This is a genomic window from uncultured Microbacterium sp., from assembly GCF_963521645.1.
Classification (GTDB): domain Bacteria; phylum Actinomycetota; class Actinomycetes; order Actinomycetales; family Microbacteriaceae; genus Microbacterium.
The window spans coordinates 1-57,288 of record NZ_CAUQVQ010000013.1 but is presented as its reverse complement, the minus strand read 5'-3'; the positions used below and the strand labels follow the sequence as shown (position 1 = coordinate 57,288).

Annotated in this window: 50 protein-coding genes (1 of these 50 only partly in view); 26 read left to right on the top strand and 24 right to left on the bottom strand. The window is 69.5% G+C overall.

Features of this window, described 5'->3' with window-relative positions:
- A protein-coding gene (locus RWO82_RS05495) for a recombinase family protein (protein WP_314424435.1) crosses the window boundary here: on the top strand, positions 1–168 show its 3' portion. It extends 72 nt beyond the left edge of the window; 168 of the gene's 240 nt are visible here — the last part of the coding sequence; its start codon lies beyond the left edge, outside the window; the stop codon is at positions 166–168.
- Between the two features lie 241 nt (positions 169–409).
- Positions 410–844: a hypothetical protein gene (locus RWO82_RS05490; protein WP_314424432.1), complete on the top strand. Its 435-nt coding sequence runs from the start codon at positions 410–412 to the stop codon at positions 842–844.
- A gap of 3 nt (positions 845–847) precedes the next feature.
- On the opposite strand, the gene RWO82_RS05485 is transcribed toward RWO82_RS05490, so the two are convergent.
- The 5 genes from RWO82_RS05485 to RWO82_RS05465 form a co-directional block, all read right to left on the bottom strand.
- Positions 848–2,080 (bottom strand): ATP-binding protein, encoded by a 1,233-nt coding sequence (locus tag RWO82_RS05485; RefSeq protein ID WP_314424429.1) that lies wholly within the window; start codon positions 2,078–2,080, stop codon positions 848–850.
- A gap of 64 nt (positions 2,081–2,144) precedes the next feature.
- Positions 2,145–2,768 (bottom strand): DUF1684 domain-containing protein, encoded by a 624-nt coding sequence (locus RWO82_RS05480; RefSeq protein ID WP_314424426.1) that lies wholly within the window; start codon positions 2,766–2,768, stop codon positions 2,145–2,147.
- A 9-nt stretch (positions 2,769–2,777) separates the two neighbouring features.
- Positions 2,778–3,911, bottom strand: a complete 1,134-nt coding sequence (locus RWO82_RS05475) for a Gfo/Idh/MocA family oxidoreductase (protein ID WP_314424424.1) — start codon at positions 3,909–3,911, stop codon at positions 2,778–2,780.
- Positions 3,896–4,588: a ThuA domain-containing protein gene (locus tag RWO82_RS05470; RefSeq protein WP_314424422.1), complete on the bottom strand. Its 693-nt coding sequence runs from the start codon at positions 4,586–4,588 to the stop codon at positions 3,896–3,898. The genes RWO82_RS05475 and RWO82_RS05470 overlap by 16 nt, the downstream gene beginning before the upstream one ends.
- Positions 4,585–5,805 (bottom strand): Gfo/Idh/MocA family oxidoreductase, encoded by a 1,221-nt coding sequence (locus RWO82_RS05465; protein ID WP_314424418.1) that lies wholly within the window; start codon positions 5,803–5,805, stop codon positions 4,585–4,587. The genes RWO82_RS05470 and RWO82_RS05465 overlap by 4 nt, the downstream gene beginning before the upstream one ends.
- 87 nt (positions 5,806–5,892) lie before the next feature.
- Here RWO82_RS05465 and RWO82_RS05460 point away from each other — a divergent pair, with 87 nt between their 5' ends.
- From RWO82_RS05460 to RWO82_RS05435, 6 genes are all read left to right on the top strand, one after another.
- A complete protein-coding gene (locus RWO82_RS05460; protein WP_314424415.1) occupies positions 5,893–6,915 on the top strand; it encodes a LacI family DNA-binding transcriptional regulator in 1,023 nt (340 codons plus the stop codon).
- A gap of 282 nt (positions 6,916–7,197) precedes the next feature.
- A complete protein-coding gene (locus RWO82_RS05455) occupies positions 7,198–8,118 on the top strand; it encodes an AEC family transporter (RefSeq protein ID WP_314424412.1) in 921 nt (306 codons plus the stop codon).
- A gap of 30 nt (positions 8,119–8,148) precedes the next feature.
- A complete protein-coding gene (locus RWO82_RS05450; RefSeq protein WP_314424409.1) occupies positions 8,149–8,622 on the top strand; it encodes a hypothetical protein in 474 nt (157 codons plus the stop codon).
- 118 nt (positions 8,623–8,740) lie between these two features.
- Positions 8,741–10,171: a cell division initiation protein gene (locus RWO82_RS05445; protein ID WP_314424406.1), complete on the top strand. Its 1,431-nt coding sequence runs from the start codon at positions 8,741–8,743 to the stop codon at positions 10,169–10,171.
- A gap of 68 nt (positions 10,172–10,239) precedes the next feature.
- Positions 10,240–11,118 (top strand): ABC transporter ATP-binding protein, encoded by an 879-nt coding sequence (locus tag RWO82_RS05440; protein WP_314424403.1) that lies wholly within the window; start codon positions 10,240–10,242, stop codon positions 11,116–11,118.
- On the top strand, positions 11,115–11,948 hold the full coding sequence (locus tag RWO82_RS05435; protein WP_314424400.1) for an ABC transporter permease: 834 nt from the start codon (positions 11,115–11,117) through the stop codon (positions 11,946–11,948). The genes RWO82_RS05440 and RWO82_RS05435 overlap by 4 nt, the downstream gene beginning before the upstream one ends.
- Positions 11,949–11,999: 51 nt before the next feature.
- Here RWO82_RS05435 and RWO82_RS05430 read toward each other — a convergent pair whose 3' ends face one another.
- From RWO82_RS05430 to RWO82_RS05415, 4 genes are all read right to left on the bottom strand, one after another.
- Positions 12,000–13,121 carry an acyl-CoA desaturase gene (locus tag RWO82_RS05430; RefSeq protein ID WP_314424445.1) on the bottom strand — a complete coding sequence of 374 codons (1,122 nt, stop codon included), beginning with the start codon at positions 13,119–13,121 and terminating at the stop codon, positions 12,000–12,002.
- Positions 13,122–13,264: 143 nt separating this feature from the next.
- Positions 13,265–13,549, bottom strand: a complete 285-nt coding sequence (locus RWO82_RS05425) for a hypothetical protein (protein WP_314424398.1) — start codon at positions 13,547–13,549, stop codon at positions 13,265–13,267.
- A 169-nt stretch (positions 13,550–13,718) separates the two neighbouring features.
- A complete protein-coding gene (locus RWO82_RS05420; protein ID WP_314424395.1) occupies positions 13,719–14,675 on the bottom strand; it encodes an intradiol ring-cleavage dioxygenase in 957 nt (318 codons plus the stop codon).
- An 87-nt stretch (positions 14,676–14,762) separates the two neighbouring features.
- Positions 14,763–15,893 (bottom strand): low temperature requirement protein A, encoded by a 1,131-nt coding sequence (locus RWO82_RS05415; RefSeq protein WP_314424441.1) that lies wholly within the window; start codon positions 15,891–15,893, stop codon positions 14,763–14,765.
- 351 nt (positions 15,894–16,244) lie between these two features.
- Here RWO82_RS05415 and RWO82_RS05410 point away from each other — a divergent pair, with 351 nt between their 5' ends.
- The 6 genes from RWO82_RS05410 to RWO82_RS05385 all read left to right on the top strand — a co-directional run bounded on the left by RWO82_RS05410 (position 16,245) and on the right by RWO82_RS05385 (position 25,008).
- The gene (locus RWO82_RS05410; RefSeq protein WP_314424393.1) at positions 16,245–17,777 is read left to right on the top strand and encodes a sugar transferase; all 1,533 of its coding nucleotides are present in this window, start codon (positions 16,245–16,247) and stop codon (positions 17,775–17,777) included.
- 4 nt (positions 17,778–17,781) lie between these two features.
- Complete coding sequence (locus tag RWO82_RS05405; protein WP_314424390.1) at positions 17,782–18,543, top strand: WecB/TagA/CpsF family glycosyltransferase; 762 nt, start codon at positions 17,782–17,784, stop codon at positions 18,541–18,543.
- Positions 18,540–20,027, top strand: coding sequence for a polysaccharide biosynthesis C-terminal domain-containing protein (locus RWO82_RS05400; RefSeq protein WP_314424387.1), 1,488 nt, complete (start codon positions 18,540–18,542; stop codon positions 20,025–20,027). The genes RWO82_RS05405 and RWO82_RS05400 overlap by 4 nt, the downstream gene beginning before the upstream one ends.
- A 126-nt stretch (positions 20,028–20,153) precedes the next feature.
- On the top strand, positions 20,154–20,834 hold the full coding sequence (locus tag RWO82_RS05395; protein WP_314424384.1) for a hypothetical protein: 681 nt from the start codon (positions 20,154–20,156) through the stop codon (positions 20,832–20,834).
- 29 nt (positions 20,835–20,863) lie between these two features.
- Complete coding sequence (locus tag RWO82_RS05390) at positions 20,864–24,286, top strand: fibrinogen-like YCDxxxxGGGW domain-containing protein (protein WP_314424383.1); 3,423 nt, start codon at positions 20,864–20,866, stop codon at positions 24,284–24,286.
- A gap of 5 nt (positions 24,287–24,291) precedes the next feature.
- Entirely contained in the window at positions 24,292–25,008 is a 717-nt protein-coding gene (locus RWO82_RS05385) for a CDP-alcohol phosphatidyltransferase family protein (RefSeq protein ID WP_314424380.1), read from the top strand.
- A 3-nt stretch (positions 25,009–25,011) separates the two neighbouring features.
- On the opposite strand, the gene RWO82_RS05380 is transcribed toward RWO82_RS05385, so the two are convergent.
- Positions 25,012–26,583 carry a Wzz/FepE/Etk N-terminal domain-containing protein gene (locus RWO82_RS05380; RefSeq protein ID WP_314424376.1) on the bottom strand — a complete coding sequence of 524 codons (1,572 nt, stop codon included), beginning with the start codon at positions 26,581–26,583 and terminating at the stop codon, positions 25,012–25,014.
- Between the two features lie 111 nt (positions 26,584–26,694).
- On the opposite strand from RWO82_RS05380, the gene RWO82_RS05375 reads away from it, so the two are divergent.
- The 4 genes from RWO82_RS05375 (at position 26,695) to RWO82_RS05360 (ending at position 32,053) form a co-directional block, all read left to right on the top strand.
- Positions 26,695–27,999 (top strand): O-antigen ligase family protein, encoded by a 1,305-nt coding sequence (locus RWO82_RS05375; RefSeq protein WP_314424373.1) that lies wholly within the window; start codon positions 26,695–26,697, stop codon positions 27,997–27,999.
- A 57-nt stretch (positions 28,000–28,056) separates the two neighbouring features.
- Positions 28,057–28,965 carry a glycosyltransferase family 2 protein gene (locus tag RWO82_RS05370; protein WP_399540718.1) on the top strand — a complete coding sequence of 303 codons (909 nt, stop codon included), beginning with the start codon at positions 28,057–28,059 and terminating at the stop codon, positions 28,963–28,965.
- The gene (locus RWO82_RS05365; protein ID WP_314424368.1) at positions 28,966–30,396 is read left to right on the top strand and encodes a glycosyltransferase; all 1,431 of its coding nucleotides are present in this window, start codon (positions 28,966–28,968) and stop codon (positions 30,394–30,396) included. It abuts the gene before it with no gap.
- Between the two features lie 139 nt (positions 30,397–30,535).
- The gene (locus tag RWO82_RS05360) at positions 30,536–32,053 is read left to right on the top strand and encodes a family 16 glycosylhydrolase (RefSeq protein WP_314424365.1); all 1,518 of its coding nucleotides are present in this window, start codon (positions 30,536–30,538) and stop codon (positions 32,051–32,053) included.
- Here the strand turns inward: RWO82_RS05360 and RWO82_RS05355 are convergent.
- Positions 32,050–33,273 (bottom strand): glycosyltransferase, encoded by a 1,224-nt coding sequence (locus RWO82_RS05355; RefSeq protein WP_314424363.1) that lies wholly within the window; start codon positions 33,271–33,273, stop codon positions 32,050–32,052. The genes RWO82_RS05360 and RWO82_RS05355 overlap by 4 nt on opposite strands.
- Positions 33,274–33,392: 119 nt before the next feature.
- On the opposite strand from RWO82_RS05355, the gene RWO82_RS05350 reads away from it, so the two are divergent.
- From RWO82_RS05350 to RWO82_RS05340, 3 genes are all read left to right on the top strand, one after another.
- Positions 33,393–33,851 carry an adenylyltransferase/cytidyltransferase family protein gene (locus RWO82_RS05350; protein ID WP_314424360.1) on the top strand — a complete coding sequence of 153 codons (459 nt, stop codon included), beginning with the start codon at positions 33,393–33,395 and terminating at the stop codon, positions 33,849–33,851.
- Between the two features lie 90 nt (positions 33,852–33,941).
- Positions 33,942–34,205 carry a glutaredoxin domain-containing protein gene (locus RWO82_RS05345; RefSeq protein WP_314424356.1) on the top strand — a complete coding sequence of 88 codons (264 nt, stop codon included), beginning with the start codon at positions 33,942–33,944 and terminating at the stop codon, positions 34,203–34,205.
- 84 nt (positions 34,206–34,289) lie between these two features.
- Positions 34,290–36,107: an aldehyde dehydrogenase family protein gene (locus RWO82_RS05340; RefSeq protein WP_314424353.1), complete on the top strand. Its 1,818-nt coding sequence runs from the start codon at positions 34,290–34,292 to the stop codon at positions 36,105–36,107.
- A 28-nt stretch (positions 36,108–36,135) separates the two neighbouring features.
- Here RWO82_RS05340 and pip read toward each other — a convergent pair whose 3' ends face one another.
- Entirely contained in the window at positions 36,136–37,098 is a 963-nt protein-coding gene (gene pip, locus RWO82_RS05335; protein WP_314424350.1) for a prolyl aminopeptidase, read from the bottom strand.
- Between the two features lie 10 nt (positions 37,099–37,108).
- Positions 37,109–37,993: a neutral zinc metallopeptidase gene (locus RWO82_RS05330; RefSeq protein ID WP_314424347.1), complete on the bottom strand. Its 885-nt coding sequence runs from the start codon at positions 37,991–37,993 to the stop codon at positions 37,109–37,111.
- Between the two features lie 67 nt (positions 37,994–38,060).
- Here RWO82_RS05330 and RWO82_RS05325 point away from each other — a divergent pair, with 67 nt between their 5' ends.
- Together RWO82_RS05325 and RWO82_RS05320 are read left to right on the top strand one after the other, a co-directional pair.
- A complete protein-coding gene (locus tag RWO82_RS05325) occupies positions 38,061–39,050 on the top strand; it encodes a malate dehydrogenase (protein ID WP_314424345.1) in 990 nt (329 codons plus the stop codon).
- Between the two features lie 51 nt (positions 39,051–39,101).
- Positions 39,102–39,572, top strand: a complete 471-nt coding sequence (locus RWO82_RS05320) for a recombinase family protein (RefSeq protein ID WP_314424342.1) — start codon at positions 39,102–39,104, stop codon at positions 39,570–39,572.
- Positions 39,573–39,633: 61 nt separating this feature from the next.
- Here RWO82_RS05320 and eccCa read toward each other — a convergent pair whose 3' ends face one another.
- From eccCa to RWO82_RS05280, 8 genes are all read right to left on the bottom strand, one after another.
- Positions 39,634–43,608, bottom strand: a complete 3,975-nt coding sequence (gene eccCa, locus RWO82_RS05315) for a type VII secretion protein EccCa (RefSeq protein WP_314424339.1) — start codon at positions 43,606–43,608, stop codon at positions 39,634–39,636.
- Positions 43,605–44,849, bottom strand: coding sequence for an FHA domain-containing protein (locus tag RWO82_RS05310; RefSeq protein WP_314424336.1), 1,245 nt, complete (start codon positions 44,847–44,849; stop codon positions 43,605–43,607). Before RWO82_RS05310 ends, eccCa begins: the two co-directional genes overlap by 4 nt.
- Entirely contained in the window at positions 44,846–46,207 is a 1,362-nt protein-coding gene (locus RWO82_RS05305) for a hypothetical protein (protein ID WP_314424333.1), read from the bottom strand. Before RWO82_RS05305 ends, RWO82_RS05310 begins: the two co-directional genes overlap by 4 nt.
- Positions 46,208–46,268: 61 nt before the next feature.
- A complete protein-coding gene (locus RWO82_RS05300; protein WP_314424329.1) occupies positions 46,269–47,711 on the bottom strand; it encodes a hypothetical protein in 1,443 nt (480 codons plus the stop codon).
- Complete coding sequence (locus RWO82_RS05295) at positions 47,701–49,056, bottom strand: S8/S53 family peptidase (protein WP_314424326.1); 1,356 nt, start codon at positions 49,054–49,056, stop codon at positions 47,701–47,703. The genes RWO82_RS05300 and RWO82_RS05295 overlap by 11 nt, the downstream gene beginning before the upstream one ends.
- The gene (locus RWO82_RS05290) at positions 49,056–49,487 is read right to left on the bottom strand and encodes a hypothetical protein (RefSeq protein WP_314424323.1); all 432 of its coding nucleotides are present in this window, start codon (positions 49,485–49,487) and stop codon (positions 49,056–49,058) included. Before RWO82_RS05290 ends, RWO82_RS05295 begins: the two co-directional genes overlap by 1 nt.
- Positions 49,488–49,613: 126 nt before the next feature.
- Positions 49,614–49,895, bottom strand: coding sequence for a WXG100 family type VII secretion target (locus tag RWO82_RS05285; protein ID WP_082298072.1), 282 nt, complete (start codon positions 49,893–49,895; stop codon positions 49,614–49,616).
- A gap of 41 nt (positions 49,896–49,936) precedes the next feature.
- On the bottom strand, positions 49,937–50,251 hold the full coding sequence (locus RWO82_RS05280; protein ID WP_042542236.1) for a WXG100 family type VII secretion target: 315 nt from the start codon (positions 50,249–50,251) through the stop codon (positions 49,937–49,939).
- Between the two features lie 274 nt (positions 50,252–50,525).
- Between RWO82_RS05280 and eccD the strand changes: the two genes are divergently transcribed.
- Genes eccD through RWO82_RS05265 form a run of 3 tightly spaced genes read left to right on the top strand, consistent with a single transcriptional unit; the run spans position 50,526 to position 54,562 of the window.
- A complete protein-coding gene (gene eccD / locus RWO82_RS05275) occupies positions 50,526–51,860 on the top strand; it encodes a type VII secretion integral membrane protein EccD (RefSeq protein ID WP_314424314.1) in 1,335 nt (444 codons plus the stop codon).
- A gap of 3 nt (positions 51,861–51,863) precedes the next feature.
- Entirely contained in the window at positions 51,864–53,213 is a 1,350-nt protein-coding gene (eccB, locus tag RWO82_RS05270) for a type VII secretion protein EccB (protein WP_314424311.1), read from the top strand.
- Positions 53,213–54,562 (top strand): S8 family serine peptidase, encoded by a 1,350-nt coding sequence (locus RWO82_RS05265; protein WP_314424308.1) that lies wholly within the window; start codon positions 53,213–53,215, stop codon positions 54,560–54,562. The genes eccB and RWO82_RS05265 overlap by 1 nt, the downstream gene beginning before the upstream one ends.
- Positions 54,563–54,616: 54 nt before the next feature.
- On the opposite strand, the gene RWO82_RS05260 is transcribed toward RWO82_RS05265, so the two are convergent.
- Genes RWO82_RS05260 through RWO82_RS05250 form a run of 3 tightly spaced genes read right to left on the bottom strand, consistent with a single transcriptional unit; the run spans position 54,617 to position 57,101 of the window.
- Positions 54,617–55,279: a hypothetical protein gene (locus RWO82_RS05260; RefSeq protein WP_314424305.1), complete on the bottom strand. Its 663-nt coding sequence runs from the start codon at positions 55,277–55,279 to the stop codon at positions 54,617–54,619.
- Positions 55,276–56,106, bottom strand: coding sequence for a protein phosphatase 2C domain-containing protein (locus tag RWO82_RS05255; RefSeq protein WP_314424302.1), 831 nt, complete (start codon positions 56,104–56,106; stop codon positions 55,276–55,278). The genes RWO82_RS05260 and RWO82_RS05255 overlap by 4 nt, the downstream gene beginning before the upstream one ends.
- A complete protein-coding gene (locus RWO82_RS05250; RefSeq protein WP_314424299.1) occupies positions 56,103–57,101 on the bottom strand; it encodes an FHA domain-containing protein in 999 nt (332 codons plus the stop codon). Before RWO82_RS05250 ends, RWO82_RS05255 begins: the two co-directional genes overlap by 4 nt.
- Positions 57,102–57,288: the final 187 nt, after the last annotated feature.

Here is a 57,288-nt window from a genome sequence, read left to right as displayed (position 1 = left end):
CGCGCCGCCGGCTGCGAACGCGTATTCGTCGACCATGGCGAATCGAGCCGGTCAGCGGACCGCCCGCAATGCTCACGGAGACGACCGGTCAAGGACGCAACCGCGTCCGGCAGCACAGCGGGATCTTCGACGTCCTCGACGGCTATACCGAGCAGATCCGTCGGATGACGGCGCGCGGCTAGCGGCGCTCCCGCGCGGGGTCGTAAGCCCCGCGAAGGCCACCGATCCTGAGCCCACGACCGCGATCGCGGCGTGTCACCATCCAATATTCCGGTCGCCCGGGTTCACGCCCGTGGTCGCGTGATCGTCATCATGATCCGGCGACGATCCGTGAAGGTCATCCCCCAGAGGGATGCCGATACCTCGCGCGCCCGATGATTCACCCTCCCGCTCGCGCGAGGCTGGAACCATGAACACACGCACCGCGCTGGCCGCGTCCGCACTGATCGCCGTCGGACTGATCTCCCTGACCGGATGCTCCGCCTACGACAGCATCGTCCACAAGCAGGCCACTTCCACATACGAGGATGCACAGGCGTTCGGCGACGCCGCCGTCGATGCCGAGTGGATCCCCCAGGACTCCACCGAGATCACGGTGCGCACCTCCACGATCGAGGATGCGGCGGAAGCCGTCATCCTGCTCACCAGCGGCTCGGAGCTGCCCGACGACTGCGCCGAGGTCGAGCGTCAGTCGGCACCCGCCTGGGTGCTCGACGACGCTCCCGACCCGTACAAGGCGAAGACGGTCTTCGCATGCGGCGACTGGAGTGTGATGACCACCGGCGACGGCTGGTTCGGCTGGACCCCGAACTCGGACGAGGAACGCGCCGCATCTGCGGGCTGATCCTCAGACGCGCGGCCAATCGCTCGACAGATACGCCTCGACCGCACGATGGCGGAACGTGTAGGGCTTTCCCCGGTCGATGATGCCGCGAACCGTGTCGAGCCTCTGCGCGGTGGGGCCGACCTCCGTGACCTTGGCGAACCCCATCGCCTCGGCGATGCGAGTGGCCGTGCGCTCGGCGGCGGGGAGCTCGGCCATCACCTGCAGAAGCTGCCGCTCTCGAGCCGGCAGACGCTCGAGGATGCGCTCGACGTGAGCGGTGGCTTCGCGCTGTGCGCCTCGCCACCCCTGGCGGACCTGCGCCGCCGTGATGGTCGGGGTGCCTCCGGCGTACCAGGCCTGCTCACCCGCGAGCTGGAACAGGAAGGGCTCGCCACGGCAGAGGTCGACGATGAGGGCCGCGGCATCCCGGTCCATGCGCACACGCGCGGTGCCGCCGGCCCCGTCGGGCACCTCCCACCCCTCGAGGACGAACTCCTGCAGCGCCTCGGCGAGGTCGTCGTCGTCGATCGCCGAGAGCGTGGTCGTCTTGAAGCGGCGGGCGAACGTGGCGCCCTTGCGCGCCCCCGCCATGTCCTCGAAATCCGGGAGGCCGGTGAGGTAGACGGCGATCGGGAGCGACCGTGCGACCCTGGCGTCTCCGGGGACCGTGACCTCCACCTCGTGCGTGAGCGCGTCGCCCAGGGCTATGAGCAGCTGCGAGAGCGCCTTCTCATCGGTGATGTTCTGCACCTCGTCGATGTGGATCACCGCGACGACGTCGCCCTCCGCGATCGCGGCCACGCCGACCTCGACGAGGAGTTCCGTGAGTGCGGCGTACGGCTCGCGTCCGTCGGCGCCGCGCAGGGTGAGCGATACGCCCGAGAGCGCCACCGCCTGTACGCGCGCGATCGCGTCACCGATGCGCTTCTCGCGTGAAGTGGAGAGCCCCGCATCGGCGGCGAGCGCCAGCACCGCTTCCGCGACGAGCTTCAGCGGATCGGCTCCGGCCGGGATGCGCAGCTGAGGCGTGACCCAGTCTCCGGCGCGCGAGGCCTGTTGAGCGATGCGACGCACGAGAGCCGACTTGCCGAGCCCCGGCTCGCCGAGCACCGTCCGCCCTCGCTCCGGCAGGCCGGCCAGGCGACGCGGCCGCACCACGTCGCGCCAGTCGCTCAGCTGCTCGGTACGCCCCGCCCACACGTCCGGAATCGTGTCGGAGCCGGGGCTGAACGGATTGTCGAGCGCATCACGCATGCCGATAACATTATCACCGTCCGTCTGCGTGATAATGTTATCACGCCCGCACCCCGCCCGCTGATCAGCCGCCGTACAGCTCCCCGACCGGTATCGCCACGTCGAGCACGTTTCCCGGCTGCGCGAGCGGACATGCCCACGCGGGGTCATAGGCGCACGAGGGGTTGTACGCGAAGTTGAAGTCGAGCACGATCGTGCCGCGTGCGGCGTCCGCGCCGAGGTCGGCGCCCTTGATCGTGTCGATCAGATACCGGCCGCCGCCGTACGTGCCGTCGGGCTGCCCCGCGAGCGCGTCGCGCACAGGCACGAAGAGCCCCCCTCCGTAGCTGGTCAGCCGCCAGACGTCGAGCGAGCCCGTGTCCGGGATCTCGACACGGCCGACCCGTTCGAAGGGCACGACGCCGTCGGTCCCCGTCGCGAAGTCGAAGCCGCCCGGCTCCGCCTCGAGGATCGGCAGCTCGAAGCGCCAGGCAGCATCGTACGAGGCGATCGGCAGCCCTTCGAACATCACCCGGTCGTCGGGCAACAGGGGCGTCGCCGCGTGGTGCAGCATCAGCTCGTCTCGTTCGATGCGCCAGAGCTCGTGCGCCTCCTCCGGTGAGTCGGCGTGACGCACCGCCGCGTAGAGGGCGAAGACGCGACGGCGCCAGTCGGCGACCTCGAGGGCCGTGCGGGCTGTGGAATCCATGGGGCCAGGTTACGCCGCACCGGGCGGACGCCCCGCACCCGGCACCGCCGTTCGCCCGGCACGCCAGTCGCGCGCCGACGTCAACGGCACGAGAGACGGCACGTGCACCGTGGTCGACACGATCTCTCGGACGCCCGAGCGCGCAGACGCGGAGAGAGCCGACATGATCTCGAGCACGTGCAGAGCCATCGCACCGTCAGCGCGTCCTTCTCCCGTCGAGAAGTCGATCAGGCCGATGCCGCGCCCGGAATCCGCGTAGCCCGCCGACGGCTCCAGCACGCGCCACTCCCCCTCGCGCGGGTGCAGCCGCACCTCGCCGTCGAACAGGTTGGGATCGGGAACGTCGAGCGACCCCTCGACGCCGTGCACCTCGATGGGCGATGCCGTCGAGCGCACGCCGTCGAAGCTCATCGTCACGGTCGAGATCGCGCCCGATGCGTGGTGGAGGATGCCGGTGAGGTGCGTGTCGACGTCGACCCGGATGCTCTCGCCGGAGCGTGGCCCCGAGCCGATCACGCGCTCGTCCCGCGATCGGGATGCCGCGCCGGACACGGCCTCGACGGGGCCGAGCAGCTGCACGAGCGCAGTGACGTAGTAAGGCCCCATATCGAGCAGCGGGCCCCCGCCTTCGCGGTAGTAGAAGCCGGGGTGCGGGTGCCATGCCTCGTGGCCCGCCGACACCCAGGTCGCCGCCGCGGACGTCGGCCTGCCGATCAGGCCGTGATCGATCGCGGCACGCGCCGTCTGCAGTCCGGTGCCGAGCACGGTGTCCGGCGCGGCCCCGAGGCGCACTCCGGCCGCGTTCGCGGCATCCATCACCTCGGCGGCCTCCGCGAAGGTCGCCGCCAGAGGCTTCTCGCCGTACACGGCCTTGCCCTGGGAGATCGCGGCGAGCGCGACATCGGCGTGCGCAGCGGGGATCGTCAGGTTGAGGACGACATCGACATCGGCTGCCGCGACGAGCTCGCCGGTGGTCAGAGCCCGGCATCCGGGAATGCGCTCCGCCGCGGATCGGGCGCGTTCCGCGTCGAGGTCCGCGACCGCCACGATGCGCACGATCGGCGCCGAGAGCAGCGTCGCGAGATACTGCTCCGAGATCACGCCGAGTCCGACGATGCCGACGCCGATCACCGCGCCGCCCACAGCATCCCGCGCTCGATCACCGTGCGCACCGAGGGGTGCCGCAGTACGTCGAGGCTGTGGCCCGGGGTCGAGACGAAGACGCGCCCCTTCCCCCAGTCGCGGGTCCAGATCGCCGGCGACACGATGGGCCTATGCCAGGGGTGGTACGGCCGCACCGGGTGCGTGGTGGTCGCGAGCACGTCGATCAGATCGTCGTGCAGCACCCAGTACTGCTCGGTGACGAGGGTGAAGTCCTCGACACCGCGGGTGATCTCATGCGCGCGCCCGAGGTCGGTGATCTCGACCGTGTGCTCCAGGTAGTTGTCGGTCTGATCGCCCGTGACCTCATCGGGGTGCTTGGAGGGATGCGTGGCGAACTGGCCCCCCACGAGCTGCAGGTAGTCGGAGCTCGCCCGGAACGAGTCGGCGATGCCGCCGTGCCAGCCTGCGAGCCCCGTTCCCGCGCCGACCGCGTCACGGAGTCCGCGCACCGCCTCGGCCGAGCACTGCGACATCGTGACCGATTGCACGACGAGATCGACCTCTGCCATGCGCGCCGCATCGGCGTAGACCTCGGAATCGGATTCGACCACGACGTCGAAGCCGTTCTGTCGAAGGAAGGGCAGGAACAGTTCGGTCGCCTCGACCGGCTGGTGCCCCTCCCAGCCGCCGCGGACGACGAGAGCGGTGCGTGTCATCGGGATCCTCCCTGTTCGGTATCGGTGCCGGTATCCCCGCCCACCGGCGTACGGATGCTGTCGTGTCGGGCGCTGGACTCGACGGCCGCGAGCACCCTCTGCACCTGAGTCGCCTCCGCGAAGCCGGGAGACGCCGCATGCTCTCCGGCGACGGCCCGCACGAAGTCCACCGCCTGGTGCGTGAAGAGGTGCTCGTAGCCGAGCCCGTGACCTGCGGGCCACCATGCACCCGCGTAGGGATGCCGGGCCTCGGTGACCTGCACGCGGCGGAACCCCTGCGCAGGGTCGTCCGCCGAGTCGTAGACCTCGAGCTCGTTCATGCGCTCGAAGTCGAATGCGATCGACCCGCGGTCCCCGTTGATCTCGATGCGGTTCGCGTTGCGTCGACCGGTGGCCATGCGCGTCGCCTCGAACACTCCCAGGGCGCCGCCGTCGAAGTCCGCGGTGAACGCCGCGGCATCGTCGACCGTCACGGGAAGCCGATCCGAGGCGTCCGCTCCGCGGCCCCCGAGCCCTTCCACACTCGAGCGCCGGGGTCGCGAATCGACGAACGTGCGCAGCGTGGCGGAGACCGCGGAGATCTGCTGCCCCGAGAGCCACTGCGCGGTGTCGATGCTGTGCGCCCCGATGTCGCCGAGCGCCCCGGACCCTGCCCGCTCACGATCGAGCCGCCACGTATGCGGAGAGTCGGCATCGCTCAGCCAGTCCTGCAGATACTGCGCACGCACGTGACGGATCTCCCCCACGCGCCCGTCGGCGATCAGCTGCCGTGCGAGCGCCAGTGCGGGCGTGCGCCGATAGCTGAAGCCGCACATCGCCACGGCTCCGAATCGCTCGGAGGCCTCGGTCGCCGCCGTCGTCATGCGCTGCGCCTCGGCGACGGTGTTGGCGAGGGGCTTCTCGCACAGCACGTGCTTGCCCGCGGCGAGAGCGGCGAGGGCGATCTGCTCATGCGTGTCTCCGGGGGTGCAGATGTCGACCGCGTCGATGTCATCGCGTTCGACCGCTGCCCGCCAGCCCAGTGAGTGATCCGACCACCCCCATCGTGCGGCAGCATCCGCCGTCTCGGAGTCTCGGCGTCCGACGAGCAGAGCGAGCCTCGGCTCGAGCGGCAGGTCGAAGAACCTCGGTGCGGTGTTCCAGGCCTGCGAGTGCATACGCCCCATGAAGCCCGTGCCGATCATCGCGATCCGCAGCGGTGGTGTCGTCGTCGTCATCTCACCCTCCTCGCATCGACCATGCCACCGGTGCCGGTCGGCGTCGAGGCGTTTGCGCAAAACCCCGCTCCGAGCCAAGGTGGAACCATGCCGGATCCGCGCGACGATGCCCCACCGCGACGGGCGACGCTCGCCGTGGTCGCCGAAGCCGCCGGCGTGAGCATCGCGACGGCGTCGCGCGCGCTGACCGGACGCGGCGACCTCGCGGCGGCCACACGCCGCCGGGTGCATGTCGCCGCGCGGGACGTCGGATACGCACGAGAGCCGTCGGTCGGCGGGAGGCCGCTCGGATCCGCGCGCCTCATGGATCTCGTCCTGGGCGGGTACGGCGACGACTACTCCGACGAGGTGACCGCGGGTGCCCGCAGCGCGGCGGCCGACGCCGGATACGACCTGGTGCTCACCGAGGAGCGCGACCTGCCCGACGACGACTGGCCGCTGCGCATCCGCCGCCGTGGATCGGCCGGCGTCGTGCTCGGGCTGATCTCCCCCACCGCGTCGCAGCTGAAGGTCCTGGCAGACGCCTCGATCCCCGTGGTCCTGATGGACCCGCGAAGCGACGACTCCCGGGGACTCACGAGCGTGCACACCACCGACCACGACGGCGGACGGGCCGCGGCCACGCACCTCGTCGACCGCGGAGCGACGCGGTTCGCCGCGCTGCTCGGGCGGCCACGATACCGGTACGGACGCACCAGGTATGCGGGATTCCGCGAGAGGCTCGGCGAAGCAGCGCCGAGCGCAGACATCGCACTCGTCCAGTCTCCGTGGCGAACCGCGGCCGCCCGCGATGCGATGATCCCGTTGCTCCGAGCGCTCGGCCCCGGGGAGCGACTGGGCGTGTTCGCCTGCTCCGATGAGCTGGCCGCGGGTGTCCACGCCGCGGCGGCCGCGACCGGGAGACGCATCCCGGACGACGTGCTCGTCGTGGGATTCGACGATCTTCGTGGCGCGCGGTGGCTCACCCCCGCTCTCACGACGGTGCGCCAGCCGATCCGCGAGATGGCGGGAGCAGCCGTGGCCGCCCTCGCGGACGCGGCCGGAGGCGGTGAGCTGCCCGGTGCGCCCATCGTTCTTCCCACGCGTCTGATCGTGCGCGACTCGACCTGAGCACGGGCGTGGCGAAACCACCTCGGAAGAGGGTGGTTCCGGCCCCCCATGCCCGAACAGGGGGACCGGAGCAGTCGTATTGAGAAGGCACGCACGCGCGCCCACCCCCATCTTCGTGCCCGAGACCGAGAGAACCCGAGGACGACGTCCGGATCGACCGACGGAGAGCGGCGCTAGGCGGCTCGACGTGTTCTCAGCGTAGGACGGATGTGTCGTGAGCGCCGATGAGGACTCGACCGTTGACTTGCGGCCCACCTGTTGCTAAGAGGATAACCTCGAGGGGTGCTCGAGACTTTCACCGGATTCGCCGTCGTGGGGGTCGCGATCATCCTGGGCTACGTCATCGGGCGCATCGATCTTCTCGGCCCGCATGCGCGCCACGTCCTCGGTCGGCTGATCTTCTTCGTCCTGTCGCCATTCCTCCTGTTCACGGTGCTGGCCCACGCAGATGCCCGGATGCTGTTCTCCTCGCTGCTGCCCGTCTCCGCGATCGCCGCGGTCGCCGTCATCGCGATCCACACCCTGATCGCGCGACTGTGGTGGAAGCGCTCGGTCGGCGAGACCCTGATCGGCGCGCTGGCCGCAGGACAGGTCAACTCGAACAACATCGGCATCCCGCTGTCCCTCTACCTGCTCGGCAGCGCCGCGTACCCTGCGCCCGTGGTGCTGCTGCAACTGCTGGTCTTCACGCCGATCACCCTCACGATCCTCGACGCCGTCACGAGCGAGCGGGTGTCGGTGCGCAAGACCCTGGTCCGCACGGCCACGAACCCCATCATCATCGGATCCGTCCTCGGCACCCTCGTCTCCGTCTTCGGCATCCCGGTGCCCGAGATCGTGATGCAGCCCGCGCAGCTGATCGCCGACGCCGCCGTGCCGGTGCTGCTGATCAGCTACGGCATCTCCCTTCATGGACGGCGGGTCCTCGGCGCCCCCGGGCGGCGTCGGGACATCGTCGTCGCGAGCGCGCTGAAGCTCCTCGCGATGCCGCTGATCGCGTGGGCGACCGCCGAGTTCGTGTTCGGGCTCTCCCCCGCCGAGGTGCTCATCGTCGTGGTGCTCGCCGCCCTGCCGACGGCGCAGAACGTCTTCAACTACTCGCAGCGCTACGACGTCGGCGAGACGATCTCTCGCGACACCGTCTTCCTCACCACGGTCGGATGCCTGCCCGTGCTCGTGCTCGTCATGGTCTTGCTCGGCTGACGAGCACGACCCACGCCCTAGGTTGTAACGGTGGACAACCCGCTCTTCTTCATCGCGCTGATCGTCGCGCTGATCGTGCTGTCGATCTTCGTGCCGCGCTGGGTTCGACGCTCGGCCGCATCCGCGGGCACCCGCGAAGAGCGACGCGTCGCCGAGTCCCGGCGTGCCGACGCCCTCCGCGCGCTCGACACGACGCTGGTGCTCCGCGCCCCCGAGACGGTGGTCCGCGAGCTGGTCGACACGATCGTCTGGCAGCGCCCGCGTGAGTTCACGGTGCTCGAGGACGGCAGCTACGGCATCCGGTTCATCGAGCCCGATGACGCGGTCGTGCGTTTGGTCGCCGACGGATCGACCACCCGCATGCAGGTCGTGAGCTCGCGCGAGCATCTCGGGATGCCGCAGGGCGCGGCGTTCTGGACCGAGCTGCGGTCGCAGGTCGCCGCCCGCGCAGCCGCGGAGGGCATCGCCGTCACGGCAGAAGCCGGACGAGCGAACTCCGCCTGACGCAACTAGGCTGTCGTGTGCCGACGACCGGCCGACCCGTGCCCGCGGTCGGCATCACCACGGCACCACTTCTCGTCACGGCCTTCGTGGCCGCGACCTGCGCCGGAAAGGCTGACCCATGAGCGACACCCCCTCCAACGATCGAACGCCCGACTTCTTCGACAAGCTGATCGAAGAGACCCCTCGCGAGCAGTCCGGCTTCACCGCGTCGTTCCGAGGCTACGACAAGGCCGAGGTCGACTCCGCGCTGAGCGCTCTGCGCAACCAGCTGCAGCAGGCCAAGGCCGATCTCGCCGACGCCGAAGCTCGACACGAGGACGCCCTCGAAGCGATCCGCGACGAGGAGCGCACGGCCCGCGAAGAGCTCGAGGCCGAGCTCACGGCCGTCAAGGCGCGGGCTGCGGAGACCGAGCAGCAGGTGATGACCCTCACCAACGAGCTCGTCGACACTCCGCGCGCCGACGGCCAGGACGCCCCCTCGCGCGAGCAGTTCGAGACGATCCTCCGCGTCGCCGAGGACCAGGCCAACGTCCTGATCCAGAACGCCGCGGTGCAGGCTGACCGCTTGATGGCCGCCGCCCGCGAAGAGGTCACGACCCAGCGCGCCGAGGCCGAGGCCGACGTGACCCGCATCATCGCGCAGGCTCAGCACGACGCCGACCAGATCCGCCTGAAGATCGACACCGAGTACACCGCGCATGAGGCGACGATCGAGCGCGAGGCCGCACACGCAGCCGAGAAGGTGCACCAGGCGACGCAAGAGGCCACCGCGATCCGCACCGAGGCCGAGAAGGGAGCCGCCGCACTCCGCTCCCTCGTCACGCGCGAGACGACGCAGCTCCGCGCGGATGCGGAGCGCGAGGTGCGCGACATGAACGCACGCGTGCTCGAGTTCGAGGAGACGCTCACGCGCCGCCAGGACGATGCGCAGCAGGAGTTCCTCGTGCTGCACAACCAGGCCGTCGCTCACGCCGAGCGCGTCACGTCCGACGCCAACGAGCAGGTCAGGGCCTCGCTCGAACACGCTCAGCGCATCTCGGGCAAGGCCGACGACTACGAGCGCCTGATGCGCTCGCAGGCGCAGACGATCGAGGCCGACGCTCAGGTGCGGGCCCGCGACACGCTCGACCGCGCCCGCACGAAGTCGCAGAAGATCGTCGACTCGGTCACCTCGCACACCACGCAGGTGCTCCGGGACGCCGAGGATCAGGCCCGCCAGCTGCGCTGGCAGCAGCAGCAGCTCGCCAGCTTCATGGCCGAGGTGCGCGAGCTCATCCGCCCCGACGGCGTGTTCAGCGACGCCGCGCCCGTCGCAGCCGGTGCGTCGGCCCCCGGGGTCGACGATTCCGACGCGTTCGCGGACGATGCGGACGACGACATCGAGACCGTGCACGCCGAGGTCGTCGACGAGTCCGACGGCGATGCGCAGGTCGAGGAGTTCCGCGGCGACGAGGCGCTCGACGACGAACTGCTCGACGACGACGCGGCCACGATCGATGGCAAGATCACGATCGAGGTCGTCGAGGCCGACGACAAGACGTCGCGCTGAACGTCCCCACCGGACGGGGAGACGCGTCACGACTACCGTCCGGGCGCCGCGGCGGGCACGCTGGAGATATGACAGACAGCGTGATCGAGGTCCGAGACCTCCGCAAGGACTACGGCGGGTTCACCGCGGTCGACGGCATCAGCTTCGACATCCGCCGGGGTGAGACGTTCGCCCTGCTCGGACCCAACGGCGCCGGCAAGTCGACGACCATCGAGATCCTCGAGGGGTACCGACACCGCAGCGCAGGCGACGTGCGGGTGCTCGGGGTGGACCCGCAGCACGGCGGGCTGGACTGGAAGGCCCGCCTCGGCATCGTGCTGCAGTCGACCGGCGAGGCGGGCACCTTCACCGTGCGGGAGCTGCTGACCGAATTCGCCGGCTACTACCCGAACCCGCGGGACATCGACGAGGTGATCTCGGCCGTCGGCCTCGAGCAGAAGCAGCGGTCCCGTGCCGGCAAGCTCTCGGGCGGGCAGCAGCGGCGGCTGGATGTCGCACTCGGGATCATCGGTCGTCCCGAGCTGCTCTTCCTCGATGAGCCGACGACCGGCTTCGACCCCGAGGCACGTCGTCAGTTCTGGGAGCTGATCCGCACCCTCAAAGCCGAAGGCACCAGCATCCTGCTCACCACCCACTATCTCGACGAAGCCGCCCAGCTGGGCGACCGCGCGGCCGTCATCGTGGGAGGGCGCATCGCCGCGATCGGCGAGATCGACGAGATCGGCGGCTCCGAGGCGCGCACGCCCGTGGTCCGCTGGACCGACGCGGACGGCGTGCCGCAGGAGCAGCGCACGTCCACTCCCGGCGCGGTCGTCGCCGATCTCCACCGCAGCGCCGGCGAACCGCAGGGTCTGGAGATCGTCAGACCCACCCTCGAGGACATCTATCTCGGACTGATCCGGGCGCACGGCATCGACGCGCTCACCGACGTGACGGAGCCGGCATGAGCACCACGACAGCACCGGTCCGCTTCGGCCCGTCCCGCACGATCCGTCTCGGCGTGCGGCGCATCGGATTCGAGCTGCGGCAGTACTTCCGCGCCGGGGACCAGGTGTTCTTCACCTTCCTGTTCCCGACCGTCATGTATCTGATCTTCGCGACGATCTTCACGGGCGACGTGGGCGAGGGCCCCGACACGGTCAGCATGGCGACCTACTACCTTCCCGGCTTGATCGCGGGAGGCATCTTCCTCTCAGGGGTCCAGGGACTCTCGATCGAGATCGCGGTGGAGAAGAGCGACGGCACACTGAAACGCCTCGGCAGCACTCCGATCTCCCCCGTGACGTATTTCATCGGCAAGATCGGCGAGGTCTTCGTGACGGCGATACTGCAGATCGCCCTGCTCCTCGTCGTCGCGGTCGTGCTGTACCGGGTCGAGCTGCCGTCCGACGCAGACGCGTGGGGACGCTTCGCCTGGGTGTTCGTCCTCGGCCTCCTGACGTGCGCGCTGCTCGGGGTCGCCCTGTCGTCGGTGCCCCGTTCCGGCAAGACGGCCTCTGCGGTGGTCATCCCGGTGGTCCTCCTGCTGCAGTTCATCTCGGGCGTTTACATCGCCTTCACGTCACTGCCGGAGTGGTTGCAGAACGTCGCCGCGGTCTTCCCCCTCAAGTGGATCGCTCAGGGCATGCGGGCAGCGATCCTCCCCGACTCCTTCAAGGTGGTGGAACCGGGAGGAGAGTGGGCGCTCGGCACGGCAGCCGTCGTGCTGGGCGTGTGGCTGGTCGTGGGGGTTCTCCTGAGCCGCGCCACCTTCCGGTGGATCCGTCGCGACGGATGATGCGAAAGGCCCCATCCCGGAGGATGGGGCCTTTCGACGAGGGACGATCGCTCAGGCGCGGCCGAACTGCGACACCGCCGGGCAGTCGAACGGATCGGCACCCGCGGCGAGACCGACGCGGTTCAGGTACTGGATCACGATCGCGTACGAACGGCCGAGGCTGGTCTCGGTGTACGGCACGTCGTTCGCCGAGCAGTAGTCGCGCACGATCTCACGCGCCTTCGACAGGTGCGGGCGGGGCATGTTCGGGAACAGGTGGTGCTCCACCTGGTAGTTGAGCCCGCCCATGAGCCAGGTGGCCCACCATCCGCCGCGGATGTTGCGGGAGGTGCGCACCTGCTTCGAGAAGAAATCGAGACGCGCGTTGGGATCGATGATCGGCATGCCCTTGTGGTTCGGTGCGAAGGATGCGCCCATGTAGACACCGAAGACGGCGAGCTGCACGCCCATGAAGGCGAATGCCATGCCGAGCGGGAGCATCAGGAACACCGGTACCAGGACGACCGCGAAGCGAAGTGCGATGAGTCCGAGCTCGATCCAGCGGCCCTTGGCCTTCTTGCTGGTCACGAGGTGCTTGACGCCGAGGTAGTGGAGGTTGAGTCCCTCGAGCGTCAGCAGCGGGAAGAACAGCCAGCCCTGCTTGCGGGTGATCAGTTTGACCAGACCGCGTGACTTGGCGGCGTCGGTCTCGAGGAACGAGATCGTGTCGACCTCGATGTCCGGGTCCTTGCCCACCTGGTTCGGGTTTCCATGGTGCTTGGTGTGCTTGGAGTCCCACCAGGAGTAGCTGATGCCGACGACGCCGGCGGCGAGGATGCGAGCGAGGCGGAAGTTCGCCGGTCCCGACGAGAGGATCTGACGGTGCGCCGCCTCGTGAGCGAGGAACGCGACCTGAGTCAGGATGATGCCGAGCGCGCCCGCCATCAGCAGCTGGAGCCAGCTGTCGCCGAGGAGGATGAAGCCGGTGATCACGCCGCCGAGGGCGACCGCGAGGATGGCCCCCACCATGACGTAGAACCAGCCGGCGCGTCGGAGGAGGCCGGTTTCCTTCACCACCTGCGACACCTGCTTGTACGCATGAGCCATGGGAGGGAATTCGGCGTTCCCGGAATACGTCTGGCGTACCGGTCCGAGGGTGGCTGCGGTCGTTTCGACCTGTGCAATGGAGATGATGCTCTCCTGTCGATTGGAGCCCGTGAGCTGTGGAAGCCCAAGGCAGACCGCCCAACGCTTAACTCAGGCTAACCCGCCCCGCATGCACTGATGGGAATACGTCGCGATGCCCTGTGAACTCACAGGTCGTTGCCCGAAAGGTCTCAGGCGCGGGCGCGACGAGGCCGCCTGCGCAGCATGCGCGGCAGCGTGAAGGTGAAGGTCAGCGGTGGCTTCTCCTCCGCGTGGGAACCCTCCAACGCGGTCTGCGCGTCGGCGAGAGAGGAGAAGATGCCGAGTTCGGCCCCGCGATGGTCTCGGGCGAGGTGCGAGGTGCCGTCGAATTCGACGAACCCGGCGAACTCGCCTGCACGGGTCGCGACATGGACGTCGTCGTCGGCCTGTTTCCAGGTCAGCGGATCAGAAGGAGGAAAGGTGGTCGTGGTCATGGTGATACTCATTGCTGTGCGGCGGGCGCGCAGTATGCGGCTCGCGAAGATGTGAGATCGAAGGCGGATCGCGCGCGTCGATGCGCTTGGTCCGTGATGGCCCTGATCAGTGGCGACGTGGCGGCCTAGAGGGGGGCCAGAACACACGCTGCATGATCAGCCTAGCAGATCAGCGGGCGCCGCCCGACGGCGCGGAGCCCGCGGAGGGAGTGGTCGCGGTGTCGACGCCGACCACGAGCGTGGTCGTGTAACCGGCGGTCGTGTCGCCCGAGATGGCGGGCAGCTGCAGTGCCGCGGAATCGTCGCCGAAGACGTTGTCGCCCGAGATGCTCGTGCGCGAGAGGTTCTGCGATGAGCCGTCGTATCGCGGATCCGCGTAGACGGCCACGCACGCGTCCTCGGGCAGGGCCATCTGCGAGGTCGCGATCGTGTTCGTCGAGTCGGTGATCGAGTCGGCGTCGGGATACACCTCGAAGTGGATGTGCGGCCAGCGCCCCGAGTAGCATCCGGGGAAGATCGATGTGAACGAGACCCTGCCGTCGGCATCCGCCACCTGCACCCCGCGCAGGTAGGTCACGTCTTCGAGTCCCGAGGAGTACAGGGAGTACTCCCCCCGGGCTGTGCAGTGCCACGCGTAGACCGCGACACCGGCGAAGGGGACGCCCCCGTTCGCCATGTCGAGCACCTGGAACTCGAAGGTGAGGGGGATGCCGTCGGCGGTGGCCGATCCGTCGATCGAGGTCGTGATGTCCTGGCGGATGATGCCCGACTCCTCGAGCACGTCGGGACCGTTCGATCCGTCGCCGGGGTACGGTCCTGCCGTCTCGTCCGGGATCTCGCCGTCGGCGGTCGCGGAGGATCCGGACGAGGCGCCGGTGCCGGGATCGTCCGCCGCGGCACCCGTGTCGCCGGTCGTCGTGCTCTCGGTCGCGGTGGGCGCACACGCCGCGAGGACGAGAGCTCCCGCCCCGAGGCCGGCGAGGCCGAGCACCCCACGACGGGTCATGAGGGTGCGGATGTCGAACGCCGCGCCCTGATCGACCACCTCCTCGTCGACACGATCGAGCAGGCGCCCCTCGTAGGCGGGCCCCTGGGGCGTCTGGACGGGCTCGGGTATGCGGCTCATGATCGTGCTCCTCTCGGATCAGGGGTGTCTGTGCACCCATGATCACGACTGAGTCGATCAGCGTTCTCTGCGTCGCCTCTGCTCTTGCTATGAACGCTGGGCGATCGGAGGACGCAGCACGAGCACGACGACGATCGCGGCCATGATCACCGCCGTGATGGCGACGGGTATCGGCAGCAGAGGGTCGAGGAGGACGAGCACGGCCCCCACCGGCACGACGGTGTTGACGACGCGGTCGGCGTTCTCGCGGATCGCGATCCACCAGATGCCGATCAGGAAGAGCGCGATGGGGATCGTGACCGTCAACGAGGCCGCGACGCTCGAGAGATGGCTCGCTCCCGTGAGCACGTCGAGCTCGACCTCGACGCCGGCGGAGAAGGCAGCCGCGGCCGCGAACACGATGTAGTGCGAGTAGCCGTACCGCAGGGAGCGGCCGAAGGTCGTGATCGCCCGGTGGTGGGGCGGCCAGAAGTAGATCCACCAGAGCGCGGCGGTCACGACCAGCGTCAGCACCGAGATGGAGATGAGCGGGACGAACGAGTCGAGCTCCTCCCGGGCGTCGATGATCGCGTTGGCGGACGCGAGGAGGCTCTCGCCCAGCACGATCAGGGTGAACAGGCCGTACCGCTCGGTGATGTGGTGCGGATGCCAGGGCGTCTGCCGTCGATACTCGGCGAAGACGGGCACGCTGACCTCGATCAGCGCGCAGACGACGAACGCCACGAGCTGCGCCGTCCCCGACGGGATGAGCAGGAACAGCGCCCACAGCACCTGCACGGCAGCGATGCCGAGGGCGTACCGGCGGGTCGTGGACCGCAGCTCCCCCGCACTCCGCGAGGCGCGGAGCCACTGCGCGATCATCGCGACGCGCATCACGATGTACCCGATCACCGGGATCGTGAAGTCGCCCTGCTCGAACGCAGCCGGGATGCCGGCGGCGACCACGAGCACACCGCCCATCTGCACGAACGTCGTCACCCGGTAGAGCCAGTCGTCGGTGTCGAAGGAGGTCGCGAACCAGGTGAAGTTCATCCACGCCCACCAGACGGCGAAGAACACCATCGCGTACGACGTCACCCCGTGCAGGAAGTCTCCGTGACTCAGCGCGTGGTGCAGCTGCGCCGAGGCGATGCTCACCGCGACGACGAACACCAGGTCGAAGAAGAGCTCCAGAGTGCTCGCTGTGCGATGAGGTTGCGCCGGATCACGCGGAATCATGCGGCTCAGATGGAATCGCGCGGTGGTGGCGGTGGGCACGGGGCCAGGATATCGATGCCATCCGCGACGTATACGCAAGTACTGAGATTTCAGTTCATCCACTCGCGCGAATTACCTTCCGCTGAACGCGAGGTTCCGCTAGAGTGAACGAAGTCTGCAGCACCTGCTGCCAGCAACACCGTGTGGGACGGTGTTCGCGACCGTGATGTGGGATCACGGATGCATGCAGGACCCGAGGGGTCGGGATGCGGACGACGCTGGGGACGTGGGGTCCCTGGTCTGGGGAAAACTGGGGATACACATGGCGCACTGGGGAATTCTGCGTACCTGCACGGCTCAAGGGGCTTCGGCATGACCTCCGTAGAGGATGCCATGAGCATCACTCGAACGGGGTCGGTATTCGCGCCGATCGCCGCACCGCGAGCCACCAGGCCGACCACGCACACGGCGGTCACGCCGCGCGCGTCGGCGACCCTGGAGCGACGCAGACAGTGGGAACGGCGCTATCGGAGGCGACTGCGGATCACGGATGCTGGGGTCATCCTGTTCGCCGTCGCGATCACCGCAGCGGTCCAGATGGTCACCGGTGTCGCGGGGGAAGAGGCCCTGCGCACCGGAGTCCCGCTGGCGGCACTGTGGTTTCTGATGCTGAGCGCTCTGCATACACGTGATGCAGCACTGTTCCGCGCCAGTGCGACCGAGTACCGCGGCGTCGCGCACGCCAGCGGACTGGCGTTCGGGATCATCGCCATGTTGGGTGTCGTGCTCGGTTGGCAGACGATGCAGCTCGTGCTGCTCGTCGGCCTGCCGTTCGGTGTCCTCACGCTGCTCATCACCCGTTGGGTGTGGCGGCACTGGTTGACGGCGCAGCGTGCGCGAGGGCGGTTCGCCTCGCGCACGCTCGTCGTCGGCAACAGGGACGACGTCGAGTACGTCGTCCGAACACTGCACCCGATCGGGCCGTCGGGCTACCAGGTCGTCGGCGCCACGCTGCTCGACGGCAACGCCCGCGACGTCGACATCGACGGGGCGCAGTTCCCGGTGCTGGGCAACGTCAACACCGTGGCGAGCGTCGCCGCCGAACTCGGGGCCGACACGATCATCGTGGCGAGCCGCCCCGAAGGGAGCCCCGACTTCGTCAAGCACCTGAGCTGGCAGCTCGAGGGCACCGCCGCCGAGCTCGTGCTCTCGAGCAGGCTGACCGACGTCGCCGGCCCGCGCATCTCCTTCGCCTCGGTCGAGGGCCTGCCACTCATTCAGGTGCAGATCCCGACCTATGAGGGGGGTCGCCATCTTCTCAAGCGCGCCCTCGACATCATCGTCGCCGCGGCGGCGCTCATCCCGATCGCACTCATCACACCGTTCCTCGCACTCCTGGTGAAGCTCGACTCTCCCGGGCCGCTCTTCTTCTTCCAGGAGCGCGTGGGACAGGACGGCCGCACCTTCAAGATCGTGAAGTTCCGTTCCATGAAGACCGATGCCGAGCAGCAGCTCGCGGCGCTGAAGGAGCAGAACGAGGGCGCGGGGCTCCTCTTCAAGATGAAGGACGACCCCCGGGTGACGCGGGTCGGCCGTGTGCTGCGCAAGCTCTCGCTCGATGAGCTGCCCCAGTTCTGGAACGTGCTGGTCGGCGACATGAGCGTCGTCGGTCCGCGTCCGCCGCTGCCCAGCGAGGTGACCGCCTACGACGGCACCGTGTACCGCCGCCTGTACATCAAGCCCGGCATCACCGGACTCTGGCAGGTCTCGGGACGAAGCGACCTGTCGTGGGACGAGAGCGTGCGGCTCGACCTCCGCTACGTCGAGAACTGGTCCGTGATGAACGACCTGCAGATCATGTGGCGCACTGCCAAGGTCATGGTGCAGCCCAGCGGGGCATACTGAGCGGATGAGTGACAGGAACTCGATCGACGAGACGATGTCCGTCGACATCACCGGCGTGCGCGTGGAGTCGTTCACCGAAGCGACATTGATCCAGCGCGTGCTCGCGATGTCGGCGGGCGAGAGCACCCAGGTCGCCGTGGGGGTCAACGCGCACGTGTGCAACCTGGCTCGCACCGACGACCGGTTCCGTCGCCTCCTGAGCTCGAGCGTGGCCTACGCCGACGGCCAATCCGTGGTCTGGGCGGCGAAGCTGCTCGGGGGCGATCTGCCGGAGCGACTCGCCACGACGGACGTGGCCGAGCCGTTGCTGCGCTCAGCCGCAGCCGAGGGCATACCGGTCTACTTCTTCGGCGCCGCCGACGGCGTGGCCGAGCGGGCCGCGGCGATCCTGCGCGGACGCATCCCCGGGTTGAACCTGCGCACGCACCACGGTTACGTCTCTCCCGCAGAGATGCCCGCGGTGCTCGACGACATCGCCGATCACGGAACCCGCATCCTGTTCGTCGGCATGGGCGATCCGGCCCAGCAGTTCTGGGTCGACGACCACAGGGAGCATCTTCCTCCGGCGGTGCTGACCTGCGGCGGGCTCTTCGACTGGCTCAGCGGGTCGAATCGACGTGCCCCTGAGTGGATGATCCGCGCCGGACTCGAATGGCTCTGGCGCCTCATGATCGAACCGCGCCGACTCGCGAAGCGCTACCTGCTCGGCAACCCGTCCTTCATGGCTGCGGTCGCCGCGCAGAGGCTCCGCAGGTCGCGAGCATGACCAGCACTCCCACCGCACGCGCCGAACTCGCTCGAGGGGGCGCGCTGAGCTTCGTCGGCTCGGCCGTGAGCGCCGTGATGGGACTCGTGCTGATCGTCGTGCTCGGTCGCCTGCTCGGCGACGCCGGTTCGGGTGTGGTGCTGCAGGCGGTCGGCGCCTTCACGATCGCACTGGGCGTGGCCCGCTTCGGGATGGACTCGGCCGCGATCTGGATCCTGCCGCGCCAGCTCGACGACGAGCGGGCGATGCTGCGTCCGACCGGCGCCTTCCTCGTACTGGTGTCGGCCATCGCGGGCCTCGTGTGCGCGGGCGTCCTGTTCGCCGGAGCGCTGGTCGTCGAGGCGCAGAACCCCGGAGACGACGTCGCACACGCGATCCGCTCGATCGCATGGTTCCTCCCCGTCGCCTCCGTCATGCTGACCGCGCTGTCGGCGACGCGGGCGCTCGGCAAGGTCACCGCCTACGTGCTCGTGGGCAACGTGCTGCTGCCCACGCTGCGTCCGATCGTCATCGCGGTCGCCGTGGGCGTCGGAGCCGGAGCGGTCGGAGCCGCCTTCGCGTGGGCGTTGCCGCTGCTTCCCGCAGCCATCGCGGCCGTGGTCGTGATGCTGTGGCAGTTGCGGCGACTCGGTCGCACGGCTCAGCCCGGGTTCCTGCGCTCCGGTGTCCCCTCGCGCACCATCCGCTACGCGCTTCCGCGCGTGATGTCGTCAGGACTCGAGCAGCTCCTGATCTGGCTCGCCGTCATCATCGTGGGCGCGCTGGCCGGCCCGGCCGCCGCAGGCGTGTACGGGGCGGCCAGCCGCTTCGTGGCCGCCGGGATGATCGTCGACACCGCCTTGCGGGTCGTGGTCTCGCCGATGTTCAGCAAGATGCTGCACCGCGACGACAGGTCGGGGCTCGAGAGCGTGTACCGCACGGCGACCGTGTGGCTCGTCCTCTTCAGCACGCCCGTCTACGTGCTGCTCGCGGTCTTCGCACCCGTCGCGCTCTCGCTTCTGGGCGGTTCGTTCGCCGACGGCGAGCCCGTGCTCGTCGTCATGGCGATCGGCTCCGTGGTGACGTTCCTGGCCGGCAACATCCACTCGGTGCTCCTCATGAGCGGCCGCAGTGGGCTCGCGGCCATGAACAAGGCGATCGCGGTGGCCGTCAATGTGGCACTCATCTACCTGCTCGTGCCGATCTGGGGCATCACCGGAGCGGCTGTCGCCTGGGCGGCGGCCTGTGCGATCGACGCCGCCCTCGCCTCGGTGCAGGTGCGCGTCGTGCTGGGTCTCAGAGTCTCTCCCGTGCCGGGCCTCTACCCGCTGATCGTCGCGCTGATCACGTTCGGCGTGCCGTCCCTCGCACTGCGGCTGACCCTGGGGGCGACCTGGCTCAGCCTCTTCGCGGCCGCTGCGGCGGGTGCGCTGCTGTTCCTCGCCTGGTGCCGTCTCGACCGGCGCAGGCTGCATCTCGACGAGCTGCGGAGGCCCTCCGGATAGGCGTCGAGAAAGTACTGGTGGGGAATTCACGCCGTGTGATATTCTGCGCCTGGGGAAGCTTCTCGTCTCTTTGCACGATGAAGCCCGCTCGGTGGGACGAGCAACTACTAATTGGGGATATAGGGGATGTCTGGGGACGTTTTAGCGACGCCTGTCGCGCGCAGGCGCAAGGCTTTATGGATTTCACTCGCCGTCGCGGCTGTCGTCGCGCTCGGCGCGATCACCGCATACGGGGTCGCGGCTTCGGGCGGCGGGGGCAGTGCTCCTGACGCCGGATCCGGCGGCGGTGCCGGATCGGACACGTCGGCGAGCACCTCGCCGACTCCGGCTCCGAGTCCGACCGTGACGGCGACGCCCGCACCGGCGGCGCCACCCACGGTCGACGGCGAGCTCGACGACGATGCAGCGCTGGTCACGGTCGAGACGGCTCTGGCTGCCCCGATCAGCACCGTGGGCACCTCGGAGGATCTCGCGGTTCTGCTCAAGGACGTCGCGGTCGACGCGTACGCGGCCGAGATCGAGGCCCAGTGGCAGGAGCTCGTCTCCCAGGGCTGGACGATCACGGGCGAGCCGACTCTGGTGTCCAGCGACGTCACCGCGGTCGATGCCGAGGCCGATCCGGCGACAGCCGAGATCACCGCGTGCATCGACTCGTCCGCGGTGGCGATCCTCGACGCGAACGGAGATCGCATCGGTGACGAGTCCGCCACCATGCCGCGCGCCCTGCACCTCTTCACCCTGGTCCAGGGCGACGACGACATCTGGCGCATCGCCAGCCACAGTTTCCCGAACGATCCGACATGCTGACCTCCGTCGCCCACGAAAGGCGCCATGAAATGACCACCACGCCGACCCGCCGCACGGGCCGCCTCCTCGTCGCCGCAGCGACGGCCGCTCTCTCGATCGCGGCGATGTTCGTGCCCGTCTCGGCGGCGAGCGCCGCCGAGACCCCGCTGCCGACGGCCGACGGCCTGACGGAGATCACCGCAGCGGCGTCGTGCTGGGAGATCAAGCAGCGCAACCCGCAGGCCGCCGACGGCGTGTACTGGCTCAAGACGGAGGCCATGGTCACCGCCGACCAGTTCTACTGCGACCAGACGACCAACGGCGGCGGGTGGCTGCTCGTCGGGCGTGGTCGTGAGGCATGGTCGACGTCGACCAACGGATCCGGCTCGCCCGAGCAGGTCCGCACGAACGTCACGGGCACGGCCGCTTTCACGCCGCGGCAGCTGTCGGGTGAGCTGATCGACCAGCTCAACAACAACCAGCCGATCAAGAACCTCGCCGAGGGCATCCGCCTGGTCCGGGCCACCAACCAGGCAGGCACGACGTGGCAGGACCTGACCTTCACGTTCTCCAGCCCGCGCGACAAGTGGACCTGGATGTTCAACAACGAGCAGCGCGTGGCGCAGTACAAGATCGGAATCACCACGCGCACGGGCGGGCAGACGTCGAACTTCGGCTCCGACAACAACTACAACCGCGTGCGCACCATCACGGGTTCCACCGAGGGTTATGCGATGGGCTTCGGCTTCGGCAGCAACATTCGCGGAAACCCCGCCTCGACGAGCTTCCTGTGGTCGAAGGACACCAACACGGGATACGCGCGACCCTTCACGCAGGTGTTCATCCGCCCGCAGATCTCGACCGCGTCGTTCACGCCGATCGCCGCGTCGGGTACTCCCGCGATCGCGAACCAGGCCGTGGTCGACAGCTTCGCGCAGGTGCAGAACTGGGGCGTGGCCGGCCTCGGCGCAGGCCCTGCCAGCATCGAGGGCAGCAATGAGGTCTCGGCGTTCGCCGAGATCGGCGGCACCGTGTTCGCGGGAGGCAACTTCACCACCGTGCAGAAGACCGCGGGCGGCGGAAGCGCGCAGCCGCAGGCCTATCTCGCGGCGTTCCAGCGCGACTCGGCCGAGTTCATCCCGACGTTCCGCCCGACCTTCAACAACCAGGTCAAGGCACTCGCCGCGCTTCCCGGCAACAGGCTCGCTGTGGGCGGCTACTTCACCCAGGTCAACGGGCAGAACGTCGCCGGCCTGGTGGTGCTCAACGCCACGACAGGCGAGATCGATCCGAGCTTCACGGGACGCCTGATCAACGCGCTCAGCGGCGGGGTCCCCGTGGTGCGCACGCTCGACGTGCAGGACGGCTGGCTCTACGTGGCCGGCACGTTCACGCATTCCGCGAGCGGCACCTCCGCGCAGAGCTACACTCGCGGCGCCGCGCGCTTCAACCTGACGACGGGAGCTCCCGACGGCACCTGGAACCCGGAGTTCAACGGAACCGTCATGAGCGTCGATGCCTCGGCGCGCGGCGACCGCGTGTACTTCGCCGGCTTCTTCTCGACGTCGAAGTCGCGCCCGGCCGACAAGGCGGCGGCCATGTCGTCGGCGAACACCGACCTCCTGCCCTGGGCGGTCGTCTTCTCGAACCGCAACGCGGGACGCACCGGCTACCAGCAGGCCGTGCTCGAGGTGGGCGACAAGGTGTGGCTCGGCGGGTCTGAGCACTCGCTGTTCAGCTACTCCCGCGACGCACTCACGCTCGTCAGCTCGTCGGTCGGAAACGCCGGTGGCGACTTCCAGGCGATCGCGACCGACGGGAACGCCGTCTACGGCGGATGCCACTGCTTCGAGACGCAGTACGACGGATCCACGACGTGGAACCCGATCGGCACGGCCTGGACGTCGGCGAACGCGGTGTACGGTTCCGGCGCCTGGAGCGCCACGACCGGCGAGCGCATCCCGAGCTTCAACGGCGACTTCGACACGAACCGCGGAGCGGGCTCGTGGGCCCTGTTCGTGGATTCGACGGGCACCCTGTGGCAGGGCGGCGACTGGACCTACTCGACACGAACCGGGTACATCCGGCAGTGGTCGGGTGGCTTCGTCCGCCACGCCCAGCGCGACACGGTCGCTCCTTCGACCCCCGCCAATCTCACCGCCAACGCCACCGCCGACGGCGTGGCCCTGACCTGGGGCGCATCGACGGACGACCGCGGCGTCACCGCCTACCAGGTGCTGCGCCACGATCGCGTGGTCGCCACGGTCACGGGTACGACCGCCGCGCTTCCGGCGGCGCCCGCCGGCACGCTCTACTTCGTGCGGGCCATCGACGCCCGGGGCAACGCCTCGGCATCGACGGCCGGGGTCACGGCGGCCACGCCGCCCCCGCAGCCGGCCTCCGCGACGCTCGTCGCAGCGGGCTCGACCTGGTCCTACGTGTACGACGCGACCGGGCCGACGGGTCCGTGGACCACGGCCGCGTACGACAGCTCGGCGTGGCAGACCGGCGCAGCGCCTCTCGGATGGGGTCAGCCGACCCTCGGGACCACGCTGACCACGACCGTCACGCCCAAGCCGCTCGCGTCGTTCTACCGGCACGCATTCCAGATCGCCGATGCCTCGACCATCGAGTCCGTCAAGATCACGACCAGGGCCGACGACGGCATCGTCCTGTACGTCAACGGCACGGAGGTGCTGCGCAAGAACGTCACCGACGGCGTCACCGCCGGTGTCGGGACGTACGCGACCGCAGCGGTCGGCGCCGCAGCAGCGGTGGCCAATCCGCAGGTCGTCACGGTGCCCGGGTACCTGTTCACCAGCGGGGTCAATGTGATCACCGCATCGGTGCACTCGAACTACCGCTCGACCCCGAGCCACAGCTTCGAGCTCGAGGCCATCGCGACGATCGGCACGCAGCCGACGCCGCCCGCGCCGGACCCGGAGCCCGAACCCGAGCCCGAGCCCGCCGTGACCTCGGTGGTCGCTGCCGGATCGACGTGGGCATACCGGTTCACGAACGACGCGACACCCGCGAACTGGGCGGCCGTCGACTTCGACGCCGCATCGTGGGCCACCGGAGCCGGGGCGTTCGGCTGGGGCCACACCGGACTCGCGACTCCGCTCGACACGACGCTCTCACCGCGACCGATCACGAGCTACTACCGTCAGCCCGTGACGCTCACCGCGGTGGACTTCACGAAGGTCACCGTGACGACCCGGGCCGATGACGGGGTCGTCGTGTACGTGAACGGAGTCGAGGTCGCTCGCAAGAACCTCAACGCCGGCCCCGTTACACAGGGCACCTATGCGAACGCCGCCGTCTCGGCCTCGGCCGCGGTGGGCACGCCACTGGTGTTCGATGTTCCGGCATCCGCCTTCCAGGTGGGCACCAACGTGATCGCGGTGGAGGTCCACTCCAACTACCGGTCGACCCCGAGCCACAGCTTCGAGCTCTCGGCGGTGGCATCGTGACAGAGGTGGCCGCTCGCCCCCGACCGGGCTTCCGCGATCACCTCGCCGACCTCAACCGCGCTCAGAAGAGCGGGGCGGGCGTGCCCGCCTACACGCGGTGGGTCAATCGTCGACTGGCCCGAGGGGTCGCCGCATCGGCGGCGGCCCTCGGGCTCTCGCCCAACGCGGTCACGATGATCAGCGCCGGCCTCTCGGCGGTCGGCCTGGCGATCATGATCGTCGTCGAGCCCGTCTGGTGGTCCGCACTCGCGACGGGTGCGCTTCTCGCCGCGGGCTATGTGTTCGACTCGGCCGACGGCCAGGTCGCTCGACTCACCGGTGCGTCGAGCCCTGCCGGCGAGTGGCTCGACCACGTCGTCGACGCGATCCGCACCCCTGCGATCCACCTGACCGTCGCCGTCGCCGTTCTCCTGCACCGGCCCGACCTGATCTGGCTCGCGGTGATCGCGGTCCTGTTCACGCTGATGAGCGTGGGGCAGTTCATGAGCCAGATCCTCGCCGAGCAGCTGGTGCGCAACACGGGTGGCGAGGCGGCAGAGGCGTCCGGCACACGCAAGTCGCTGCTGCTGGCGCCCACCGATACCGGCGTGCTGTGCTGGAGCTTCGTGTTCTGGGCCGCTCCCCCGCTGTTCGCCGTCGTCTACGGTGTGCTCTTCGTCATCAACACCGTGCACTCCGCAGCGTCGATGCGACGCAAGTACCGCAAGCTCGCGGCGCGCTGACTCTCAGGAGTCGGCCCCGACCTCGACCTTGGCCGCCGCTCGTGCATTCGCGCGGGCGGCGGTTCCGCGTTCGCTCCGGGTCGGGAACGGCCAGCTGATGCCGGCCGCCTCGCGTCGACCGTGACGTATGCGGCGTTCTGCGACGGCGCCCAGCACAGGAGTGTCGATCGCCTCCGCCTCTTCCCTCAGCCAGCGGATCTCGGTCGTCGTGGTGTCGTGCTCGCGGGTGACGACCACCACCGACTGCGACAGTCGCAGCCCCGCGAGGATGCTCGCAGGATGCGCGGACGACGGCAGCACGAGGAAGGTGAGGGTCTCGTCGCCGGCGCCGGCGATGGCGGCGTGCGTCTGCTCCGTGAGGAGCAGGTCTCCCTGGCGCTCGTCGCCGGAGTCGGATGCGGTGAAGACCCGCAGCGTCGGCACGGTCGCCGAGACGGCCGTGCCGCCTTCGGTCTCCTGCAGCTCGAGCGCGTTCGCCAGATGCGCGCGGAACTCGTCGCTTCCCGCGGGAACGATCAGCTGCACATCGTGTCCGACCTGGGCGGTCACGATGGCGAGGTTCACGGCAGTCGGCGAGGTCTCGTGAGAGTGGGTCGCGTCGATCACGAGCACCGTGGTGCCGAGGTAGATGTCGACGAGCAGGCGCTCGCGCGTCACGCGGAGCGCGTCGGCGGCCGGTCCCTTCGCGGGCACGTCTTCGCGGTTCGCGTCGAGAGTCGCGAAGACCGGTGCGCCGAGCGCCCGAGTCATCTCCGACGCGTTCCGCAGGCGCCGGTCGAAGGGATTCCGCACGAAGGCGGCGATGATCCCGACGACGAGTCCGGCTGCGAGTCCCGTGAGCAGGGTCACCGTGCGCCCCGGAGCGACGGCGAGCTCGTTGTCCTCCGCTGCGGAGAGCACGATGCCACCGGTGGTGTCGACGCTCTGCAGGCCGTTCCGCTGCGTGAGGAGTCCATCGAGCTCGGTGATGATCTGCTCGCGCTGCGTCGTCGCCTGAGCGAACGCGGCGCTGTTCGGGGCGGCGGAGACCAGCTGCTGGTTCACCTCGCCGAGCGTCGTGTTGAGAGCGTCGATCCGCTCGTTGAGGCTGGTGACCATCACGGTGATGCGCTCCTGCGCCTGCTCGCTGCGGAACGACAGATAGGCGGATGCCACGGCGTCCGCCCCTCGCACCGCGGCGGCAGCCGTCGGGGCGTCGTAGTCCACGGTGACGACAGCGGCACCCGAGGAGGTCGCGACGGTCGAGGCGCTGCGGATCTCACTCGCCGACGCGTCGCCCTCGAGGAGGTCGGCCGCCCGCGACGCCACGACGTGCGAGCGGGCGATCGCCGTCTCGGTCGCGTCGTCGAGAAGGCCGGAGGCGGCGCGCTGCGCGCTGAACGGCTCGGTCGTGATGACGTTGAGGTTGATGGTCGTGGTCGCCGTGACCGTCTGCGGAGCGATCAACAGATATCCGACGGCGGCGAGCGCACCGAGCACCGTGGTCACGACGAGCAGCCGCCACTGCCGCCTGAGCACGAACACGTAGTGCTCGAATCCCAGAGTCGCCGAGTTTGCCTGATCGTTGTCATCCATGGACGAATCCCCCTCGCCTTCACACTGCCGCGGAGTCGTCCCCAGAGTTTCCGCCTACATAACAGCCTGTGCGCCTATCCTAGGGGCGAACCCTGGGGACATGGAGGACGGGTGAACTCGCACATCGCACTGGCGGGCGGAGCACGATCGCTCACGCCCCCTGCGGGCACCCTTCGCAGCGAACTGCCCCGGTGGCCGTTCACGGCGATGCTCGCGTTCTTCCCGCTGTGGTGGGTGCTCGGCTTCGCCGAGATGGCGTGGATCCCACTCGCCGCATGCATGGTGGTCCTCATGGTGCGCCGGGGCGGGATCCAGGTGCCGCGGGGCTTCGCGATCTGGCTGCTCTTCGTCGTGCTCATGTGTGCCTCGGTCATCGGCGTCGACACTTCGGGGCGGTTGATCGGATTCGTCTACCGCGCACTGCTGTACGTCGTGATCACGGTGGTCTTCGTCTACGTGTACAACGCCCGCGAGACGCTGACCCTGCGCTACGTGCTGGGTGTGTTCACGCTCTTCTGGCTCTGGGCGGTGCTGGGCGGATTCGCCGGCATCGCGGCACCGGAGTTCTCGTTCCGCACGCCGCTCGGGTACGTCCTGCCGCAGGGCCTGCAGGCCAACGAGCTGATCGGCGAGATGGTCGTGCGGCGGCTCACGCAGTACAACCCCGACAGCTGGCTGGCGCTGGATCCGCGCCCGTCCGCGCCGTTCCTCTACACGAACGGATGGGGGAACGTGTATTCGATCACCCTGCCGATGGTGGTCGCGTACCTGACCGTGATCCCGCGGGGACGGCGGTTCTGGCTGATCGTGCTCGCCATCCCGCTCTCGCTCATCCCGGCCTTCCTCACTCTCAATCGCGGCATGTTCATCGGCCTCGCCGTCGCCGCGGCCTATCTCTTCTTCCGGTTCGCTCTGGCCGGCAAGCTGCGCGCGGTCCTCTTCCTCAGCGTCATAGGAGTGATCGCCGGCGCTGCCGCCGTCGCTCTCGACATCGGCAGCAAGCTCACCGACCGGGTCGAGACGAGCTCGTCCACCGAAGACAGGGCGAACCTGTACGAGGAGACGTTCGTGCGCACGCTCCAGTCGCCGCTCTTCGGATACGGCGCGCCCCGCCCGTCGTTCACCGACGGCGCGCCCTCGGCGGGCACGCAGGGGCACCTCTGGATGGTGATGTTCTCGCACGGCTTCCCCGCACTGATCTGCTTCGTCGCCGCGCTCGTGTGGATGTTCTTCGCGACGATCCGCACCGGCAACACCGCTCTGATGATCCTCAACACCGTTCAGCTGGTGATCATCGTCGAGATCTTCTTCTACGGTGTGCTGCCGAACGGCCTCATCCTCACCTTCCCCGCGGCCGCTCTGGCCATGCGGGAGCTGCGCAGCACGTCATTGTCCCCGCCTGCACCCCTCCGCTAGGATGAACCGATCGCACTTTTGGGGAAGTGCGGCTATCTACCAGACTTTGGGGAGTCAATGGTGCAACCGCTAGTGAGCGTCGTCATGGCGACGCGCAATCGCCCGCAGCTGCTTCGACGCGCGGTCGCGTCCGTCTTCGCGCAGCACGAGGTCCAGCCGATCGAGGTCGTGCTCGTCTATGACGGCACCGACATCGACGAGTTGACGGACCTGGATCGAGGGCCGCACACGCTGCGCGCCGTCAAGAACGCTCGCACGCCCGGTCTCGCGGGAGCCCGGAACACCGGGATCCTCGAGGCCACCGCCGATCTCGTCGCGTTCTGCGACGACGACGACGAGTGGAAGCCGAGCAAGCTCGAGGCACAGCTGCCGCTGTTCGACGACGAGGAGGTCGTGCTCGCCGCGACCGGCATCGAGATCCACTCCGCCGGAGGCACGCACGCCCGACTCTCGCCGTCTTCGGTGACCCTCGACGACCTGCTCCGCTCGCGCATCACCGAGCTGCATCCGAGTTCGTTCGTCGTGCGCGCCGCTGCCCTCCGCGGTGCCATCGGTCTCGTGGACGAAGAGCTCCCCGCCTCGTACGGCGAGGACTACGACCTGCTGCTGCGCGCCGCGAAGGTCGGCCGCGTGGTGGCGGTTCCCGAGGCCCACACCATCATCCACTGGGACCGCACCTCGTACTTCAGCGAGAAGTGGCAGGGCATCGCCGACGGACTGAGCTACCTCCTCGCCAAGCACCCGGAGTTCGTGCGCAGCGGAGAGGGCCAGGCCCGGATCGAGGGCCAGATCGCCTTCGCGCACGGTGCACTGGGCGACAGGCCCCGCGCACGGTCCTGGGCCCGACGCGCGATCGGACACGACGTCCGCCAGCCGCGCGCCTATCTCGCGATGGTCGTCGGCATGGGCCTCGTCTCGGGCGAACGCGTGGTGTCGGCGCTGAACAAGCGCGGCAGAGGCATGTAGATGCCGCGCCTGTCCGTGATCGTGCCGGCCCACAACGCGGCGGACACCATCGAATCCGCGGTCCGATCGACGGTGCGCGCGCTTCCGCGTGACGCCGAGGTGGTGATCCTCGACGATGGCAGCGTCGACGGCACGGCGGATGCTGCGCGTTCCGTCGACGACCCCCGAGTGCGAGTGCTCTCGCGCCCGAACCGGGGAGTCGCCGCGACGTTGAACGACCTGCTCGACGCGACCGACAGCGACTTCGTCGCACGGATGGATGCCGACGACATCGTGCTCCCCGGTCGCTTCCGCCGCCAGCTGCATGCGGTGGACCGGGGCGCCGACGGCGTCTTCAGCACCGTCGTGACCTGGGGATCAGGACTGCCCGGAGTGCCGAGGCCCTCGGGCATCTCACCCGACGACTTCGGCATGCACCTGCTGCTAACCAACCCTGTCGCGCACTCCACTTTCCTCGGGCGGCGCTCGGCGGTGGTGGATGCGGGCGGGTATCGCGAGATCCCGACCGAGGACTACGACCTCTGGCTGCGGATGGCGGCCCGCGGCATGCGCCTGCAGCGGCTCGCACTTCCCGGCCTCGCCTACCGCGTGCATCCCGGACAGGTCACCGCCTCCGCCGAGTGGCGTCGGTCGTCGTGGGAGAACCCCGAGATCGCCGAGGCGTATTCCGCGCTGGCCGAGCGGCTGCTCGGGTCGCCCGCGGTCCGCATCACCTCGCTCTCGATCGACGACAGCCGCACCGGTGCGGAGAAGCTGGCGGAGGTCGACCGTTTCGCCGACGACTTCGGCCACGCGCTCCAGGCGCACTCGCAGCCCGCGCAGCGCGCACTGCGCCGCAAGCTCGCGGAAAGGCGGGCGTGGCTCGCGAATCGCGTGCGACACGAAGCGGGCGACACCGCAGCTCCGTCCGTCCCTTCCTCGCCGCCGGCGACCCCGCGGCAGGCGTATCGCGCAGCCGTCGCCGCCGATCGACGTGCGAACGCGTCGTACCCGAAGAGCCGCTTCATACTCCGGTGGTTCCGCCGCGCCCAGCGATGGCGTGCCGAGAGGGGCCCGCTCGCGCGCATCATGTTCCTGATCGTCGGCGGCTCCTACAAAGTGGCGACCGAGGGATTCATGGGCATCGAGCTCCCGGTGAGCACTCACGTGGGCCCGGGACTCCGGCTTCGTCATGGCGTCGGGGTCGTGGTCAATCCCGCGAGTCGCATCGGCGCGGGTGTCATGATCCGTCAGGGCGTGACGCTCGGCAACCGCAAGACCTCCGACGACTGCCCGACGATCGAGGACGGCGTCGAGATCGGTGTCGGCGCCGTGATCATCGGCGCGGTGACCGTCGGCGCCGGCGCCCGGATCGGACCGAATGCCGTGGTCTTCAAGGACGTGCCCGCAGGCGCGGTGGTCCTGTCGCCCGCCGCCGACATCCGCGTCTGAATTCCTTCGAGGGAATACCCAGCAGTCCGGCATATTGTTATATGGCTCAGTCGAGATTTGACCGCGACGATCAGGTCATGCTGTGATGAAAGCGTTATTTTTCCGCGGAGGGGGTCCGACGGAATGAGTTTTCCGAAATATGAGCATCTCCCGAAAGACGTCTCTTGCTGCGCTCGGCGCAGCCGTTCTCACCATTTCCCTTCTCGGCGGGGCTCCGGCCACCGCCGCCGATGACAAAGATCTACCCGGTTGGATCCATCAGGAGGACGTCGATCTGTCCGACGCCAGCCGATGGACTCTCGAGACCGGTCGGGCGGCGAACACCTCGTCGTACGACATCCCCGGCAACGTCTCGTTCGGTGCGTCCGGACTGACCGTCCGGGGCGCCGCAGAATCTCGCGGCGACGCCGCGTTCACCTCGGGTGACGCGAAGGGTCTCGACATCGAGATCCCGAACTACTCCCGTGTCGAGGTCACCGGCTCGGTGCCCTTCGGTCCCGGGCTCTGGCCCGCGCTCATGTGGCTGCGGCCGCTCGACAGCGCCCACGGCGAGATCGACCTGATGGAGGTCTTCGGCGACGACGCGCGCCCCGCCGCCACGCTGCACAACGAGTACGGCCCGACGCACCGCAGCCTGCAGGGTTCGGTGCGCTGGGAGCAGCTGCCCAACTCCAACCCGACGGGCGTGCACACATACGTCATGGAGAAGACACCGAACCGCATCGTGATCAGCGTCGACGGTCACGTCATGCTCGACGCAGGACCGGACGACGTGCGCCCGGGATTCGACTGGAACGCCATCTTCGAGCGGCCCGGCGCGACCTGGTACCCGCGCGTGACTCTGCAGATCGGCTGCCCGCTGGTCGACCCGGGTTGCGGCATCGGGCTCCCCGCCTCCGGGTGGAAGGGCGGCCAGATGAGGCTCGAGACTCTGAAGATCTGGCGCATGGCCAAGCCGGGCGAGCAGCAGCAGCCCGCTCCTCAGCCGCCGGTCGTGCAGCCGGCACCTCAGCCGCCCGTCGTGCAGCCGGCACCTCAGCCGCCGGTCGTGCAGCCCGCACCTCAGCCGCCGGTCGTGCAGCCCGCACCTCAGCCGCCCGTCGTCGAGCCCGCACCTCAGCCGCCGGTCGTCGAGCCTCCGGCGGACGAGGCCGGAACCTTCGCCCTGCGTCCGGGTCAGGAAATCCGTCACGACTACGAGGGTGCTGACACCGAGGGCACCGAGGGTTCCGTCACGTTCACGGTTCCCGAGAACCTCGGCACCGGCGTGATGTACCACTCGTTGCAGGCCCTCTCGTCGGACGACGGCAAGAACGGCTACCGCGCGACCGTCACCCTCAAGGCCTCGGGCAGCATCCGCCTGACCCTTGCGAAGGTCACGGCGAACAAGACCGAGGTCCTCGAAGACGCCGTCGTGGCGCCCCGCGGATCGTACGAGCCCGGTGAGGACGTGCGCGTCTCGATCCGAGTCGTCGACGGCAGCGTGCTCGCCAAGGCGTGGGCGGCCGACGCCAACGAACCCGACTGGCAGCTCAGCGCGGCCGGCGGCGCCACCGCCGCGACAGGAGACGGCATCCGCATCATGGGCTACCTGTCACGGGTCGCACCCCATGCGGTCGACGCTCCGTGGTCGGAGCTGAGCGCTCAGCTGCGCTAAAGCTCTCCCGGCTTCATCGCCTCGGCGTCTATCGCGCGGAGGACACGGATCGCGGCGGTGTCCGGCTTCGGCTCGGACACCGCCGCTTCTGTGCGCCCGCGGCGTGCCGGTGCATAGACGACGAGCGAGTGGAAGAGGAAGCGCGCGAAGAACGCGACGATGAGCGACAGGCCCGTCGCGAGCACGCTCGAGATGTGCCAGGTCTCGACCATCAGCGCCATCACGGGGATGCGCAGGGCCGCCTCGACGTTGTTGAACGTGAAGGACGCGGCGAAACGGCCTCCGAGCCCCCTGGCATCCGTGCGCATGTCGGCGAAGACGAACTTCTCCTGCAGGATGAAGTTGCCGATGATGGTGACCTCGGCTCCGATGATCGCCGCCCATATGTAAGGGACGCCGAGAGCCGTGAGCGCCCACATGATCCCAAGGTTGGCGACGGCGCCGATCGCACCGATCATCGCGAAGAGAGACATCTTGCCGAACCTGAGGCGGGCCAGATGGGCGGCGAACGTCGCCCCCTGACGCAGGCTCGCCTTCGAGGTGCCGTGCCGTCTCTCGGCGAACTCCATGGGCACCTCGGCGATGCGCAGATCCGTGCGCGCGAGGATCTCGAGCAGGATCTTGAAGCCCTGCGGCTTGAGCGACCCGAGGTCGAGACGGCCCCTGTCGACGAGGAAGAACCCGGTCATCGGGTCGGTGCTGCGGGCGAGACGGATCGGGAACATCGCTCGCGTGAGCCAGGTCGCAGCGCGGGAGACGCCGAACCGCACCGCCGTGCCGAGACCGCTGGTGTCGCCCCCGCCGACGTAGCGCGACGCTGCGACGACATCGGCATCGCCCTGCGCGTGCCGAGCAAGCAGCGCGGGCAGGAGCTCGGGCGGATGCTGCAGGTCGCCGTCCATGACGATGCACAGGTCGGATGCCGCCGCGCGCAACCCCACGACCACCGCGCCGCCCAAGCCGCCGGTGTTCTCGGTGCGGTGGATCACCCGCACGGGAACCGCAGCGTCCGCCGCCACGCGTTCGACCTCGGCGGCGGTGTCGTCGGCGCTGTCATCGACGAAGAGGATCTCGACGTCGTAGTCCGCGAGAGCCGACGCGGTGCGCGCGACCAGTTCCACGACGTTGTCACGCTCGTTGAAGGTCGGCACGATGACCGTGACCCCTGTCGCCACGAGCATCCCCTTTCCCCCTGTGCGCGCGATCGCTGCGGCATCCATAGTTCCATGTGATCCTGTGCACTGCGAAACCGGCACCTGCTACACTTCCGGAAGGCGGCTGTGGGAGTCGCTGAGCGGATGGGGATCCGCTTCTGGGGAATCACTGATCTGGGGAGATCATGGGGACGCGCATCGGCTATGCCGTTGGTGCCTTCGACCTGTTTCACGTCGGGCATCTGAACCTTCTTCGTCACGCGAAACAGCACTGCGACGTCCTCGTCGCGGGTGTCGTCAGCGATGAGATGCTGCGGCAGGTGAAGGGCATCGAGCCCGTCATCCCGACCGCGGAGAGGGCGGAGATCGTCCGTCACATCTCGTTCGTCGACGATGTCTACGTCGAGACGACTCCGTCGAAGATGGACTCGTGGCGCGACGTGCAGTTCACGCACTTCTTCAAGGGCGACGACTGGCGCGGCACCGACAAGGGTCTGCGCCTCGAGCGCGAGTTCGCGGAGGTCGGGGTGGAGGTCGTGTACTTCCCGTACACGGCGCACACGTCGAGCTCGTCACTGCGCCGCGCGCTCGACGCGATCACCGCCGGAGCGACACGCGGCGGCTCGACGCTCGCCACCGTCTGACGCGCGGCGTCCGCGCGCGGCGTCTGCGCGCGGCGTCTGCGCGCTTTGCGTCTCGGTGCCCACCCAGGTGAGCGCACCTAGGCTTGAGGCATGACTTCTCCCGCAGACTCCGCACTCACGATGTTCGGCGCCGACTGGTGCCGCGACTGCATCCGCACCAAGAAGCAGCTCGACGCGCTCGGCATCGACTACACCTATGTCGACCTCGTCGCCGATCCCTCGGCTGCCGACATCGCGAAGGACATCTCGGGACGCACGAACATCCCGGTCGTGGTCTACCCCGACTCCTCGCACCACGTCGAGCCGTCGAACGCCGACGTCGAGGCGAAGCTGCGCGAGCTCTCCCTCATCTGACCCGATCTCGACCGCCGCCCGGCGAGAACGAGGCTCCCTTGGCGCGCGCGGCATAAGCTGGGACCCCGTCTGAAGGAGCCGCCGATGACCCCTGCGACCACGCCGTCCACCTCGACGCCCTCCGCGAAGGCGGCACGGGCGACACAGGATGCGAAGAGTGCTGCGGACTCCCCCGCAGAGCTGGGAGACTCCGAGCGGGAACGGCTCGATGCGGCGATCGCGGAGCTGCACATCGGCTCGCGAACGTGGTCGAGCCTGACCCTCGCTCAGCGGGTCACACTGTTGCGCGGTGTGCGGACCAGCGTCTCCGCGGTCGCGGAGGACTGGGCCACCACGGCAGCGGCGTCGAAAGGGCTCGACTCGCGGCATCCGCTGCGTGGCGAGGAGTGGCTCAGCGGACCGTACAGCGTGCTCGGCGCACTCGACGCGTACATCGCCACGCTCTCGCGTCTCGCGACCGGGACCAATCCGCTCGACGGCATTCGCGTCGATCGGGCTCCCGGCGGGCGCACGCGCGTGCATGCCTTCCCCCTGACCGGAGTGGACCGTCTGCTGCTCGCGGGATTCGCAGGCGAGGTCTGGCTCGAACCCGGCGTCACTCCGAACGCCGCACGCGCGAGCGCGGGCCTGGCGCAGAGGGATCCCGGCACTTCCGGCGGCGCGGGGCTGGTCCTCGGCGCCGGCAATGTCACCTCGATCCCTGTGCTCGACGTGCTCTACGAGCTCCTCGCCCACAACCGCACGGCACTGCTCAAGGTCAATCCGACGCAGGACGCCCTCGTGCCGGTCTACAAGCGCGCCTTCGCGCCGCTCATAGCGCTGGGCCTCATGCGCATCGTCCGAGGCGGCCCGGTCGTGGGCCAGTATCTGACCGGTCACCCGGATCTCACGCACGTGCACATCACCGGCTCGGCCGCGACGTTCGATGCGATCGTGTGGGGCACGGGCTCCTCGGCGACGCGCCGCCGTCGTGAGGATCGCCCGCTGCTCCAGAAGCCGATCACCGCCGAGCTCGGCGGTGTCTCGCCCGTCATCATCGTGCCCGGCGAGTGGACCGCCGCGGATCTCACGTATCAGGCCGAGCACGTCGCCACGATGCGTCTGCAGAACGGCGGGCACAACTGCATCGCGGGTCAGGTCGTCATCCTCTCGTCGGAGTGGGCGCAGGCCGACGAGTTCCGAGCGGAGCTGCGGCGCGCCTACGCGAACGCTCCCGAGCGCCCCACCTGGTACCCGGGGTCGTCGTCACGCATGGATCGCGCGGCACAGGACTATCCGGATGCGCTCGTGCTGGGAGATCGGATGCTCATCGAGCTCGACTCCGACGACGACGCCTCCGCTCTGCAGAGCACCGAGTACTTCGCCCCGGTGCTCGGGGTCGTCACGATCGCGGGTCGCGGCCAGGAGTTCCTCGATGCGGCGGTGGCCTATGCGAACGATCGCCTGGAGGGCACGCTCGGCGCGAACCTCCTGATCGACCCGGCGACCGAGAAGTCTCTGGGGAGCGGCGTGGACCGAGCGATCGCCGCTCTGCGCTACGGCTCGATCGCCGTCAACGGCTGGACTGCCTTCGCGTTCATCACGCCGACCCTGACCTGGGGCGCGTTCCCCGGCAACACGCTCGACCGCGTGGGCAGCGGCATCGGGGTGGTCCACAACGCCCTGCTGCTCGACCGCGTCGAGCGCTCGGTCCTGCGCGCGCCCTTCCGCCCGTTCCCCCGATGGATACCCGGGGCGCTGCGTCCGTCAGGACGCGGCAGTCGCCTCACCCTCCTGCCGAAGCCGCCGTGGTTCGTCTCCGCCCGCACGGGAGCGGTCGTGAGCGAGGGGCTCACGCGGTTCCGCGCAGACGGCAGCCTCCTCGGACTCGTGAAGACGCTCGCTCAGGCGTTCCGCGCCTGAGCACGGCGCTGCACCTCTGCTGCGGCGGTCAGGACGCGAAGCGGTCGGTCGCGGCCCGCAGAGCAGTCTGTATGCCGGGTTCCGTCGCTGAGTGACCCGCGTCATCGATCACGACGAACTCCGCCTCAGGCCAGGCGCGGTGCAGATCCCATGCGGTCATCATGGGTGTGCACACGTCGTGGCGCCCCTGCACGATGACAGCCGGGATGTGACGGATCCGGTCGACGCCCGCGATCAACTGGCCCTCGGTCCACCACCCGCGGTTCACGAAGAAGTGGTTCTCGATGCGAGCGAACGCCGTGGCCACCCGGGGGTCCGACATCGCCTCGATCTGCGCGGCATCGGGGCGCAGCGTCACGGTCGACGCCTCCCACCGCGACCATGCGACAGCTGCCGGCTCGTGCACGGCCGGGTCGGGATCGAACAGGCGGCGATGGTACGCGTCGATCATGTGCGAGCGCTCGATCACCGGGATCTGCGCGACGAACTGCTCCCACAGATCGGGGAAGAGGGCCTCGGCGCCCCCCTCGTAGAACCACTCCAGCTCTTCGCGACGGAGCGCGAAGATCCCGCGGAGCACGAGTTGGCTGACGGCATCCGGATGCGCCTGGGCGTAGGCGAGCGCCAGGGCACTCCCCCAGGATCCGCCGAAGACCTGCCAGCTGCGCACACCGAGGTTGCGACGCAACAGCTCGATGTCGGCGATGAGATGCGCCGTGGTCACGAAACGCAGGTCGGCGTCGGGGGCGCTGGCGTGCGGAGTGCTGCGCCCGCAGCCACGCTGATCGAACAGCACGATCCGATACCTCTCGGGATCGAAGAAGCGACGCTGCCAGGCCGAGGTGCCGCTCCCCGGGCCGCCGTGCAGGAAGACCACCGGCTTGCCCTCGGGGTTCCCGCTCACCTCCCAGTACACGCGGTGGCCGTCGCCCACGAGCAGTTCGCCTGTCTCGTGGGGCTCGATCGGCGGGTACAGGGCGTCGAGGTTCATGTCCCCAGCCTCACAGGTCGCCGGCGGCTGCGGTGAGCGGCGCGGCGCAGACATCGAGACCGTTCTGGTAGCCGTTCGCGAACCAGTACTTGCGCTGTTCGCTGGTGCCGTGCGTGAAGCTCTCAGGATTGACCGAACCGGAGGACTGCTCCTGGATGTTGTCGTCCCCGACCGTGTTCGCGGCGTTCAGCGCGTCTGTGATCTCCGCCTCGGTCGGCTCCAGCAGATAGGGGACACCGTCCGGGTCCTTCTCCTGGGTCATCTGCCCGATCCAGGCGCCCGCATAGCAGTCGGCCTGCAGCTCGATGCGCACGCCATTGCTGTCCGGGCCGGTGCCGTTGTTCGGATACTGATCCATCACGCCGGTGATGTACTGGATGTGGTGCCCCCATTCGTGACCCACGATGTAGAGCTGAGCGAGGTCGCCGGCGGACGCCCCGAACTGCTGCTGCATGAGGTCGAAGAACGTGGGATCGATGAAGACCGTCTCATCGGGCGGGCAATAGAAAGGACCGACCGCGTTCGACGCGGTGCCGCAGGAGGTGGAGGTGGCGCCGTCGACGATGACGAGCTGCGGCGGACGATAGGGGTCGATGTAGTCCTCCCAGTAGCCGTCGAGCGCGAGCTGCGAGGCCGCCACTCGGCAGTCGACGTTCTCGTTCGCGTCTTCACCGGTCAGGCAGTTCTCGATCACACTGCCCTCTGACGGCTCCGCTCCGCCGCCCGTGCCCCCCGCGCCGCCGAGCAGGCCGGTGAGGTCGATGCCCAGCAGCGGGCCGGCGATCAGCGCGATGATGCCGAGCAGTCCGACGCCGCCCGCTCCGGCCACCACTGCACCGCGTCCACGGCGACGAGCGGTGTTTCCGGAGACGTCGGCGTCGGGATTGAAAGTCATGTCACGAGGGTACTCTGCGCACCGATTCAGGGGCACATCGGCGCCCTGCCGGTCGTAGGCTCGTGTCATGACCACCACGATCACGATCACGGGTGCCGGCGGACAGATCGGGTACGCGCTGCTCTTCCGCATCGCCGCAGGCGACATGCTCGGTCCGGATGAGAAGGTGCGTCTTCGACTGCTCGAGATCCCACAGGGGCTCGGTGCGGCCGAGGGTGCGGCGCTCGAGCTGCAGGACGGCGCCTTCGGTCTGCTCGACCACGTGGAGGTGACCGACGATCCCGCGGTCGGATTCGACGGGTGCGACCTGGCTCTGCTCGTCGGCGCGCGCCCCCGCGGTCCGGGCATGGAGCGCGGCGACCTCCTCGCCGCGAACGGAGGGATCTTCGGCCCGCAGGGTGCCGCCATCGCCGCCCATGCCTCGTCGGATGTGCGCGTGACCGTGGTCGGCAATCCGGCGAACACCAACGCCCTCATCGCCGCGGCCTCCGCCGACGGGGTGCCCGCCGAACGCTTCACGGCGCTGACCCGACTGGACGAGAACCGCGCACGGGCGCAGCTCGCCCACACCCTCGCCGCTCCGGTCGACACGATCCGGCGCGTGCCGATCTGGGGCAACCACTCGGCGACGCAGTTCCCCGACGTGTCGTACGCGACCGTCGCCGGCCAGCCCGTCGGTGACGCGCTGGAGGCGATCGTCGGCGACGTCCCGACATGGCTCTCCGACACCTTCATCCCGCGAGTCGCGAAGCGCGGAGCCGAGATCATCCAGGTGCGTGGATCGTCGTCCGTGGCCTCCGCGGCGAGCGCAGCCATCGACCACGTGCGCGACTGGGTGCGCGGTACCGACGACTGGACCTCAGCGGGCGTCGTGTCCCACGGCGAGTACGGAGTCCCCGCCGGCCTGATCTCGTCGTTCCCGGTGCGCGCGGTCGACGGCGAGTGGCGCATCGTCGAGGGACTCGAGGTGAGCGAGTGGGCGCGTGCGCGCATCGACGCGTCCGTCGCCGAGCTGGTCGAGGAGCGCGAGGCGGTCAGGGCGCTCGGGATGCTCTGAGGGCCACCGCAGCGCCGCGAATCAGGGCACAATGGATGCTGGAGGTGCGCGATGAGCGAGACGATCGATCCCATGAAGGCGACGGCATCCGTCGACGAGGCCCTGACGAGTCCGCTGCACCTGCCGCACGCGGCCGCGGAATGCCCGAAGTGCTTCACCGAACTGCAGCAGAACCGGGACTTCTGGCTCGCTCGACCCGACGGGTCACGGCTCGTGGGGCTCGTGGTCTCGCGCGAGGGGATGCCCTCGGTCGTCGAGCAGCGAGACGATCTGACGCGGTTCGGCGTGCCGATCGAGGGATTCCGCCACCCCGCGCCCGACATCCTCGAGAGCTGGAGCGATCGGCTCGCGCGACTCATCGCCACCTTGAACAAGGGCGATGTGCTCGTCGTCGCGAACATCCACGCTCTCGGTCGCGATGCAGACGAGGGCGTCCGCACGGCCGCCGAGCTGCGCCGCCACGGCATCATCGTGAAGGTGCTGAGCCACGACGCGCGGCACCTCGCCGACGCCGTGCGCTGACCCGTACGCGACGAGGCCCGCCGATGTCCGTCGGCGGGCCTCGTGCGTCAGTGCGGGAATCTCATTGGTACTTGGGCGGCACCCAGAGCAGCTGAGCGGAGACGAGTCCGCGATCGCGGCTGACGATCTGCGCCCGACCGGGGATCGCCGGGATGGCCTTGACCTTGCCGATCAGCTGTCCCTCCTCCGGGCTTCCCGAGAGCAGGATGCCGGTGGCTCCGAGGTCGGTCATGCGCTGGATGATCGGGTCGTAGGCTGCACGGCTCGCCCCGCCCGTGCGACGCGTGAGGATGACATGCAGGCCGAGATCGGCCGCCTGGGCGAGAAGCGGGGCGAGCGCTGCGACGGGGTTGCCCTGCGACGTCGCGACCAGGTCGTAGTCGTCGATGAGCACGAAGCCCTCAGCTCCCTTCCACCACGAGCGAGAACGCAACTGGTCGGGAGTGACGTCGGCCCCGGGGATGCGGCCCTGGAAGAACTGGGCGAGCTCGCTCATGCCGCCCTCGGTCATCTCGTGCGAGGTGAGGTAGGCCCCGAGGTACTCCTGCGGGATCTCACCGAGCAGCGCACGGCGGTAGTCGACCACGAAGATCTTCGCCTCGGTGGGTCCGTAGAGGCGCATGATCTCGTGCACCACTCCGCGGAGCATCGAGGACTTGCCCGAGTCTGCGTCGCCGTAGAGGTAGAGCAGGGGCTCGGCGATCGGGTCGATCGAGAAGGGTGCGAGGTTCGCCTCGTCGATGCCGAGCAGCATCTCGCGGGGCTCGGAACCATCGGGCGTCGAGGCGGCCGCGACAGCACGCAGATCGGCATGGCCGATCTGCGACGGCAGCAGGCGCAGCTTGGGTCCCGCGGGACCGTGCCATGCCGCAGCCACCTTGCGTGCGAGATCGTCGATGCCGTCGGAGAGGGACGAGGCCTCGTCGACGCCGTCAATGCGCGGCAACGCGGTCAGCATCTGCAGCCCGTTGTCGTTGAGGCCGCGACCGGGGAGCGAGGTGACGTTCTCCGCCGCCTTGCGGTTGACCTCGGAATCCGAGGGGTCGCCGAGACGCAACTCGATGCGCGTGCCGATGAGGTCCTTGAGGTTGGCGCGCACCTCCATCCACCGTGCTGCCGTGATCACGACGTGCACGCCGTAGGTGAGGCCGCGCGCGGCGATCGCCTGGATCTGGGGTTCGAGCATGTCGAACTCGGCGCGGAGCGTGCCCCAGCCGTCGACCACGAGGAAGATGTCTCCGTAACCGTCGTCGGCCATGCCCTGCGCTCGCCGCTGCCGATATGTGTCGATCGAGTCGATGCCGTTCTGACGGAAGTACACCTCGCGCGCGTTGAGCAGGCTCGTGACCTCGGCCACGGTGCGTCGGACGATGTCGGGCTCGGAACGCGTGGCGACGCCGCTGACGTGCGTGAATCGCTGCAGGCCGGCGAAGCTGCCGCCACCGAAGTCGATGACGAAGAACTGCACCTCCTGCGGGGTGTGCGTGAGCGCGAGGGCGGCGAGCGCCGTGCGAGCGAGCGTGCTCTTCCCGCTGAGGGGAGCACCGACGATCGCCATGTGTCCGGCGGCTCCGCCCAACGACACCGCCAGGGTCTCGCGACGCTGCTCGAGCGGCACGTCGACGATTCCGAGCGGAACCGTGAGCGCGCCGGCGCCCCTCCACCGCGGCGAGATGAGTCCGAGGGCCGGGTCTTCGACCAGGTCGCCGAACAGCTGATCGAGAGTGGCCGGGGTCTCCAGCGGAGGCAGCCACACCTGGTGAGCCGCGGGTCCTCGTCCGCTCATCATCTCGACCGCGATCTCGAACGTGTTGCGCTTCTCTTCGGGCTCGGCCTCGACGACGGCCTCCGGTTCTTCGACTGAGGTCTCGGCCCGCCACACCGGCGCTGCGGTGAACAGTTCGACCGCCGTCGAGCCTGTGCTCTGCGCAGAGCCGGACACCGCACGGCGCCGACGGCGCGGCGGGGGTCCTGACACGTACGCGGCGCGGAACTGGGTCATGGTCTCGGTGTCGGACTTCAGGATTCCGGCGCCGGGCTGCGTCGGCAGGTGGTAGGCGTCCGGGACTCCGAGGACGGTGCGCGATTCCGCGGCCGAGAAGGTGCGCAGACCGATCCGATAGGACAAGTGGGTGTCGAGACCGCGGAGCTTGCCCTCTTCGAGGCGCTGCGACGACAGCAGAAGATGCACCTGCAGCGAACGGCCGAGGCGGCCGATGTTGACGAAGGTGTCGACGAACTCGGGCTTGGCGGACAGCAGCTCGGAGAACTCGTCGGCGACGATGAGGAGTGCGGGAAGAGGAGCGAGGTCGGTGCGACCGCCGCGGCGGGCCTTCTCGTAGTCGGCGACGTTGGCGAACGGTCCGGTCGCGCGGAGCAGTTCCTGGCGGCGCACCATCTCGCCCTGCAGAGCATCCTGCATGCGGTCGACGAGCGAGATCTCCTCGCCGAGGTTCGTGATGATCGCCGACACGTGCGGCATGTCTGCCATGCCTGCGAAGGTGGCCCCACCCTTGAAGTCGACGAGCACGAAGTTGAGCTGTTCGGGCGAGTGCGTCATCGCGAGCGCGAGCACGAGCGTGCGGAGGACCTCGGACTTTCCCGATCCGGTCGCACCGATGATGAGACCGTGCGGGCCCATTCCCTGTTGAGCCGACTCCTTGATGTCGAGGATCAGCGGGCTGCCGTCCTCCGTCTGACCGATGGGCACGCGCAGTCGATCCCGCTCGAGTCGAGGCGACCACGCCGCGTCGAGATCGAGGTCACGGACATCGGGGAGGCCGAGCAGCTCGACGAGCTCGGCCTGATCGGTCGTGCTCTTCTTCTTCGTGATCGTCGTGCCGCCCGAGTAGAGGGCGATGAGTCGGCGGGCCGTCGCCTCGGCCTCGACGATGCTGATCGCGTCGGCATCGAACGGGCGCGCAGGCACCTGCAGACTGACGAGCTCGGCTCGGCTGCCCTTGTCGCCCGGCATGAAGGCGATGCGCAGGGCGTTCGGGTCGTCGAGATCGCCCCACCGCGAGGGCAGATCGATCACGGTCACGCCCTGCACGCCGTCGCCGTTCACGAGCGCGTCGTTGAACGAGGTGGTGACGCCGTCCGTCAGGATCACGATGTGAGGCACCTTGGCGCCGGAGGCGTCGCGTGCGAAGCGCTGCCGCTCACGGACCTCCGTGGGGAGCATGTCCTCGAGTTCGGACAGCTGCGAGCCGATCATGCGGGCGGCACCGAGGCCGTCCCTGACCGTGCGCGAGTGCGTGTGCGGCAGCCACTTGGCCCATTCCCACTGCGGCAGGACGGCGGCGTCGGCGGCGATGACCACCTGCACGGTGTCGGGATCGTGCATCGTCGCGAGGTGCAGCAGCATGGCGCGCGCGAGACCGCGGGACTCGGCCTCGTCTCCCGTGATCTCGACGCGGGCATAGTCGCGCAGCGTGATGCCGAGCGAGAGGTTCTTCTGGAGCTCGTGCGTCAGCATGAAGCGATGCGCGGCCGAGGCCGCGACAGGGTCGAGCTGCGCGAGCGGAGGGAGTTCGGGCGCCTCGAGCGAGATGCACAGCGGCTGGTCGCTCGTGCCGACGCGCACCGAGAGGAAGTCGGGGTCGTTCATGCCGCGCTCCCATACCCGGGTGCGCTCTTCGGCGATGTACGGCAGCGCCGCAGGCGCAGGAAGGTGCCAGTTCGCCGCGCGGCGCTGCTGGCGGGCCGCGACCCGCACGGTCTGGCGCAGCTCGGTCAGGTACGCGAGATACTCGCGGCGTGCGCCGAGGGTCGCAGCCTGTCGCTGCGACCGCTGACGCCATCCGTTCACGGCCACGAACCCGAGCGACGACAGCAGGAACATGCCTCCCGTGAGCAGACCCGTCACCGATTGGTTCGACATCGTGACCATGACGATCGCACCCACGCTGCCCAGCATCGGCAGCAGGGATCCGAGGATTCCCATGCCGCCGTCGTTGGGCTGCAGCTCGGGCGGCGCCTGAACGGGGAGCTTTCCCGAGGGAACGCGGGGTGGCGCGAGACGGGGTCCTGTCATGCTCTCTCTCCGGCGCTGCTGTCGGTGCCCAGCAGGAGGCTGATGGTGAAGCTGCGGTTGCCGATCCTGACGCGGTCCGCGTCGTCCAGCAGGACGCGCTCGCCGGCGACCAGCTCGGTCGTCTGCCCGTCGTCGGATCGGAGGTCGGAGCCGTTGGTGGATCCGAAGTCGGTGACCCAGGTGCGCCCGCGCGAGTGCTCGATGCGCAGGTGCGTCTTGGACACGGAGGAGTCGGGGTCGGTCACGACGACGAGCCGGTCGTCGTGCGCACTGGCCACGGGCGCTCGCCCGAGGTTCGCCGCGAGCGGCAGGCCGAGCTGGACGCGCTGCCCGGTGTCGAAGATCAGGAGCAGCGCCCCGGACTCGGACGCCGGAGCGGGGGCATCGTTCTGCTGCGCCGCCGCAGGCGCCACCGTGAAGAGCGGTCTGTCGGTGCCCTGCGCCACGGGTGCAGGCGCCTCGGTCCTGTGCGAGCCCGCACGAGAGTCGGTCGGGTCGGAGTCCTCGTCGACGACGGAAGGGTGCGCTCCGAGCGGCACGACCTGCGGCGGGGCCAGCGGAGCGTCGGCCTCGCGGACGGAGACGGTCTGCTGCTCCTCCACGACCGCCCGCGGCGGTACCGACACCACGACGGTGCCCGCGACGCGATCGGCCCAGGACTGGCGGCGACCGCCGCGATCCCATGCGCTCGACGCGACGATGACCCAGCTGCCGACCGCCACCAGGAACCCGGCCCCCGTGATGATCCCGCGCACGAACTGGCGACCGATGCCCGGGGAGAAAGGCCGGTCGCCGCGAGAGGCTCGCAGGCGCAGCACGGCGTTGCCGAGGGTGAGTCCGGTGCGCGCCTCGAGCACGCAGAGGAAGACCGCGAGCTCGGCGACCGTGAGAACCGCGAGCAGCATGCTGCGGGTGGTGAGGAGGACGATCGCCGCAGCGAGGATCACGGCAGCGGCATCGAGTGTGAAGGCGGCGATCCTCGCCGCGGTGCCTGCCGGCGCTCCGAGGAAAGCCGGGCCGAGCCCGTCAGAGGGACGTCTCTCTCTCACCCGGGTCTGTGCGATCGGCGTCGGTGCGGGACGGTCGGACTCGGGCCGGAGCGGGGCGCCGTCGACACCGGGTGGAGCGGCTATCAGCGCCGGAGGCAGCGCAGGGATCTCCCCGGGCTGGCTGGGCCCCGGATGCACGGGTGGGATCGTGCCACCGCCCGGCCGGGGCTGTGGTTCACCGTTCCCGCTCATCCCGCCATCATTCCACGAACGAGAGACAGCGCATTCGCGTAGAGAAGCGCCGACGGAAGGGCGAGCGCGACCGCGAGCCATTCGAAGGCGTCTCCGAAACGCGACCAGATGAGTGAGCTCGCTCCGCGCGAGACCGGGATGATCACGGCGACCGCGGTGAGACCGACAGCGAACAGCGCGAGCGAACCGAGCACCTGGAAGCCCGCACCCAGCGCCGCGGATGCCTGCAGGCCGGCGACCACGAACACGACGGCCGCGGCCGCACGGGGAAGCCATCTGAGGATGCGCGACGTCGTGTGCCGAGGCGTCAGCAGCAACGCCAGGCCCACGCAGACGAGAAGTGCGATGCCCCCGGAGATCACGATGGGGTCGTCCGCCCAGGGGCGAAGGAACGCAATGGGGGTCATCAGCGCGGCGACGATGCTGAGCACCGCCGTCCCGGCGATGAGTCGTGCCGAGGAATCGTCGACGACGGCGATGATGCGCTCCGGGCGCAGCAGGCCGACGGATTCGGGGATGGCGCCTCGGACCGTCCAGCGGCTGGTCATGAAGTGCTTGTAGTCGATGAAGTACCCCTCCGGGAGGTTCACCAGACTGCTCGGCAGCGCGCGGAGTCCGAGCGGGACCAGTCCGAGCGAGAGCGCCGCGGCCTCGGCCGGACCCCAGCGCAGCAGCAGCGCGAGTCCCCAGACTGCCGCCAGCGCGACGAGGAGCACGGTCGCGGTTCCTGCCGCGGCCCGCATCGGTCGCGCTCGGGCCGAGACAGCCACGATCGCGGTCGTGATGCCTGCCGCCAGGAATCCGGAGGCGGTCGACAGGTGCGCGCTCGACTCGAGCGATGCCGGGATCAGCAGCGCACCCGCCGCGAAGGACATCACGACCGGCGCGAGCACTCCGAGGATGCCTCGAATGCCGGCCAGGGAATCACGCCGTGCCCACGCGATCGCTCCACCGAGGGTTCCCCCGACGAGGACCAGCGCGACCACCAGACGCAGCACCGGGTCTCCTGCCCCCTGAGCGAACACGGCGACGAGAAGCAGCCCGCTGACGGCGAGCATCCACCACCGCGCGCCGTGATCCGCTCTGGTGTGCGCCGCCACCGCGACGGGCGCCGCAGGGGGCGCGAGAGCCGCGCGATCGATCAGCGCGTACAGACCGCCGTCGATCAGGTCTTCGCACTCCGTGTCGCCGGGGACCTCGACCCCCCCGGGGCCGACGGTCACGAACCGGTCTGCCGTCGACAGGCCGCTCAGCACAAGCGCATCGTCGAGGGTCTCGTCGAACGGAAGCGAGAGGTCGATACGCCGATCCTCGCTCTGGAGCACGATACGGCGCCGCTCTACGATATCGACTGACACACCTGCACCCTATCGATCGCGTGCGACCTCGGCTGCACGCCCCCTCTTCCGCTCACGCGGATCAGCTTTCGTGGTCGTCGCGAGAACCCGCCTGCGCGCCCTTGGCGCGCGGTCCTCGTTCTTCCTCGTCCTCGAGCTTGGGAGCGATCGGCCCGCCCAGGCCGGAGCGTTTGGCCTTCTCCTCCTCGTCGCCGCCGGCGCCGCCCATCATGCCCATGCCGGGACGCATGCCCGCCCCGGCCGCGCCCGACGAACCGCCGGCGCCGCCGCCCGCACCGCCGACACCGCCGACACCACCGACACCGCCAAGACCACCGACACCGCGGGCTCCGACTCCTCCGCCGGCAGCCGAGTTGCCCAGCAGCCCGCCGCCCGCCTTCAGACCGGCACCCGAAGCGCCGCCGATACCGGAGCCTCCGAGGGTGCCCATGCCGCCGATACCGGCGATCTTCGATCCGGCCGCGATGGCTGCGGCCCCTGCACCGCCGCCCACGATTCCACCGATTCCGCCGATGCCTCCGCCGACACCACCGCCGACACCACCGCCGACACCGCCGCCGATCCCGCCTCCCGGGAACGTTCCCCCGGGGTTCAGCGGATAACCGCCGCCGGTTCCGTCAGGGCCGCCGGGCAGAATGCCGCCGCCGGGCGAGTCGACCGTCGGGTCTCCGTCGTCCGTCCCACCGGGACCGCCGGGGCCATCGGGGTCGAAGTCCCAGTCCGGGTCTCCGTCGGGGAAGGTCGGGTGAGTCGGCTGCGTCGGATACGTCGGGTACGTGGGAACGGAGGGGTCCGTCGGATCCGTCGGCACGAACTCTCCGACACCACCGCCGCCCCCGCCGGGCTGATATCCGCCCCCGCCCGGCGTGTAGCCGGACGGACCGGTCGGGAACGCGGGGGTGTTGAGGCGCGGCGCATCGATCCGCTGATCGTCGGTGCGGCGGTCCTCGATCTTCTGATCGTCCGATTCGACGACCTCGACAGCGTTCAACTTCTTCGAGGCGGCTCTCAGCCTGTCGGTGGGATCGACCAACGACTTCTCGACGTTCTCGACGGCCTGCCGCGCCGCCTCCTCACGCTGGTTACCCATGAAGTCGCCGATCGCATCCAACGCCTTGTCGGCGGCCAGAGGGCCGAGCACCGGGTGGATCACGAAGGACGCCCCCTTGGCGGCGTTCGCCCAGAAGGGATCGATCGACGCAGACGGCAATTCCGCGGATGCCGCGGTGCGACGTGCCTCGTTTCCGTCGCCGACAGCGGAGTCGATGGCTTCGACGATGTCGCGGATGTCGTTGAACTTGGTGCGGATCTCGTCGACGTCCGCAGTCGCCTTGTCTGCCGCGCCGCCCGTCCACGAGTCGGAGAGCCGCACCGTCGAGAGTGCGCGATCGAGCGACGCGAGCGAGTTCAGCAGCGCCGAGGTCTTCGGGATGATCGAATCCGACAGCGAGCGGATGCGATTCAGCTCCGCCTCGTATCCGCCGCCGCTCTGCTTACCGCCCATGGTTGCCCCCTTGTTCGATGTTCTGTCGTCGTGAAGATCGTGTCCGCACGATCGCGAGGATGATCCCGCCGATGACCAGCAGCGCGAGGATGATTCCGCCGCCGATGAGCCACGGGGTCATCGGCGCGGCCTCAGCCGGCGCATCCGTCGCGGCAGGCTCCCCGGGCTGAGCCGACGGATCGGCCGTCGGGTCCCCCTGTCCGAGTGCCGCCTTGGCCTCGTTGACCATGCGCAGGGACGGCGACTCATTGGGATCGTCGGCGTCGAAGAGCGGGTTCTCGTCGGGATACTTCGTCGGGTCGACTGCCAGCATCCCGGTGAGTGAGGCCGCACCGTAGCCCGCGGTGCTGTCCCACTGCGGCTCGTGCTCGCCCTTCGTGCCCGTGTTGTGGATCATGCTCTGGATCAGCTGCCCGGACGTCGCCTCGGGGTACTTCTGCTTCACGACCGCGAGGAAGCCTGCAATGATCGGCGTGGCGAACGACGTCCCGGACCCCAGCGACTGCGAGTCCCAGGAGTCCGAGGATCCCGGAGTCAGCAGACGGATGCCTGGGGCGGCGACGACGACATCGTCGCTCACATTCGGCTTACCGTTCACGCCGTTCTGGATCATCCCGTCTTCGCCGAACGCCTGGACCGCGACGACCCCGTTGAGGGCTGCGGGCCACAGGGCGATACCGTCGTCGTTCGGCATGGCGGCGACCACCACGACGTCGTTCGCATACGCCTCGGCCAGCCCTTGGGAGACATCGGTGAGACTGGCGGTCGAGATCGAGATGATGTCCGCGCCGTCGGCCACGGCGTCGGAGATCGCGCGATCGAGACCGAACCGGCGGTCCTCGCCGAGGTCGGATCCGTCGGCCTGCGGGCACGTCTCGTCGGCTCCGTCGTCACCGGCGACGCCGTCCAGCACCGCACCGGCGTTGTAGAACAGGAGCTCGGCCGCGGGTGCCACCCCCTTGATCGGGGCGCCGCCCGCGGGGGCTTCTCCGGTTCCGACGATCATCGAGGCGACCTTCGTCGCGTGCGACGCCGCCACGTAGTCGGTCGACACCGCGGGAAGGGGCTGACCGGAGGCGTCGTAGCAGTAGGAAGGTTCGCGCACCGTCAGGGCGGCCCCGCGGAGGCCGATCACGTCTGGATTGATCTGGCTGTCGATGACCGCGACCTTGACACCGGATCCGTCGAAGCCCGCGTCGTGGGCCGCCTGCACGTTGCCGCGCTCGAACCACCACAGGCCGGATTCGGCGGTGGTGGCGGCCACCGCGCTCGACGGCACGGCGACAGCGATCGCCAGAGCCGCCGCCCCGGCGATCGCGATCACTCGGCGACGCGCGCGCTGCATCAGAAGTCGACGCCCTTACTCTCGCCGCCAGACGCCTCGCCACCGGCATCGACGCCGGTCGTCCCTCCGCCGCTCGATCCGGCGGACGCACCCGTCACCGCGGGCGTCGGCGCATCTGCCTGCTCCACGGCCGAGTCCAGCAGCGAGACGATCAGCTTGGTCTCATCGGCGAGCGCTTCGTCCTGCTCCGCGATCTGCAGAACGGCGGCACGGATCGTGTCATGCGTGTTCTGGAGTTTGGCCAGCACCTTCTCCGTGGCGATTCCCATCGATCGCGCAGCATCCGACACGGCCTGGTGGAACTCGCGCGTCGAGTTCGACACGTCGCCTTCGGCGACGGCCACCTCGTCAGGGCTGGGAAACTCCTGCAGTTCACGCAGAAGTCGCTTCAGCTCGGCGAACACTCCATCGAAGTCGACTGCGATGCTCATCGACACCCCTCCTCTTGCCTCCGGCAACGATCCCGAATCGTCTGCGGTGCCCTCCGGCTCAGTGGCCGAACAGCACAGCAGACGGCGCGGACCCGGCGCATCTCTGCGTCGGGCCCGCGCCGGAGATCAGGCCCCGAACCGCCCGGCAGCCGACTTGTCGGTCTGCACGTACTGTCCCGAGATCTCCTCGGTCTTTCCCGCGATCTGCGTGAGAAGCTGCTGCATCTCACTCAGCGAGCGGTTCCACTTGGCCTGAGCCTGGTCGTAGGCCTGCTGCGCGGAACCATCCCACGCCGCACGCAGCTTGCTCACCTCGGACTCGAGGCGGTCGAGCTCTGAACGGATACCCTGCGACCCGCTGCGGATCTGCGCTGCCAGAGCGTTGACCTGCTCCGGGCGAACTGACATCGACTGCATCATGTTCTCCTTGAAATCTCTGTGGTCTTCGCTCAGGAACCCATCATCGAGCCGAGGCCCGAGATGGTCTGCTGGTGAGCTTCTTCGGTGGCGGCCTGGTCGCGCTCGGTGCCGGCGAGGGCATCCTCGAGCGTCACGAGGACCTCGTTGAGCTGACGAGCCTGCTCATCCCAGCGGGACATCAGCGTGGTGAACGATGCGGCTGCCGCACCCGTCCAGAAGCCGCGCAGCTGCTCGATCTCGCTGCGGACCTTCTTGGTCTGCTGGTCGATCCCGGACTTGGTCTCCCGCACCGCCTGGGCCCCGCGGCGCAGAGCCCCTTCTTCTGCGGAGATGACATCAGCCATAACTCACTCCCTCCGGTCCTCACGGACACACGTGCGGGGAGCGCATCCCGGTGTTGGGACGACTTCGAAACAACCCCCCACGATTCGTTTCAGGTGACAGGCTAGATCAGATCGCCACGGATCGCCAGGATCCACAGCGAGATCGTGCACTCGATGGACAAATCGTCCGCCCCGGCGACTACAGGTTGTCCGGCGCCTCAACTAGGGTGAGATGCGGAATGCGCAGCCGTATACCGTCACTTGTGGCTGCACACCATGGAGGGGGCTTCGTTCCATGTCTCAAGGCAGCGCAACGGCAGGCACCGTGCTGCGGCTTTCCGTCGTCAGCGACGACCGTCGGCTCGATGTCGGTGTGCCGTCTCAGATCCCGCTCGTCGAGATCATCCCCGGCTTCGCTCGGAGTCTCGGCGTGCTCGATCCGACGCTCACCCACGGCGGCTACTCGCTGCAGCGGGCCGACGGCACGCCGCTCGACCCCGCGCGCGGAGCCGCGGCGCAGGGAGTGCACGACGGCGAACTGCTGACTCTCGTCCGCGGCGGTCTGATGCAGGAGCCGCGCGTGTACGACGATGTCGTCGAAGCGGTGATCGACGCGACGGCCGAGCAGCACGGCTCCTGGACGCCGACCGACAGCTCGCGCACCGCGCTCTTCGTCAGCCTCACCTTCCTCGCCCTGTGCGCGCTTCTGCTGGTGGCGACTCCGCCCACCTCCCTCGTGCCTGCGATCATCGCGGCATCGGGGGCCGTCGTGCTCAGCGTCGCGGCTGCCGTGCTGATGCGTCTCCGTCAGCCGGAGGCCGGACACGCACTCGGACTCACCGCTGCCGCCTACGGCGGACTCGCCGGGTACCTCGCCGTTCCCGCGCAGAGCATCTGGGGCTGGCCGCTCGCCGCGATGGGGCTGGGCCTCGTCATCGTGGGCGGACTCGGCCTCGCCGTGACACAGGACAAGCCCGAGATCCACCTCGTGCCCATCGCGCTCGGCGCCTCGATCGGCATCACCGCGACCGCCGCCGCGATCTTCGACGACGCACTCGCCCCGTACGCGATCATGCTCGCGACCACCGCGCTGCTCGCGAACGGCATTCCCTGGCTCGCGCTCAGCTCCACGCGCATCCGGGTGATCTCACCCCAGAGCGATGCCGACATGTTCACGGCGCCCGAGCCGATCGACGCCGACGAGGTCAAGCGTCGCGCCGCGGCGGGCACGCGCACTCTCATCTCCCTGCGCGCCGCCCTCGGGCTCGCCGCGCTGATCGCGACGCCGCTGGTCGCCGCGAGCGGGGCGTTCGGCGCCATCCTGTGCGTTCTCGCCTTCGTGGGGATGATGTTCCAGTCGCGTCAGATCCACGCGCGGCTCGGAGTGCTCGTGCTGATGGCCATCGGCGCCATCGGCCTCGCCGCGACCGGCGTCACGGTGGCTCTCGCGCTGCCCGACGTCCGCACCTGGATGCTTCTGGTGCTGGTCGTCGCCACCGTCATCCTCGTCGGACTCACACTGCTCACGCCCCGCGCGCGTCTGCGCCTCACGCGGCTCGGCGACACGGTCGAGGTCGTCGCTCTCGCGCTGCTCCTGCCCCTGGGCGTCATCACGGCGGGGCTCGTCTGACCGATGGCCACCAAGAAGGATCTGATCGAGGCTCAGGGCTTCAGCCGTCGCCGCCTGCTGTCGGCCTTCACGGGCGGCGCTCCCGGGGGCAAGGAGCTCGACCCGGCGAAGCCGCTGCGAGCGGTCGTGGCGGGTGTCGCGCTCACCGTGGGCGTGATCCTCGTCGGAGTCTTCTGGGGCATCATGCAGCCCGGCCTGCCGGGCGACTGGCAGAACAACCGCCTCATCGTGGCCACCGACACCGGATCCCGCTACGTCTCCGTCGAGGGCACGCTCTACCCCGTGATCAACACCGCCAGCGCACGGCTGCTGATCCCGGCCGGTGAGTTCAAGGTCGTGCGCACCGACCAGTCGGCGCTCGACGGCATCCCGGTCGGCCCCGCCATCGGCATCCTCGGCGCTCCCGACGATCTCCCGGCCCCCGGTGCGCTCATCAACTCCTCCTGGACGGCGTGCATCGACGACGGCGCGGGCGCGGCCGTCTCGCTCTCCGACGACCCGATCGCCGCGGTCTCGACCGGCACGGGAGCCGTCGTGCAGCGCGGCGAGGACCTCTTCGTGATCTCGGACGGCCTGCGGTACGCCGTCGCGCCCGGCGATGCCAACGCCGTGCTGCGTGCGGTCGGCCTCGGAGCGAGCGACATCCTCGAGGTGGACGGACGCTGGCTCAACCTGTTCGCGTCGGGCGACGAGCTCGCACCCATCACCATCAACGGCTTCGGAGCCGCGGTCGAGGGCACCGAGCTCACCGCCGGAGCGATCGTGCACACGCAGGGCAGCCCGGCTGAGGAACGGTACGTCGCCCTGGCCTCGGGCGAGCTCGCACAGCTCAGCCCGCTCGCCTACCAGCTCTACCTCCTCGGCAGCGGCCAGCAGGCTCGCGAGGTCGAGGTCTCGCCGGCCGACGTGGCCGACATCCCGACGATGCCGAGCGTGGCCGGTGCAGACTGGCCCACCCAGCCTCTCGCCCCTCTCCCGAACGGAGAGACGCCCTGCGCCGTGCTCGGCGATGATGCCCGCACGGTGCTCAGCTCGACCACCGCCGAGCTTCCCGAGGAGCGGTCGCGCGTCGATGTCGCGGTCGGCGCCGGGGCGCTCGTCGAGGTGACGGGCGGCTCGCCGGATGCCGCGGGCATGGCCGTGCTGATCGACGAGTCCGGAACCGCGTACGCGATTCCCGGCGCGACTCTCGATGAGGGCTCGGAAGACGCCGCGAGCGGTGCGATCACTCAGCTCGGATACTCGCTCTCCGACGTCGGCCAGGTCTCGGACGCCTGGATCGAGTTCTTCGCAGCAGGTCCCGCACTGAGCGCGGAGGCCGCGCGGGAGACCCCCGGCTCCGGAACGAAGTGATGCGCCGCCGACTGTCCGCCGTCGCCGTGCTCGCACTCGGCGCTGCTGTCTTCGGCGCGGCGGTTCCCTCGGCGGCGTCGGCCTCGCCCGGGGGCACCGTGCCGAGCGCCCTCGCACGCACGGCGACCGCGGGAGACGCCTGCACTCCCGGCACGGTCGTCTACTCTCCGGAGACACCCTCGGCGCTCGCAGTGCTCGGCGCCGAGGGCGCGAATCGCCTTGCGACGGGCGAGGGCGTCGTGGTGGCGATCGTCGACTCCGGTGTCGACGCCGGGAATTCTCATCTCGCCGGCACGATCATCGGCGGCATCGACCTGGTGGGAGACGGCGAGCGCAGCGACGGTCTGAGTGACACGACCGGTCACGGCACCGCCATCGCCGGTCAGATCGCCGCACAGCCGGTGCCCGACTCGGGAGTGGTGGGGCTCGCCCCCGACGCACAGCTGCTGTCGGTGCGGGTGTTCCGCAGCAACAGCCAGCAGGACGTCGACAAGGGGTTCGGCCCCACGTCCGAGCGCCTCGCCGACGGCATCCACTGGGCGGCCGACAACGGCGCCGACATCATCAACGTGTCGCTGTCCCAGACCACCGACTCCCCCGCGCTTCGGGCAGCGGTGGAGCACGCCGCTGCCGTCGGAGCGCTCGTGGTCGCGAGCGCGGGGAACCGCTCGTCCGACGAGGATGCGGCGGATGCGGCGCGCTACCCCGCCGCCTACGAACAGGCCCTGGGCGTCAGCGCCGCCGACGCGCGCGGGCTCGCCACGGACTCCTCGATCCACGGGCCGCAGGTCGATGTGACGGCCCCCGGCAGCGATGTGCTGACGGCCTTCCCCGGCGGCGGCGACTGCGTGTTCGCCGCCGACGCACCGGCCTCGAGCTTCGCGACAGGGTATGCGAGCGCCGCGGCGGCTCTCGTCGCCCAGGCGCATCCGGAGGATCCCCCTGCCGGGTGGGCCTATCGGCTCACCGCGACGGCCTTGCGCGCCGACGCCGACAATCGAGACGACGAGAACGGCTGGGGCCTCATCCAGCCGATCGCCGCCATCGAGCTGCTGCCGGATGAGACGACCCGGGGACCCGTGAGTCCCTTCTTCGACACCGCCGACAGTCAGGCCCGTCCACCCGCCGCGGCCGTGAACCCGGATCACGGATCCTCTCCGTTCCTGCGCACACGAGACGCCGCACTGATCACCGCGATCGGCGGAGCGAGCCTCCTCGGGGTGCTCGGCATCCTTATCGTCCTGCGCCGTCGGCGGCAGGAGCCTGTGATCGATCAGGTCGAGATCGACCGCGAGGACGGACTGCTGAACCGCGCCGACCCGTACTCGGAGGCGACGCGGGTGCGCTGACCGCGATCCGACGTCACCGCCCCTGCACGAGGCACACGCCGGGCGATCGCGAGGTCAGCCGAGGGCCAGGAGACCGACTCCGACGAGTCCCGCCACCGACGCGACGCATGCGACGCCGAAGGCGACGAGAGTGAGCATCCCCCACCGTCGCGCCTGCTTGGCGACCGATGGTCTCGATGGGTCGTCGACACGGGTCGGCGACTCTCCGCCGACGACGACCGGAGGCGCGCTCGGCTCCCGCGGGGCGGGGCGGGGCTTGTAGATGGCCGGGGCGCGCTCCGCGGGTGCCGCGAACGCCGTCACCTCCGCATCCGACGGCACAGGCTCCTCGGCGGCAGCGTCATCGCGCACCGCGTCGTCATCGCGGCGCGCGCGTCGAGCCGGACGCGCGACGACGACCGTCGCATCATCGGCGGCATCCGGTCCGGTCGTCGAGCCGCGCTCGACGACGACGGTCGCGTCGTCTGCGGGCTCCGGTGCCACGGTCGGCGAGCGATCCACCACCACGGTCGCCTCATCGGCGGGCTCCGACGTTCCGGTCGGCGAGCGATCCACGACGACGGTCGCCTCCTGATCGGACGAAGGATCCGCGCCCGGCTCCTCGTCGCGATCGAGCGGCGGTGCCTCGTTCGGCTCGGGAACGGCACGCGCGCCCGCGCGACGCCGATCGCGCCGCGTGAGCATGACCGTCTCTTCGACGTTGTCCTCGGCCGTCATCTCACCCGCACCGGAATCGTCGTGCCCTCGAGCATGGAGTCGGTCAGAGCGACCGCCTCCGCGTGCCCCGCTGTACTGTCCCTCGCCGGGCGAGTACGTGCGCCTCCGCCGACCACGTCGATCACCACGACGGAGACGTTGTCACGCCCCCCGGACTGCAGCGCACGACGGATGAGCGCTGCGGCGGCCGTCTCGGGGCGCCCGTTCATCGTGAGCGTCGCGCGGATCCCTTCGTCGCTCACCTCGCCGCTGAGCCCGTCGGAGCAGAGCAGCAGCCGCTCGCCGTCCACGACCGGGAGCAGCCAGCTGTCTGCCGTGCTGTCCGGCGCGCCGATCGCGCGCGTGATCACATTGCGCTGCCCGAAGGTCGCGAGGTCCTCGGGGCGCAGCTCGCCGGCATCCACGAGCTCCTGTCCGAGCGAGTGGTCGATCGTGAGCTGAGTGAGCTCGCTGCCGAGCAGCCGGTACACGCGCGAGTCGCCCACATTGAAGAGGAGCCAATGCGGCGCACCGTCGTGCTCGAGCAGCGCCACGCCCGAGACAGTGCTTCCCGCGCCCCGCCGGTGCTCGGCCGCGATCTCCTCGACGACCCGGGCCGCGCGGCTCAGCGCGTCCCCGACGTCATCGACCCGCACAGTGGCGCCGACCAGCGGCTCGAACGCCGCGACCACGGCAGCGCTCGCGCGGTCTCCCGCCTCATGGCCGCCCATTCCGTCTGCGACGAGGAAGATCGGCGAGGCGGCGAGCACCGAGTCCTCGTTCGCGGCGCGCGTGAGACCGGTGTCGGACAGCGCCGCGACATTGAGGACGACCGAGGCGACGGTCACGAATCGCGCTCCGCGACGACGTGCATGCCGACCTCGCCGAGGATGAAGCGTCCGTTGCCCGTGACGCTCTCACCGGGGTCGAGCAGGGTCTCGGTGCCGTTCTCTTCGACCACGACGACGCCGTTGGTGGCGTGGAGGTCGGTCAGACGCCACTCGTCCTCGTGCACGACGAGTCTCGCGTGCGTCTTCGACAGCGTGCGGGTCGTGTCGGAGATCGCGAGTCGCTGCTCGCCCGGATCGCCGATCGGATTGCGGCCGATCACGACGCTCGCTCCCGACAGTGCGAAGGTGCGGCCGTCATCGAGCACGAGGGATCGTCGGACTCCGCGCTTGCGGGCGACCACCACGGTCGCGTCGAGATCGTCGTCTGTCGGACGCGGGCTCACGACCGTCTTGTCGACGTCGCCGGCGAGACCGGCACCTGCGGGAACGGCACCTGCGGGAACGGCACCTGCGGGAACGGCACCCGGCTGCCCGGCGCCATCGACGGCAGGTGCGACGGGAGCGGACGTCTCGGCGGTAGGCGGCAGGGGTGCGGGACGGATGCCGGGCGCAGCGGGAGCGTCTGCGGGCGAGGCGGACTCTCGGAACGACGGAGGCACAGGACGCACCGCGCGTGCCGGCTGCTCTGCGGCGGCGGCGTGCTGCGCGGGGGCGGGAGCGGCGTACGGCTGGGGCTGCGCAGCGGGTGCCGCCGGTGCCGGCGGGGCCGGCTGGTGCTCGGGGGCGCCTGCCGGATCGACCGGCGTTTCCGGCGTGAATGCCGCGGTCGGGACCGACCGCTGCTCCGACGACTCCGACGAAGGCGCCTGGGCCTCAGCGCCCATGGCGGCCATGATCCCGGTCGCGGGGTGCGCCTCGGGCTCGACCTGTGCAGGCTCGGCCGGTGCGGGCTCGACCTGTGCGGGCTCGGCCTGTGCGGGCTCGACCGGTGCTGCGCCCGAGTATGCGTCGAACTCCGCGTGTCCGCTGAACTGCGGGGCGTCGGACGACACGTGCGGCAGCGTCACGGGCTGCGGCGCAGCGGGAGCTCCGGATTCGGCCGACGGTGACGGCACGTCCAACGGTGCAGGCGGCTGGGGCGGGCCGAACGCCGGCGGCTGCGGGGCGAACGGCGGGGGCGACGACGGGGACGGTGCCGGGGGCGTCGACGCCCGACACCGTGATCGAGAAGTCGTCGGA

What these genes read in the sequence shown, in the direction of transcription:
- RWO82_RS05365 (WP_314424368.1), top strand. Translation starts at nt 28,966, where the DNA reads ATGCCGCGCCTGTCCGTGATCGTGCCGGCCCACAACGCGGCGGACACC.
- RWO82_RS05285 (WP_082298072.1), bottom strand. Translation starts at nt 49,895, where the DNA reads ATGTCAGTTCGCCCGGAGCAGGTCAACGCTCTGGCAGCGCAGATCCGC.
- RWO82_RS05355 (WP_314424363.1), bottom strand. Translation starts at nt 33,273, where the DNA reads ATGGATGCCGCAGCGATCGCGCGCACAGGGGGAAAGGGGATGCTCGTG.
- RWO82_RS05390 (WP_314424383.1), top strand. Translation starts at nt 20,864, where the DNA reads ATGACCACCACGCCGACCCGCCGCACGGGCCGCCTCCTCGTCGCCGCA.
- RWO82_RS05310 (WP_314424336.1), bottom strand. Translation starts at nt 44,849, where the DNA reads ATGAGCGGGAACGGTGAACCACAGCCCCGGCCGGGCGGTGGCACGATC.
- eccB (WP_314424311.1), top strand. Translation starts at nt 51,864, where the DNA reads ATGGCCACCAAGAAGGATCTGATCGAGGCTCAGGGCTTCAGCCGTCGC.
- RWO82_RS05380 (WP_314424376.1), bottom strand. Translation starts at nt 26,583, where the DNA reads ATGGATGACAACGATCAGGCAAACTCGGCGACTCTGGGATTCGAGCAC.
- RWO82_RS05415 (WP_314424441.1), bottom strand. Translation starts at nt 15,893, where the DNA reads ATGATTCCGCGTGATCCGGCGCAACCTCATCGCACAGCGAGCACTCTG.
- RWO82_RS05320 (WP_314424342.1), top strand. Translation starts at nt 39,102, where the DNA reads ATGAGCGAGACGATCGATCCCATGAAGGCGACGGCATCCGTCGACGAG.
- RWO82_RS05295 (WP_314424326.1), bottom strand. Translation starts at nt 49,056, where the DNA reads ATGCAGCGCGCGCGTCGCCGAGTGATCGCGATCGCCGGGGCGGCGGCT.
- RWO82_RS05265 (WP_314424308.1), top strand. Translation starts at nt 53,213, where the DNA reads ATGCGCCGCCGACTGTCCGCCGTCGCCGTGCTCGCACTCGGCGCTGCT.
- RWO82_RS05370 (WP_399540718.1), top strand. Translation starts at nt 28,057, where the DNA reads ATGGTGCAACCGCTAGTGAGCGTCGTCATGGCGACGCGCAATCGCCCG.
- RWO82_RS05260 (WP_314424305.1), bottom strand. Translation starts at nt 55,279, where the DNA reads ATGACGGCCGAGGACAACGTCGAAGAGACGGTCATGCTCACGCGGCGC.
- RWO82_RS05325 (WP_314424345.1), top strand. Translation starts at nt 38,061, where the DNA reads ATGACCACCACGATCACGATCACGGGTGCCGGCGGACAGATCGGGTAC.
- RWO82_RS05470 (WP_314424422.1), bottom strand. Translation starts at nt 4,588, where the DNA reads ATGACACGCACCGCTCTCGTCGTCCGCGGCGGCTGGGAGGGGCACCAG.
- RWO82_RS05400 (WP_314424387.1), top strand. Translation starts at nt 18,540, where the DNA reads ATGACCAGCACTCCCACCGCACGCGCCGAACTCGCTCGAGGGGGCGCG.
- RWO82_RS05490 (WP_314424432.1), top strand. Translation starts at nt 410, where the DNA reads ATGAACACACGCACCGCGCTGGCCGCGTCCGCACTGATCGCCGTCGGA.
- eccCa (WP_314424339.1), bottom strand. Translation starts at nt 43,608, where the DNA reads ATGACAGGACCCCGTCTCGCGCCACCCCGCGTTCCCTCGGGAAAGCTC.
- RWO82_RS05330 (WP_314424347.1), bottom strand. Translation starts at nt 37,993, where the DNA reads ATGACTTTCAATCCCGACGCCGACGTCTCCGGAAACACCGCTCGTCGC.
- RWO82_RS05435 (WP_314424400.1), top strand. Translation starts at nt 11,115, where the DNA reads ATGAGCACCACGACAGCACCGGTCCGCTTCGGCCCGTCCCGCACGATC.
- RWO82_RS05290 (WP_314424323.1), bottom strand. Translation starts at nt 49,487, where the DNA reads ATGAGCATCGCAGTCGACTTCGATGGAGTGTTCGCCGAGCTGAAGCGA.
- eccD (WP_314424314.1), top strand. Translation starts at nt 50,526, where the DNA reads ATGTCTCAAGGCAGCGCAACGGCAGGCACCGTGCTGCGGCTTTCCGTC.
- RWO82_RS05425 (WP_314424398.1), bottom strand. Translation starts at nt 13,549, where the DNA reads ATGACCACGACCACCTTTCCTCCTTCTGATCCGCTGACCTGGAAACAG.
- RWO82_RS05395 (WP_314424384.1), top strand. Translation starts at nt 20,154, where the DNA reads ATGTCTGGGGACGTTTTAGCGACGCCTGTCGCGCGCAGGCGCAAGGCT.
- RWO82_RS05300 (WP_314424329.1), bottom strand. Translation starts at nt 47,711, where the DNA reads ATGGGCGGTAAGCAGAGCGGCGGCGGATACGAGGCGGAGCTGAATCGC.
- RWO82_RS05360 (WP_314424365.1), top strand. Translation starts at nt 30,536, where the DNA reads ATGAGCATCTCCCGAAAGACGTCTCTTGCTGCGCTCGGCGCAGCCGTT.
- RWO82_RS05345 (WP_314424356.1), top strand. Translation starts at nt 33,942, where the DNA reads ATGACTTCTCCCGCAGACTCCGCACTCACGATGTTCGGCGCCGACTGG.
- RWO82_RS05420 (WP_314424395.1), bottom strand. Translation starts at nt 14,675, where the DNA reads ATGAGCCGCATACCCGAGCCCGTCCAGACGCCCCAGGGGCCCGCCTAC.
- pip (WP_314424350.1), bottom strand. Translation starts at nt 37,098, where the DNA reads ATGAACCTCGACGCCCTGTACCCGCCGATCGAGCCCCACGAGACAGGC.
- RWO82_RS05460 (WP_314424415.1), top strand. Translation starts at nt 5,893, where the DNA reads ATGCCGGATCCGCGCGACGATGCCCCACCGCGACGGGCGACGCTCGCC.
- RWO82_RS05410 (WP_314424393.1), top strand. Translation starts at nt 16,245, where the DNA reads ATGACCTCCGTAGAGGATGCCATGAGCATCACTCGAACGGGGTCGGTA.
- RWO82_RS05280 (WP_042542236.1), bottom strand. Translation starts at nt 50,251, where the DNA reads ATGGCTGATGTCATCTCCGCAGAAGAAGGGGCTCTGCGCCGCGGGGCC.
- RWO82_RS05340 (WP_314424353.1), top strand. Translation starts at nt 34,290, where the DNA reads ATGACCCCTGCGACCACGCCGTCCACCTCGACGCCCTCCGCGAAGGCG.
- RWO82_RS05485 (WP_314424429.1), bottom strand. Translation starts at nt 2,080, where the DNA reads ATGCGTGATGCGCTCGACAATCCGTTCAGCCCCGGCTCCGACACGATT.
- RWO82_RS05405 (WP_314424390.1), top strand. Translation starts at nt 17,782, where the DNA reads ATGAGTGACAGGAACTCGATCGACGAGACGATGTCCGTCGACATCACC.
- RWO82_RS05440 (WP_314424403.1), top strand. Translation starts at nt 10,240, where the DNA reads ATGACAGACAGCGTGATCGAGGTCCGAGACCTCCGCAAGGACTACGGC.
- RWO82_RS05480 (WP_314424426.1), bottom strand. Translation starts at nt 2,768, where the DNA reads ATGGATTCCACAGCCCGCACGGCCCTCGAGGTCGCCGACTGGCGCCGT.
- RWO82_RS05465 (WP_314424418.1), bottom strand. Translation starts at nt 5,805, where the DNA reads ATGACGACGACGACACCACCGCTGCGGATCGCGATGATCGGCACGGGC.
- RWO82_RS05350 (WP_314424360.1), top strand. Translation starts at nt 33,393, where the DNA reads ATGGGGACGCGCATCGGCTATGCCGTTGGTGCCTTCGACCTGTTTCAC.
- RWO82_RS05445 (WP_314424406.1), top strand. Translation starts at nt 8,741, where the DNA reads ATGAGCGACACCCCCTCCAACGATCGAACGCCCGACTTCTTCGACAAG.